42 protein-coding genes and 3 pseudogenes are annotated in these 48,583 nt (G+C 57.7%); 28 read left to right on the forward strand and 17 right to left on the reverse strand.

Going from position 1 to position 48,583, the window contains the following annotated elements; translation table 11 throughout:
- Positions 1–233 precede the first annotated feature (233 nt).
- On the forward strand, positions 234–557 hold the full coding sequence (flgM, locus tag FQ705_RS29065) for a flagellar biosynthesis anti-sigma factor FlgM (RefSeq protein WP_144147435.1): 324 nt from the start codon (positions 234–236) through the stop codon (positions 555–557).
- Between the two features lie 317 nt (positions 558–874).
- Here the strand turns inward: flgM and FQ705_RS29070 are convergent, their stop codons facing one another.
- Positions 875–1,762: a LysR family transcriptional regulator gene (locus FQ705_RS29070; protein WP_260854654.1), complete on the reverse strand. Its 888-nt coding sequence runs from the start codon at positions 1,760–1,762 to the stop codon at positions 875–877.
- Positions 1,763–2,017: 255 nt separating this feature from the next.
- Between FQ705_RS29070 and FQ705_RS29075 the strand changes: the two genes are divergently transcribed.
- From FQ705_RS29075 to FQ705_RS29095, 5 genes are all read left to right on the forward strand, one after another.
- Positions 2,018–3,787 carry an amidohydrolase family protein gene (locus FQ705_RS29075; protein ID WP_144147443.1) on the forward strand — a complete coding sequence of 590 codons (1,770 nt, stop codon included), beginning with the start codon at positions 2,018–2,020 and terminating at the stop codon, positions 3,785–3,787.
- A 182-nt stretch (positions 3,788–3,969) separates the two neighbouring features.
- A complete protein-coding gene (locus tag FQ705_RS29080) occupies positions 3,970–4,680 on the forward strand; it encodes a YczE/YyaS/YitT family protein (protein ID WP_144147446.1) in 711 nt (236 codons plus the stop codon).
- A 212-nt stretch (positions 4,681–4,892) separates the two neighbouring features.
- The gene (locus tag FQ705_RS29085) at positions 4,893–5,969 is read left to right on the forward strand and encodes a porin (protein WP_260854662.1); all 1,077 of its coding nucleotides are present in this window, start codon (positions 4,893–4,895) and stop codon (positions 5,967–5,969) included.
- Between the two features lie 542 nt (positions 5,970–6,511).
- Positions 6,512–7,162 carry a DUF4410 domain-containing protein gene (locus FQ705_RS29090; RefSeq protein WP_260854655.1) on the forward strand — a complete coding sequence of 217 codons (651 nt, stop codon included), beginning with the start codon at positions 6,512–6,514 and terminating at the stop codon, positions 7,160–7,162.
- Between the two features lie 443 nt (positions 7,163–7,605).
- Positions 7,606–8,187 carry a GNAT family N-acetyltransferase gene (locus FQ705_RS29095; RefSeq protein WP_144147455.1) on the forward strand — a complete coding sequence of 194 codons (582 nt, stop codon included), beginning with the start codon at positions 7,606–7,608 and terminating at the stop codon, positions 8,185–8,187.
- A 184-nt stretch (positions 8,188–8,371) separates the two neighbouring features.
- On the opposite strand, the pseudogene FQ705_RS29100 reads toward FQ705_RS29095, so the two are convergent.
- The 5 genes and pseudogenes from FQ705_RS29100 to FQ705_RS29120 all read right to left on the reverse strand — a co-directional run.
- Positions 8,372–8,737 (reverse strand): annotated as a pseudogene (locus FQ705_RS29100) (MFS transporter); the annotation flags it as partial.
- On the reverse strand, positions 8,706–9,470 hold the full coding sequence (arsH, locus tag FQ705_RS29105) for an arsenical resistance protein ArsH (RefSeq protein WP_144147458.1): 765 nt from the start codon (positions 9,468–9,470) through the stop codon (positions 8,706–8,708). The gene arsH and the pseudogene FQ705_RS29100, both read right to left, overlap by 32 nt.
- Positions 9,467–9,892 (reverse strand): arsenate reductase (glutaredoxin), encoded by a 426-nt coding sequence (arsC, locus tag FQ705_RS29110; protein ID WP_144147461.1) that lies wholly within the window; start codon positions 9,890–9,892, stop codon positions 9,467–9,469. Before arsC ends, arsH begins: the two co-directional genes overlap by 4 nt.
- A complete protein-coding gene (gene arsB / locus FQ705_RS29115; protein WP_144147630.1) occupies positions 9,889–10,974 on the reverse strand; it encodes an ACR3 family arsenite efflux transporter in 1,086 nt (361 codons plus the stop codon). The genes arsC and arsB overlap by 4 nt, the downstream gene beginning before the upstream one ends.
- A gap of 82 nt (positions 10,975–11,056) precedes the next feature.
- Positions 11,057–11,389 (reverse strand): ArsR/SmtB family transcription factor, encoded by a 333-nt coding sequence (locus tag FQ705_RS29120; RefSeq protein WP_144147464.1) that lies wholly within the window; start codon positions 11,387–11,389, stop codon positions 11,057–11,059.
- Between the two features lie 332 nt (positions 11,390–11,721).
- Here FQ705_RS29120 and FQ705_RS29125 point away from each other — a divergent pair, with 332 nt between their 5' ends.
- The 7 genes from FQ705_RS29125 (at position 11,722) to FQ705_RS29155 (ending at position 20,547) form a co-directional block, all read left to right on the forward strand.
- Complete coding sequence (locus FQ705_RS29125; protein ID WP_144147467.1) at positions 11,722–12,918, forward strand: L-dopachrome tautomerase-related protein; 1,197 nt, start codon at positions 11,722–11,724, stop codon at positions 12,916–12,918.
- Positions 12,919–13,175: 257 nt separating this feature from the next.
- Complete coding sequence (locus FQ705_RS29130) at positions 13,176–14,084, forward strand: LysR family transcriptional regulator (protein ID WP_186308055.1); 909 nt, start codon at positions 13,176–13,178, stop codon at positions 14,082–14,084.
- 177 nt (positions 14,085–14,261) lie between these two features.
- A complete protein-coding gene (locus FQ705_RS29135; RefSeq protein WP_144147473.1) occupies positions 14,262–15,056 on the forward strand; it encodes a substrate-binding periplasmic protein in 795 nt (264 codons plus the stop codon).
- The gene (locus tag FQ705_RS29140; RefSeq protein ID WP_144147476.1) at positions 15,053–18,163 is read left to right on the forward strand and encodes an EAL domain-containing protein; all 3,111 of its coding nucleotides are present in this window, start codon (positions 15,053–15,055) and stop codon (positions 18,161–18,163) included. The genes FQ705_RS29135 and FQ705_RS29140 overlap by 4 nt, the downstream gene beginning before the upstream one ends.
- 351 nt (positions 18,164–18,514) lie before the next feature.
- A complete protein-coding gene (locus FQ705_RS29145) occupies positions 18,515–19,108 on the forward strand; it encodes a cytochrome b/b6 domain-containing protein (RefSeq protein ID WP_144147479.1) in 594 nt (197 codons plus the stop codon).
- Positions 19,109–19,110: 2 nt separating this feature from the next.
- Entirely contained in the window at positions 19,111–19,884 is a 774-nt protein-coding gene (locus FQ705_RS29150; protein WP_144147482.1) for a molybdopterin-dependent oxidoreductase, read from the forward strand.
- 48 nt (positions 19,885–19,932) lie between these two features.
- Complete coding sequence (locus FQ705_RS29155) at positions 19,933–20,547, forward strand: hypothetical protein (protein WP_144147485.1); 615 nt, start codon at positions 19,933–19,935, stop codon at positions 20,545–20,547.
- Between the two features lie 363 nt (positions 20,548–20,910).
- Here FQ705_RS29155 and FQ705_RS34860 read toward each other — a convergent pair whose 3' ends face one another.
- The 4 genes from FQ705_RS34860 to FQ705_RS29175 form a co-directional block, all read right to left on the reverse strand.
- Positions 20,911–22,341, reverse strand: coding sequence for an alpha/beta fold hydrolase (locus FQ705_RS34860; RefSeq protein ID WP_144147488.1), 1,431 nt, complete (start codon positions 22,339–22,341; stop codon positions 20,911–20,913).
- A 207-nt stretch (positions 22,342–22,548) separates the two neighbouring features.
- The gene (locus FQ705_RS29165; protein WP_144147491.1) at positions 22,549–23,088 is read right to left on the reverse strand and encodes a carboxymuconolactone decarboxylase family protein; all 540 of its coding nucleotides are present in this window, start codon (positions 23,086–23,088) and stop codon (positions 22,549–22,551) included.
- An 88-nt stretch (positions 23,089–23,176) separates the two neighbouring features.
- A complete protein-coding gene (locus tag FQ705_RS29170) occupies positions 23,177–23,683 on the reverse strand; it encodes a YkgB family protein (protein WP_144147494.1) in 507 nt (168 codons plus the stop codon).
- A 72-nt stretch (positions 23,684–23,755) separates the two neighbouring features.
- Positions 23,756–24,616, reverse strand: coding sequence for an alpha/beta fold hydrolase (locus FQ705_RS29175; protein WP_144147497.1), 861 nt, complete (start codon positions 24,614–24,616; stop codon positions 23,756–23,758).
- 133 nt (positions 24,617–24,749) lie between these two features.
- On the opposite strand from FQ705_RS29175, the gene FQ705_RS29180 reads away from it, so the two are divergent.
- Positions 24,750–25,655 (forward strand): LysR family transcriptional regulator, encoded by a 906-nt coding sequence (locus FQ705_RS29180; protein WP_144147500.1) that lies wholly within the window; start codon positions 24,750–24,752, stop codon positions 25,653–25,655.
- Between the two features lie 601 nt (positions 25,656–26,256).
- Here the strand turns inward: FQ705_RS29180 and FQ705_RS29185 are convergent.
- The 3 genes from FQ705_RS29185 to FQ705_RS29195 all read right to left on the reverse strand — a co-directional run bounded on the left by FQ705_RS29185 (position 26,257) and on the right by FQ705_RS29195 (position 28,559).
- Positions 26,257–26,817 carry a carbonic anhydrase gene (locus FQ705_RS29185; RefSeq protein WP_144147503.1) on the reverse strand — a complete coding sequence of 187 codons (561 nt, stop codon included), beginning with the start codon at positions 26,815–26,817 and terminating at the stop codon, positions 26,257–26,259.
- Positions 26,818–26,857: 40 nt separating this feature from the next.
- Complete coding sequence (locus tag FQ705_RS29190; RefSeq protein WP_144147506.1) at positions 26,858–27,604, reverse strand: SDR family oxidoreductase; 747 nt, start codon at positions 27,602–27,604, stop codon at positions 26,858–26,860.
- 76 nt (positions 27,605–27,680) lie between these two features.
- A complete protein-coding gene (locus tag FQ705_RS29195) occupies positions 27,681–28,559 on the reverse strand; it encodes an NmrA family NAD(P)-binding protein (protein WP_144147508.1) in 879 nt (292 codons plus the stop codon).
- A gap of 394 nt (positions 28,560–28,953) precedes the next feature.
- Between FQ705_RS29195 and FQ705_RS29200 the strand changes: the two genes are divergently transcribed.
- Positions 28,954–29,916 (forward strand): LysR family transcriptional regulator, encoded by a 963-nt coding sequence (locus tag FQ705_RS29200; RefSeq protein ID WP_260854656.1) that lies wholly within the window; start codon positions 28,954–28,956, stop codon positions 29,914–29,916.
- A gap of 194 nt (positions 29,917–30,110) precedes the next feature.
- Here the strand turns inward: FQ705_RS29200 and FQ705_RS29205 are convergent, their stop codons facing one another.
- Positions 30,111–30,995 (reverse strand): NmrA family NAD(P)-binding protein, encoded by an 885-nt coding sequence (locus FQ705_RS29205; RefSeq protein WP_144147511.1) that lies wholly within the window; start codon positions 30,993–30,995, stop codon positions 30,111–30,113.
- 1,059 nt (positions 30,996–32,054) lie between these two features.
- On the opposite strand from FQ705_RS29205, the pseudogene FQ705_RS29210 reads away from it, so the two are divergent.
- The 3 genes and pseudogenes from FQ705_RS29210 (at position 32,055) to FQ705_RS29220 (ending at position 37,364) form a co-directional block, all read left to right on the forward strand.
- Positions 32,055–34,580, forward strand: a pseudogene (locus tag FQ705_RS29210) (type VI secretion system Vgr family protein).
- 5 nt (positions 34,581–34,585) lie between these two features.
- Positions 34,586–36,886 carry a hypothetical protein gene (locus FQ705_RS29215; RefSeq protein ID WP_144147514.1) on the forward strand — a complete coding sequence of 767 codons (2,301 nt, stop codon included), beginning with the start codon at positions 34,586–34,588 and terminating at the stop codon, positions 36,884–36,886.
- A 1-nt stretch (position 36,887) separates the two neighbouring features.
- Complete coding sequence (locus FQ705_RS29220; RefSeq protein WP_144147517.1) at positions 36,888–37,364, forward strand: hypothetical protein; 477 nt, start codon at positions 36,888–36,890, stop codon at positions 37,362–37,364.
- Between the two features lie 544 nt (positions 37,365–37,908).
- Here the strand turns inward: FQ705_RS29220 and FQ705_RS29225 are convergent.
- Positions 37,909–39,318: an amidase gene (locus FQ705_RS29225; RefSeq protein WP_144147520.1), complete on the reverse strand. Its 1,410-nt coding sequence runs from the start codon at positions 39,316–39,318 to the stop codon at positions 37,909–37,911.
- Between the two features lie 188 nt (positions 39,319–39,506).
- Between FQ705_RS29225 and FQ705_RS29230 the strand changes: the two genes are divergently transcribed.
- The 5 genes and pseudogenes from FQ705_RS29230 (at position 39,507) to FQ705_RS29245 (ending at position 42,692) form a co-directional block, all read left to right on the forward strand.
- Entirely contained in the window at positions 39,507–40,082 is a 576-nt protein-coding gene (locus tag FQ705_RS29230) for a TetR/AcrR family transcriptional regulator (protein WP_144147523.1), read from the forward strand.
- Between the two features lie 236 nt (positions 40,083–40,318).
- Complete coding sequence (locus tag FQ705_RS29235; protein WP_144147526.1) at positions 40,319–40,819, forward strand: hypothetical protein; 501 nt, start codon at positions 40,319–40,321, stop codon at positions 40,817–40,819.
- Positions 40,820–40,966: 147 nt separating this feature from the next.
- Positions 40,967–41,097, forward strand: a pseudogene (locus tag FQ705_RS34710) (integrase); the annotation flags it as partial.
- A gap of 166 nt (positions 41,098–41,263) precedes the next feature.
- Complete coding sequence (locus tag FQ705_RS29240; protein ID WP_144147529.1) at positions 41,264–41,767, forward strand: cupin domain-containing protein; 504 nt, start codon at positions 41,264–41,266, stop codon at positions 41,765–41,767.
- 271 nt (positions 41,768–42,038) lie between these two features.
- On the forward strand, positions 42,039–42,692 hold the full coding sequence (locus tag FQ705_RS29245) for a hypothetical protein (protein ID WP_144147532.1): 654 nt from the start codon (positions 42,039–42,041) through the stop codon (positions 42,690–42,692).
- Between the two features lie 188 nt (positions 42,693–42,880).
- On the opposite strand, the gene FQ705_RS29250 is transcribed toward FQ705_RS29245, so the two are convergent.
- Complete coding sequence (locus tag FQ705_RS29250; protein WP_144147535.1) at positions 42,881–43,783, reverse strand: LysR family transcriptional regulator; 903 nt, start codon at positions 43,781–43,783, stop codon at positions 42,881–42,883.
- A 165-nt stretch (positions 43,784–43,948) separates the two neighbouring features.
- On the opposite strand from FQ705_RS29250, the gene FQ705_RS29255 reads away from it, so the two are divergent.
- The 5 genes from FQ705_RS29255 to FQ705_RS29275 all read left to right on the forward strand — a co-directional run bounded on the left by FQ705_RS29255 (position 43,949) and on the right by FQ705_RS29275 (position 48,082).
- Positions 43,949–44,932 carry an aldo/keto reductase gene (locus FQ705_RS29255; protein WP_144147537.1) on the forward strand — a complete coding sequence of 328 codons (984 nt, stop codon included), beginning with the start codon at positions 43,949–43,951 and terminating at the stop codon, positions 44,930–44,932.
- 42 nt (positions 44,933–44,974) lie between these two features.
- Entirely contained in the window at positions 44,975–45,715 is a 741-nt protein-coding gene (locus tag FQ705_RS29260; RefSeq protein WP_144147540.1) for an SDR family oxidoreductase, read from the forward strand.
- Positions 45,716–45,795: 80 nt separating this feature from the next.
- Positions 45,796–46,629, forward strand: coding sequence for an SDR family oxidoreductase (locus FQ705_RS29265; protein ID WP_144147543.1), 834 nt, complete (start codon positions 45,796–45,798; stop codon positions 46,627–46,629).
- 11 nt (positions 46,630–46,640) lie between these two features.
- Positions 46,641–47,249 (forward strand): NAD(P)H-binding protein, encoded by a 609-nt coding sequence (locus FQ705_RS29270; protein ID WP_144147546.1) that lies wholly within the window; start codon positions 46,641–46,643, stop codon positions 47,247–47,249.
- Positions 47,246–48,082 carry an SDR family oxidoreductase gene (locus tag FQ705_RS29275; RefSeq protein ID WP_144147549.1) on the forward strand — a complete coding sequence of 279 codons (837 nt, stop codon included), beginning with the start codon at positions 47,246–47,248 and terminating at the stop codon, positions 48,080–48,082. Before FQ705_RS29270 ends, FQ705_RS29275 begins: the two co-directional genes overlap by 4 nt.
- 149 nt (positions 48,083–48,231) lie before the next feature.
- Here FQ705_RS29275 and FQ705_RS29280 read toward each other — a convergent pair whose 3' ends face one another.
- Positions 48,232–48,510, reverse strand: coding sequence for an HNH endonuclease (locus tag FQ705_RS29280; RefSeq protein ID WP_409934744.1), 279 nt, complete (start codon positions 48,508–48,510; stop codon positions 48,232–48,234).
- Positions 48,511–48,583: the final 73 nt, after the last annotated feature.

Below are 48,583 nucleotides of genomic sequence, written 5' to 3' on the forward strand. Positions count from 1 at the left end.
GTGTCCTGAGTTGACCGAAATCGCTACTTGTTCGGGTTGAGCGCGATCAGTCTATCGCCCCTTATGTGGTATTGCTCACACTTTGTTTCAATTTGCTACCGTGGGCTGGAACGCCCGCCCAGCAAAGCTTGGCGGCCTGTGACGGTGCTCGTATGCCTCTGTGCTTCACCCGGCAGGCTGAAGATTTCATACGCAGGACCGTTAAAGGATTCAACAGGTGGGGGACACATACCATGAAGATCGAATCCAGCAATTACCCGCTCGCGGCTCCGCAGAACGGTGCACGAGGCGCAGCGAACAATAGCGATGCAGAGGGCGCCGTCGAGTCCGTGCCGCGAGCCAGCGCCGTCGACGCACAGAATTCGACCGTCAATCTCTCGTCGATGTCCGCGCTGCGTACGCCCAGCGAGTCGGACATCGATACGGCGAAGGTCGAGTCGATCAAGGCCGCGCTGCGTGACGGTAGCTACAAGATCGACTCGGGAAAGATCGCCGATGGCATGCTGAGTACCGCGCGCGATCTGCTGCAATCGACAAGTCCTGGACGGTCGGCTTAACGTCGCGACACCGCCGGCAGCCAGGCCACTGAGGCACGTAGCGCTGACGGCGGAGAATGCGCGGCGTTTAGTTCGTTGGCGCTTGGAGTTCGATGGCTCCTCCAATCACGGATCGGATGTCCGTAGTGAGGAAAGCTGGCGATCCGCAACGGATCGAACCGTGGCAAGTCGCTTGCCCGGCGGCCACTTCCAGGAGCGCTCATACGCCTCGATCACCTTGCTGTGCTGTTCGAAGCAGCGAATTAGCACCTGAGCTACCTCAGCGGTGAAAGCTACTGGAACGACCTGCCGTGGCGGGGCGTTTGCACTTAGGGAGCTCAACCGCTCATCGCTCCCAATACGCTCATGATTTCCTCAGCGAGCAGCAGGCTCGCAAGGCCGTGCCCGTGTTTCGCGCGGCGAACGAGTGAAAGGGTGTTTTTGCTGAACACGCGGTCGCGAATCTGCCGGTAGGCGAGAAGCCCCTGGCGATGCTCATCCGCGATATCGAACTTGCTGAGAAAGGCGATGCTTTCGCTGGCTGCAGCGAGGCGCTTCATCGTCTCGATGGAATTCGTCCGGAAGGCCGGCTCGACGCTCAATCCCGCTTCAGCGAACGTATCCGCCACGATGCCGTGCATCAGCATGGATCGGTCGGCGAAGATCAGCGGATATGAGGTGCAGAAGCCAAGCGGTATCGACTCCATGCGCGCTAATGCATGGGTTGGTGCGATCACGGCCCCGAGGCTCGTGTCCATTTCCCACAGACTTTCCAGTTGCGGCGACGGCGGCAGGTTAAAGCCGAGACCCACATCGGCTTCGCCGTTGATGAGCGCATCGCCGATTTCTCGCGTGAACATGACCCTGATCGAAATCTTGATATGAGGGTGGCTCGCGCAGAAACTCGTCGCGGCCGTGGAGGCGATTCCGCTAGCCAGACCCGTCACTGTCGCGATGGTGACCTCACCTTTCTGCAGCGTCTTGAGATCGCGTATCTCGGCTTCGACCTGGCGGTATTCAAGGATGGTTTTGCGCACATGGGCGAGGAGGATCTCTCCCGCCGGTGTGGGCCGCAGTCCGCGCGGCAATCGCTCGAACAGCGGTTCGCCGATCTCTTCTTCGAGAAGCAGAAGATGCTTGTTGATGGCCGACGGGGCGATGTGCAGCTTTTCGCCGGCTGCCCGGATGGAGCCCGCACGCGCGACCTCGTCGATGTACCGCAGCAATCGTGAATGAAGCATATCCGCCCGTCCCCCTCGCTGGCTTTAGCGTACTCGAAAAGTGCACGCTCCGTGCAAAAAACGCTTCTTTTTATAAACCCTCACTTCGGTCCTAATGGCAACAACCGCGGGCTTAGGCGTCTGGAAGTGGAAAGGGGACACCTGCTTCAAGCGACCTTTTCCATCACATCTATCGACACGAACGTGTCTGTTGCGGCGCGGCAAAAGTAGGTCAAAACCCATTAAGGAAGAGAGACAACCATGTATCAAGAAGTCAGCGAGAGAAGCGTCACGGCAGCGGGACCGCATGGCGAGGTCAACGCCCATTACGATCAGGTGAGAGCGATCTTTGAGGTTCTCAACGGCAGGAAGGAAGCCGACCTTCTCCTGAAGAACCTGAACATCCTCGATGTCCACAGCGAATCGGTTTATCAAGGGTCTATTCTCATTTACAACAAGCGCATCGTCGCCTTGAATCCTGACGAAACGGCTATCAAGGTGCGCGAGGTTTTCGACGGTGAAGGTCTTTACGCCATTCCGGGTCTGATCGATGCTCACGTTCACTTCGAAGCCCAGCTAGCCCATCCGGCCGCGTTTGGTGAGGCCATCGTCCCGTGCGGTACGACCACCATTTTCTCTGAATGTCTTGATTTCGTGAGCGCCGCAGGCGCGGAAGCGGTGCAGGCCACCGAGCAGCTTTTCAAAAACCACGACCGCCTGCCGTATCGCGTATTTGCGTTTGCGCCGGGCAAGAAGACCTCTGTCGAAGTCACCGACGCTTTGCTGAAGATGGACCCCATCATCGGTCTCGGGGAGCTAGCGCACCTTACGTACAGCGTGGGCAATGACGACGACTTCCGTAAATCGGCTCTGGGGCGTGCCAAGGGCGGCTTTATGAACACGCACTGGGGCGTGACCACGCTGTCGGACATGATGTTGAACTACATGCCCGCGATTGGCGCTTTCGCCAACCATGATGTGTGGAAAGAGGACGACATCGAGAAAAGCGTGCGCTACGGCCTGCAGACGCAAGTCAAGTTCGGCGTCGGCAGCCCCGAAGTGATCAAGATCATGCTGCGCGCGATCGTCAAACGGAAGTGGCCAGCCGAGAATTTCCAGCTGTGCGCCGACAATATTTCGGTGGACCGGCTGTTGACGAAGGGCCACATGGACTGGATCGTTTCTCTGTGTGCAGAAATGGGTATCGAACCGATCAAGGCGATCAAGATGGCCACGCTCTACACAGCGCGCGCGTTCCGCATGGACAACAAGATTGGTTCGCTGACGCCGGGCCGCTTCGCGGATATCGTGTTGACCGACAGCTTGTCGAAGATCAACCCACGCTTTGTCTTCAAGGACGGAGAACTGGTTGCCAAAGATCGCAAGCTGCTGAAGCACGCCGACATCGACTATTCCGGCATGGTGAAAAAGGCATCGCCGGGTCTCGGCGACCTGACGCCGGAACAGCTGGACCTGGTGCCGCTGGAAATCTCTGCGGATGGTCAGCAGGCAAAGGTGTATCTGTTCGACGTCTATGGCCGCGGCCACGAAAAGTTCTACCAGGAAGTGTGGGTGCCATTCCGGGACGGCAAGGTGGTCACTGAATTTGGGGGTGCCAATCTCAACCGGATCTCCGTCGTACAGCGTTATGCCAATGGCAAGCGACATGTGGTCAATGGTTTGTTCAAAGGCGTCTATGTTGATCGCGGCGCCGTGGCGACCTTCTGGCCCGCGCCCAAAGCCTACTTCGTGGCGGTTGGTCAGGACAGCGTGGAAATGTTTGACTGCCTTCAGCAGGTCGACGGCTATGCAGGTGGCTGCGTCGTCTCAGAGAATAAACAGGTGAAGGCCGTGCTGCCCCTGGAGATCTATGGTGTCCAGGCCAACATGAACCTTGCCGGGCTGCTCACGGCAACCCGCGACATCGACGCAGCCCTGGAGGCATTGGGTAACCACAATGAAGGTGAGCCCGTGGTGAACAAGCTGCTGACGCTGTTCATCTCACTCGACCGTTTCGGCTTCATGGTTTGACGTAGACCGAGACCAGGAGCAGGCCTGCCGGGTGCTTAGGCCCCCGGCGGTCTGGCGAGCCAGGATGGAACCGGCGCGGTCGGCCGGGTACGTCGCAGAATACCCCGACAATAGCGCGGCGTACCGTCGTCGACAGTAGCGTACGGCACCGCTCGAAGCAGGCAGACAACGAAGGGACAGTCATGGCGCACCATGCAAGGGAAGCTGAAGTCATTGATACCGGCAGGCTGACACGGCGCTGGTTCACATACGTCGTTGGGATTTACATATTGACTATGGGGATCAGTCTGGCAATCAGGGCGGGCATAGGTATTTCGCCGCAAAGCAGTCTGACCCGCACCATGACCCTGGTGTACCCGCGTCTGAGCCAGGGAACGTACAACTTCATTCTCGAGTTGTTCATGTTGGCCCTTACGTATCTGGTTGCGCGCAAGGATTTCACACTGAAGAACTTTGCCTCGTTGATTCCGGCATTTGTGCTGGCGACGTGCCTGGATCTGAACCTGATGCTGACCCGGTCGATCGGATTTCAGGACTATTTCATGAAGTTCTTCTTGCTCGCGTTCGCCGACGCTTTGCTTGCGTTCGGGTTGTTCCTGATGATCCGCGCAAACCTCGTGCTCATGCCGATTGACATGTTCGTTAATACGCTTTTCAAGCGGACGGGCTTCAGATGGGGTGACATCAAGACTAGTTTCGATTGCACGCTTCTGATTGTCAGCGCTGTCATTGGCTTCGCGCTTCTCGGCGGTCCCAGGTTCATTCGTGAAGGCACCTTCATGAACGCGATTCTGGTGGGACAGTACATCAAACTCTATTTCTTTCTGTTCCGGAAAATAAAAATGGCGATTTCGTCCTATCAACGAAGATCGCTGGAACATCGAACTTACTGATCCAGGTAATGGGCTATTGACGGTCATGGTTGTGTGGTCACCCGCGGATCGCTGGCGGCACCCCGCCACATCTGATCTGTGACTGCACGACGAACACCGATTCCAGCTCTGACTGTCTGTTGTTGCTTCCGTTATGACTCCGATTTCGAGACGTCGATCAGGACGTCGGCATTCACTCGCCCTTTGAAAAGAGAAGAGACCACACCATGCTTATGGAACGTGCTTGCGTTGTCACACTGAAAACAATTTGTCGAATTGCCGCGGCCATCGTCGCTATGGCAATAGGTAATCAGGCACACGCACAATCGAGTGTACAGATGTATGGAATCGTCGACACCTGGGTCGGCATTCAGAAATACCCCAGTAAATCCGTCAGTTGGCAGGAAGGCGGCGGCGGTTTGTCGACCTCCTTCTGGGGGTTCGGCGGCAAGGAGGATTTGGCGGGCGGTTATAAGGCGATTTTCGCTATCGAGGGATTCTTCCGCCCACAGAACGGCGCGTACGGTTCCTTCAACGGCGATCCGCTTTTCTCGCGCAATGCCTATGTCGGGCTCTCGACACCGGCGGGCACAATCACGCTTGGACGCCAGAGCAGTCCGCTGTATTTGCAGGCCTGTCAGTTCAATCCTTTCTACGCGTCATTCACGTTCTCGCCGACTATTGTGCAGATGTATGCCGGGCTGGGTACATATCCGGCGTACAAGACGGATCAGGGGCTCGTTGGCGGCACTGCGTGGAGCAACGCAATCCAGTACGCCACGCCAGAATTTCATGGTTTGAGCGGACACGCGATGTATGCGTTTGGCGACAGCGGCACGGACAACGGCAGTAAGCAATATTCGATGCAGGCTTCTTATCGCAATGGCGGTTTTGCCGCTGGCGGAGTTTATCAATACGCGAACTTCAACTCGACGGCAGGCGATCTGAATTCTCTGATCAAAGGATTTCATAGTCAGTCAGCGGCCCAGTTGGCTGCCTCGTATGAATTTTCGGTTGCCAAGCTATATGGCGAATACACCTATATGAACAACGACGTGATCAACAAGGCGTTTCACGTGAATATGTTCGTGGGTGGGATGACGATTGCTATCGGCACTAGCAGAATTCTCGCTTCCTACGCCTATTCGCGCGATTCGGGCGGACTCAACCAGACGCGTCAGACTGCGTCCTTGGGATACGATTACCCGCTTTCCAAACGCACCGATCTCTATGCGGTGTATATGTCCGACCGTTTTGCCGGGATGTCGTCAGGTGAGACTGCGGGGGTCGGGATTCGCGCCCGGTTCTAGACATAGCTGCACTGCCTCTAAAAGCTGGACAGGGCCCAATGGCCGAGGCGGGTGGCGGATTCAACCGGTGATGCAACGGTTTGTTGGAATCGGTCAGCCGGTGTGTTTGTCGTTACTGGCCCGACTCCAACGCAGTGAGTCTCGGCCTCCTCGGGCGAGTGAGCCCTCATGAGGACCCTCGACGCAGGATCAAGTCGCCTGCTACCGACCCTTGCCGTGGCAGGCGCCGGCCTTCTAGGCGAATCGCCTGAGGCGATAGTCGGCCAGGAGGCGACATTCGGTGCTTCCGCGCAGATCGTCGGCAACCGTGGGTAGTTCGTTTGCAAGTTGCTCACCCGCTTCCGCTCCACAGGCTGTTCGTTATCCGCGCAGGCCAATCATTTTTTTGCAGGTCACGACGTGCGCTGCGCAGTGCCGAACCACGGCGGCGTGAGAAGCCTTATCGCGCATCGCTTGAGCTGATTGAGGCAGTGAGAAGTACAATCTCCGCGTATATAAGACATTCGTGGAGATGCGCCATGCAGCGTCGATTTCTGCTCCTCATGATGGCGGCGGCATGTCTGGGCGCGGCGTCGACACTCAGCGCTGCGGCGGACAGCCCCCCGTTCGCAGCGCCGCCACCGGTCGTCTATGTGTCCGACTTCGAGCTCGATGCAGCGAACGTGACACCTGACAGCGGACCAGGGCAGCGTATGCGCCGCCTGCGCGGTCTGCTGCCGAGTGGTCCAGGGCCAATGGGCAAGGACAAAAGTCCGCAGGACCACGCCAGGGACATTGTGAACGAGATGGCCGACGCGCTGACTGTGGATCTGAAAAAGGCTGGTGTCGATGCGCGCCGTATTGCGCCCGGACAGCCATTGCCCGCAGCAGGCTGGCAAATACGGGGCGTGTTTCTGAGCGTCGACGACGGCAATCGTCTAAGGCGTGCGATGGTCGGTTTTGGTGCAGGCCAGAACGATATTCAGGTAGCAGTATCGTGCGACAGCCTCGCGACTACCGATTTGCCTCCGCTCTATCAGGTAGTCGAGGAGGCCAACAGCAAGGACAAGCCAGGTGCGGTGATCAAACTCAACCCGTATGTGATCGCGGTCAAGTTCGTGATGGCGGGCGGAGACGAGAAACAGACGATCAGGAAAAATGCACAGCAGATCGCGAATTCGGTGATCGCAAAGCTGCACGAGATAGCGCAGTGATTGACGCGTTGCTGCCTCCTTCGAGACAGCTCAAACGAGCGTACCACTAGCGCCGTAGAATACCGGAGCCGTTACCCTCGCGTGCCCTGTATTGGGCATTCGTCGTTTCGCGTTCGTTCTTGCCGCATTGTCGCTGGCTCACCATCAATACTCAGGGTCAATGCTTGCAGTCAAGATGACAGCCTTAACGGTTATTTTCGGCGGCCTCGCATCGGTTTGCCAGACTAAACGAAAAGCGCGCGGGAGAGATGGAAACGCTTCCCGCGCTAATGAAGCCGCCGTCTCAATAAACGGGCGCTGAATGTCCGTTCCAGGATGCGGCCGGTGAGTCGCTTGTTTTCGATCGATGTGGTCATCATGGACAACGCATGAGACGGGAGCCGGCCAAGATCGGCTAGTCGACAAGGTGGCCTGAATCGCTGACAATTTGGCGCATCTGCATCTTGCCGACGTTCTCGACGACATTGATCTTTCCAAACTTACCTACGATGGTCGAAACGGATCGTTTGATCCTGAGGTGCCCTCGGCTTGGTGACGGGCTTGGTGTGTTCGATGCCACTGTCGACGCATTAGCGGGCCTCAGGCAGTTTCCCGCGTCCTTACCTTGGGCGCTCGAAACACCCTCGATCGATGCATCCGAGGCCTTTTGCGTTGCGGGCTTCGAAAACTTCGAAGCCAGAAAAGACTTTCCGTTTTTGTTTATCGATAAGACGTCGCGCATCGTTGTGGGATGCGGAGGTCTTCACCGGCCGAGATGGAGCGTTCCAGCTTTTGAACTCGGTTTTTGGGGAAGATCGTCGCTAGTGGGGCGAGGGTTGTTCAGCGAAGCCGCCGATGCCTTGGCAAACTATGCCTTTTGCAATTTCGGCGCGAAGCGACTCGAGGCAATCTGCGACGATTTGAACGCCAGGAGCATTCGAGTTTGCGAGCGCATCGGGATGCAACTGGAAGGTGTCTTACGACAGGAGCGGCGCGCTCCGGATGGTAGTTTGCGGAACACGCGCGTCTATTCAAAACTAGCGTGAAATCGCGCCCGGATGGGGCGAGTGTCGGCCAACTACGGCGAGTCGACAACAGTAAAATTTAGATTTCATTCATAACGGCCGTTCGGGCGAGACAGGTCTGTCGGCTCTTACACGCATCGCGAAGACGAACGCAGCAGCCGATACGAGCGACACTAGCAGCACTGTCCATTCAACCGGGCCATACGTATAGCGTCGCTGCCATTGCAACGCCAAGATTAATCCAGACGACGAACAGGGTCACGATGCTATCCGCCAAGGACCAGAGCGTTAGCATGGCGGCCGCAAGAACGGAGCCACAGACCATGACACGTCTGCCATGGCCGTGATCGATCCAGGTTCCAACCGGATAAGCGGCCAGCCCCGAAACCAGCAGGCCAACCGACAATGCCGCGTTGGTGGCTGTCCGACTCCAGCCCATCGTGCTCTCCATGGGCACGACGAAAAGAGAGAACGCGTAGTAGATGGACCCCCATGAGACGAGCTGCGCCGCTGCGAGCGCATAGGTCGCAAAGGTGCCGTTATTCGGCTTCGCCGTCGTTCGTGTCGTCATCAGCAGTGTTAGCTTCATGATCCATGGCAGCAGCAGCCAGTTGCACTGCAAGCTCAGGATGGGCTTCCTTGCGCTCACTGTATCGGTCAGTCAGATAGTCCGAGCGGTCACGCACCATCAGTGTGAACTTGAACAGTTCTTCCATGACGTCGACCATACGGTCGTAATACGCAGATGGCTTCATGCGGCCTTCAGCGTCGAATTCCTGCCATGCCTTCGCGACGGACGACTGGTTGGGGATCGTCACCATGCGCATCCACCGGCCCAGCACACGCAGGGCGTTGACCGCGTTGAATGACTGCGAGCCGCCGGATACCTGCATGACGGCAAGCGTGCGCCCTTGCGTAGGACGCACACCACCACTTTCAAGCGGTAGCCAGTCAATCTGGTTCTTGAAGACCGCCGTCAACGTGCCGTGTCGTTCGGGACTGCACCAGACCTGTCCTTCCGACCACTCCGACAGCTTGCGCAGTTCAACGACCTTCGGATGATCGGCCGCAACGCTGTCCACGACCGGGAGGCCATGCGGATCGAAGACTCGCGTATCAGCGCCGAAATGGCGCAGGATGCGTTCTGCTTCAAGAGTCAGTTGGCGGCTGTAAGACGTTTCCCGAAGGGAGCCGTACAGGAGAAGAATTCGCGGTGCATGCTGCGATGCGATGGCTGGTGTCAGCTTGTGCAGGTTCGGTCTGTCGAGATGAGGCTCGCTGACGTTGGGCAATCCATTGATCACTTATTGACTCTCCGTCCTTTGTCATCAATCACCACTTCGCCATCTTCCTTCGTGAACGGCCTGTTCATTGCTTCGGGCAAAATCTCGAGAACGAGTTCGGAGGGGCGGCACAGGCGCACGCCGTGTGGCGTGACGACAAACGGTCGATTGATCAGGATCGGGTGCGTGAGCATCGCATCGAGAAGCTGCTCATCCGTGAGCGCTAAATTGTCCAGAGACAATTCAGCGTACGGAGTTCCCTTCTGACGCAGGGCGTCGCGGACCGTCATACCTGCGCGCCGGAACAGATCCTTGAGCGTTGTCCGCTCAGGTGGCGTTTCAAGATATTCGATGATCTGCGGTTCGATGCCCGCATTGCGAATCATGGCTAGCGTGTTGCGCGATGTCCCGCAATCGGGATTGTGATAGATCGTGATGCTCATGAACGTTGCCCTTCAATGCTGTGTTTTGCCTCGTACCAGTGTTGCGAGCGGTTGACCACGCTGACGACCAGCAGCATGACCGGCACTTCGATCAATACACCGACCACCGTGGCGAGCGCCGCACCCGAATGAAAACCGAACAGGCTGATGGCGGTAGCCACAGCAAGTTCAAAAAAGTTGCTCGCACCGATCAGACTCGATGGCCCTGCGACACAATGCGCGACACCCAGCCGACGATTGAGCAGGTACGCGAGGCCAGAATTGAAAAACACCTGAATGAGGATCGGCACCGCGAGCATTGCGATAACGAGCGGTTCGCGGATGATGGCTTGTCCCTGAAACGCGAACAGCAGCACCAGCGTCGCCAGTAACGCGCAGATCGAATAAGGACCAAGACGCGTCACGGCGTGCCTGAAATGCGCTTCGCCTTTTGCAAGCAGGTGTTTGCGTAGCAGTTGTGCAAGGACGACGGGGATGACGATGTACAGGCCGACAGAGATGATCAACGTATTCCATGGCACCGAGATGGCTGACAGACCAAGCAGCAGCGCAACGAGCGGCGCGAATGCCACGATCATGATCGAGTCGTTGAGTGCGACCTGCGACAGCGTGAAATAGGGATCGCCTTTGCACAGTAGTGACCAGACGAACACCATCGCCGTGCAGGGTGCTGCGGCCAGCAGGATCAACCCGGCAATGTAACTGTCAAGCTGGTCCGCGGGCAGCCAGAGTGCAAAGACATGCCTGATGAAAATCCAGCCGAGGAACGCCATTGAAAATGGCTTGACGAACCAGTTCACGAACAGCGTGACACCAATGCCGCGCCACTGGCTTTTTACCTGAGTCATCGCCGCGAAGTCGATCTTGACGAGCATCGGGATAATCATGATCCAGATCAGTACTCCGACCGGCAGGTTGACCTGTGCGACTTCCATGCTTCCGATGGCCTGAAAGACCATCGGAAGCATCTGTCCGAGCAGGATGCCAGCCACGATGCATAGCGCAACCCAAACCGTCAGATAGCGTTCGAAAAATCCAATTGCGGGACGTGCTGGCCGGGCTATCGTTTCACTGCTACTCATGACCTGAACGCCGATGTGGTCCACACCGGGTTTCGCGCCCCGCTCCGAGGGTTCTCGACAGCGGCGTGAATATGCATTCGCCTCATGGTTTGTCTCCACAGCAGTTGGGGAGATCGCTCGCCGCGCAGGTTACGCCGGCACAGCAGTTCTCGGTGAGAAAGCCGATCAGGTCCGTCATTGCATCGAAGTTCGCCGAGTAGATGACGAAACGACCCGACTGACGTGGCTTGACGAGGTCCGCATGCGACAGGTCCTTCAGATGGAAGGACAGACCGGATGGGGATATCCCGAGCTGCTGCGCGATCTCCCCGGCAGGCATACCGTCCGGGCCTGCGACGACAAGCGTGCGGAAGATCGCGAGGCGTGATTCATGGGCGAGCGCGCTCAGTGCGCGTACAACAAGGATTGAGTCCATGGATCGAAGGATAGGACAATTGCTTTTATATTTCAAGTAATCTTGAAATGAAGGCGGTGCTTATCGCCTTTGGCCTTACTTAAGGCTGCATTAGACGAGGAACGGCCGTTCAGCCTCGGACGCTACCCGGCGGCCCCCGCTTCTTGCAACGGCGTCAGGCCGGTTTGGCGGGCTGATTGCTTTCTTGGTTGTATCAACTCGCTCGACTCAACACTTGCCGCTCCAACAGCCACCCCAATCTGATAGCGTTTTGTAGGCGATAGGCGCGACTTTTGCTGTTTCTCTCCGACGGGTAGCAAGCTCGCCAGAGCGGATCATCAGGGAGAACACAAATGCGAACGGACAAACCGCACCAACTGATTCGTCGGCACCTGATGCGGCGGCGAGTCTTGTCGTCGATCGGCGCCACGGTGTTAGGCATGCTCGGGTTGGACTCGTATGCGATCGCCGCTTCGGCCGCGATCTCACCGCGCCTCGAAACCGTGGCGAGCTTCGATGACGATTTCCGGCTCGTCGGCATTGGTGTATCGCGGCAAGGACGTGTCTTCGCGACAGCGCCGGCGTCGGTCAAGCGTTCGCGCTACAGCCTGGTCGAAGTCGACCCGGCGACCGGTACGCTGACTCCCTTTCCGGACGAAAGCTGGAACACCTATCAAGCCGATGCAGATGGCGCGCGTCAGTGGATTTCGGTGCAGGCGCTATGGGTGGATGAACAGGATCATTTGTGGGCGCTCGATTCTTCGTTGTCTTCGGTCGATCAGAAACGTCAGCCGCCCAAGCTCGTGCAATTCGATCTCAACACGCGTCGGATCGTGCGTCAGTTCAACTATGGCGAACTCGTCACGCCTAAAGATTCGCTCAACGATATCCGCGTGGATCTCAAGCATGGCTATGCCTATCTCAGCAACGCCGGCAATCAGGGCGGCATTGCCGTCACGAATCTGACGAGCGGTGAGTCGCGTCTGCTGCTGGCGGGCGACCGCTCCAGCATGTCGGACCCAAGCCAGCATCTGATGTTCGGCGAGCGCATTGCACGCAAACTCGATGGCGGCGTGCTCGTTTTGCAAACCGACGGCATTGCCGTTTCTCCGGATCGCGAGTGGGTCTATTACCGGCCGCTGACTGATCACCATTACTGGCGCGTGCCGACCGCGGCGCTGATCGACACGTCGCTGTCCGCCGAAGCTTTATCGCAGCGCGTGCAATCCCTTGGCGATGGCGCGCTGACAGGCGGTCTCATCATGAGCGCGGCGGGCGTGCTCTATGGCGGCGATCTGGAAAATCGCACGGTGGTGGCTTTCGATATCGTCCAGATCGACGGAAAGCCCAAGCTGGTGCAGAAGACATTCGTCGGCAAGCACCCCCAGCTTTCATGGGCCGATGGCTTTGCCATACAGAACGGTTACCTGTACATCGCGGATTCGCACTTGCACGAACTTAACTTTTCTAACGGTTACCCACCTGAAGGAAAACTTTCGATTTTCCGCGTTCGCTTGCCGCAGCAACCAGCACAAGGATTCGCGGGATAGCGCGAATGCCCCTAGCAGCGCTTGTGTTTCGAGCATAACCAGCGTGCTCTATGTGGGAGTGACCTCCTGGATGCCGTCGTACCTGAGGCCGACCTGAGGCCGCCGTGAAAGAATCGCGGTGAGGTGGTGCGTGGCCATTGCGCTAAACTTGCTTCGGCATCCGCTGCATAACAAAGCGGCCTCACGAAGTCGACTTGCGGGTGCCATGCGAAGTCTGACATGCCGAAGCATCCCTTTGTTCGTCCACGACCATGCGCTTGCGTCATATCGAAGTCTTTCACGCTGTCATGCAGGCTGGCTCGCTTTCGGGCGCCGCCAGTCTGCTGAACATTTCGCAGCCGGCGGCGAGCAAGATGCTCGCGCAGGCCGAGTACAGTCTCGGCGTTGCGCTTTTCAAGCGGCTGCCCAGCGGGCTGAAACCGACGCCTGAAGCAATGTTGTTGTTCCAGGAGACCAAGACTCTGCACGCGAGCCTCGATCGCGTCAGGCATCTCGCGCGCAATCTGGCTTCGCATCCTGGCGGCATGCTTCGCATCGGCTGTATTCCGAGTCTCGGATTGAGTCTCGTGCCGCGCGCCGTCGCGGCATTCACGCGACTCTGCCCGGATGTCTCGATCAATATCCGGACCGAAAACCAGCAGACCTTGTCGGCACTGCTGCTGGCGCAGGAAATCGACATCGGTATTGCTTTCGAACCGACGCCGATGGCCGGGATTGCTATCGAAGAACTCGGTCGGGCGCGGGCCGTCCTGTTCGGAGCCCGTAGCGACTGGGCGGCGAACGGGCCGGTCCACCTTCGCGAACTCGACTTTTCGAAGTGGATCAGTCTGGACTCCACGGACCCGCTTGGCTCGATCATCAACGCGACGCTGGCGAGCTTCGACGAAGGCGGTCGCGTGCCGATGATCCAGGTCAAGACCTACTATCTGGCGCGCGCGTTAGTAGAGAGCGGCATCGGCTTTACGATCATCGACGAATATACGGCGCAATCGGCTGCGGACACGTTTGCGGTCAGGCAACTCGAACCCGCGCTGTCAGTTGGCGTGTGCATGATGACGTCGATTAGCCATGCGGGCACGCAGGGACTCAAGGTATTTGTCCAGCAACTCGAAAAGCATCTGACGGAAGGCCGCGGAGAGACCGGCATGTCGTATGGGCGTGCGTAGAAGGAAGTTTTCGGATCAAGTATTATGTGTGCCCGTCAGGTAGATGTATGCTGAACAGCTTTCAAAAAAACGGCATCTGATCGGCCGCAACCAACGTGACAACGCATCAGAAGCGCTCGTCGGTACGGTCGAGCAGAAAAATTGCTATTCAAAACGCCTTCGCAGGATGGAAATACTGTGATTCGACATGGCCTTGCCGGGCTGTTGCTGGCGGTAAGCAGTTTAGGCAGTGCCATGGCGGCCGGCCCCCTTTGCTCACGCCCATTTACACTGGCGTTGCACGATCACGGTCTGCTGTATTCAGTCGAGACGGACACCGGGATCGATAAGGATTTCGCTGACAAGTTGAGCCGACGCAGTGGCTGCCAGATCAGGGTCAGCCTCATGTCGCGAGCCCGAATCTGGAAGCTGATCGAATCCGGCGCACTCGACTTCAGTCTGTCGGGTATCTCCAACGACGAACGCAACCAGTACGCCGACTTCGCCTGGTACTTCAGCAACAAATACTATTTGCTGGTACGCAAAGATGCGGGCATCCGGCGCCTCGCCGATTTCGAGCATAACGACCGGTTTCAACTCGGCGTTATCCGCAGCTTCCGCTATAGCGCATCGGCAAACCGGCTGGTCGACTCCCTGTCGGAGGAAAACCGGGTCAGCCAGGCAGGCGGGCTAGATCCGTTGTATCAGGCACTGATCCTCCGGCAGATACAGGGCATGATTATCGAGCCTTTCGATTACCCTTCAATCGACGACAGGAAGATCCGCGATGTGACCGCCATCGTGGAGTTCGACGACCCTGCTGTACCTCACGGCCTGATCATGTCGAAAAAGGCCCTGCCGCCAGCCGAGCGCGAGAAATGGCGTGCACTTGTGAATGAGATGCGAGCGGACGGCACTGTTCTGCGAATTTTCGAGAAGTATTTCAAACCCGACCTCGCGGCCTCGATGGTCAACTTCCCGGCGCACCCGTGAACTGGCCGCGCCTTGTTCTGTTGCCGCTGGTGGTCCTGTCGGCGTCGCTTAGCGTGACGTGGATGCTGTGGGACCATGAGCGGCAAGCCTCCCGTCACGAACTCCTGAGCCAGTTCAATTTCTCGCTCGGCGACGCCGTCAGCCGGATCGAGCAGCGCATGGGCACGTACGAACTTCTGCTACGCGGGGTGCAGAGTTTTATCGTCGCTGGCGGCGACATGGATCGCGAGCGCTTTCGCGCCTATGTCGACACACTCAATGTCGACGCAAACTTCTCTGGCATTCAGGCTATCGGCTTCGTCGCGTGGGTGCCGGCTGCTCAAAAGGCGGCACACATTGCCGCTATGCGTCGTCAGGGACTGCTCGACTACACGATCCAGTCCAAAGGTTCGCGCGACAACTACGCACCGATCATCCAGCGTGAGCCGTCCGTCGGCATCAATCGCGCTGCGCCGGGGTTCGACGCCTGGTCGGACCCGGTACGGCGACGCGCTATGGAGCAGGCGCGTGACTCCGGCATGGCAACCGTTTCCGGAAAGGTCCGTCTGGCAGTGGATGCCGGGAGCAGTGCGCACCCCGGTTTTATCATGTACTTGCCGATCTACGCCCAAGCTCAATCGCAGGATAGCGTCGCCCAGCGTCGCGCACACCTGGTAGGCTGGGTCTACGCCTCGTTTCGCATGCGCGACGTGATCGCGAGTCTGTATGGCGAGCAGTTGCCCGGTCTCAGCATCGCTGTTTATGACGGCGTCGCGCCTTCGCCCGCGGCGCTTTTTCATAAGACGTCGGAAACACCTGGCCATCATCAGTCGTCGAACATATCGGCCAACGAATACCTTGTCGTCGGTGGGCACGACTGGACGCTCTCGATGAGTGCCCAGGATGACTTTTACGCCCGCTTCGGTCGCAACGCGATGCTCCCGATCGCCACTACCGGCACGGGTTTAAGTTTGCTTCTGGCGCTGCTCACCTGGCTGATGATGACCAGCCGCGGAAGAACGATGCGGCTTGCCTCCGCGATGACCAAAGAACTCCGCGAGAACGAGGAGAAATTTCGCGCGATCGCCGACTGCACGGTCAACTGGGAAATCTGGTGGGGACCCGACGGCAAACCCCGCTGGATCAATCCGGCGGTCAGAAAGTACATTGGCTATACCGTCGACGAATGTATGGGCATGCGCGATTTCGCGGGAGCCGTGATCTATCCGGAGGATATCCCGCGTGTGGCGCCCGAGTTCAGGAAGGCACTGAAGGGCCGTCGCGGCGACGATCTGGAATTTCGGTGCGTCCGCAAGGACGGCTCACTGATGTGGCTTTCCGCGTCATGGGTTCCGATTAGCGACTCCACGGGCGGTTTCATCGGTTTTCGCACCAGCGGGCGAGACATCACCGAGCGCAAGCAGGTGGAAGCCGAACTTCGGATCGCCGCCGTTGCGTTCGACTCGATGGAGCCGATGATGGTCACCGACGCCAGTGCCACGATTCTCCGCGTGAACTCGGCGTTCACCGAATGCACAGGCTATGCCCCAGGGGAAATCGTTGGCCAGACACCCCGCATACTTCGGTCGGGCCGTCATGATGCCGCTTTCTTCCAGGAGATGTGGGAGGCGATTCATCGTGCCGGCGGCTGGCAAGGGGAAATCTGGGGACGCCGCAAAAATGGCGACGAATACCCGAAGTGGCTCACGATTTCCGCCGTGGTCGGCGACGATGGCGTCGTTAGCCACTATGTCGGCACCCATCACGACATTACCCAACGCAAGATCGCGGAAGAGCGAATCAGGGAGCTGGCCTTTTTTGATGCACTGACCCGCTTGCCGAACCGGACTCTACTGCTGGATCGCCTGAAGCAGGCAATTGCTGGGAGCGCACAGACTGGAGAGTGCGGTGCGCTGCTGTTCATCGATCTGGACCGCTTCAAGACGTTGAACGACACACTGGGCCACGACAAAGGCGACCTGCTGCTGCAGCACGTTGCACAACGTCTGGCCGCAAGTGTGCGGGATAGCGACACCGTGGCGAGAGTGGGGGGTGATGAGTTCGTCGTGGTGCTGAGGAATTTGCACAAAGACCGGCAGGAAGCGGCCAACCAGACCAAAGCCATGGGTGAGAAGCTTCTCGCGATTCTGGGCAGCCCGTATCAGCTTGGCGAGATTCAATACCGCAGCGGTGCAAGTATTGGCGCCACCGTGTTCAAAGGACATCAGACCTTAATCGATGAACTCCTGAAACAGGCCGACCTGGCGATGTACAAGTCCAAGGAGCGAGGACGCAATGCAGTGTGTTTCTTCGATCCGGAGATGCAAACCGTCGTGGTCGAGCGGGCCTTGCTCGAAGCTGGATTGCGCGATGCAGTCGAGGGTAACCAACTGCTGCTTCAGTATCAGGCGCAGGTGAACCGCAATAGCATAACAGGCGTGGAGGCACTCGTATGCTGGCAGCATCCCCGGCGCGGTCTGGTGCCACCCGGCGAGTTCATTCCATTGGCCGAAGAGACCGGCTTGATCTTCGCTCTGGGAAGTTGGGTTTTGGAAACCGCCTGTGCGCAGTTGGCGCAATGGGCAACGCGGCCTGACCTGGAACATCTCACGATTGCGGTCAACGTAAGCGCGCAGCAGTTCCGCGAATCCGACTTCGTGGAAAAAGTGTTGGCCATCATCGAGCGCACAGGCGCGCGGCCTGACAGGTTGCAACTGGAACTGACAGAAAGCGTGTTGGTGGATAACGTGCAGGACATTATCCTCAAGATGGAAGCGTTGAAAGCAAGGGGCATTGTCTTTGCGCTGGACGATTTCGGTATTGGGTATTCGTCACTTTCGTATCTGAAGCGCCTGCCGTTGGACCAGTTGAAGATCGACCGCTCGTTCGTTCGCGATATTCTGGTTGATCCCAACGACGCTGTGATAGCCAGCGCCATCATTGCGCTTGCGCGCAGCCTCGGTTTGGGGGTCATCGCCGAAGGGGTGGAGACGGAAGCGCAACGCGACTTTCTCGCTGCCGCAGGTTGCCACGCATATCAAGGCTACTATTTTTCCCGTCCGCTCTCCGTCGCGGGTTTTGAAGCGTTGTTCAACAGACTCGATGTCCGTCAGTTGATCGCCGAATAAAACGCATGACGATGCGTGACTCCAGATAGGCGACGATCGCCTCGGAGTCGGGCGCCGACACGATCACGATGTGGTCCGGCTATTGCCTACTGCCTTCCGCTTGCGAGTGAAAACGGCAGAAAACCTCTCTGACAGTTCCCCGCACGCCGTCTGGCGACCTGCCCATCGGTCATTTGACCGATGCCCTGGCAGCGCCTTCCCTGCGATCCTTCCGTTTATACCAATCGCACGCCCCGACTGAATGGTGCTCTGGCATTACAGCGGGCAATCCGGTTGGACCGGTGACGCGAATCAGGCTGCGCTCGCCGATGGTCGCAGTTCGCTTTCCATATCGTCTACAAAGAGATCGTTTTGAACAACGCAACTGTTCATCCCGTATGGGTCCGCACGTTTCACTGGATTAACGCCGTGGCGGTCATTCTCATGTGCATGAGTGGCTGGCAGGTGTACGAGGCATCGCCCCTATTCGCGGTCATCCGGTTTCCCGCATCGATCACTCTCGGTGGCTGGCTAGGTGGTGCGCTGCTCTGGCACTTCGCCGTCATGTGGATACTCGTTGCTAACTTCGTCGCGTATCTGGTCCTCGGGGCCTTTACCGGACGGCTGCGCCAGACCATGTTTCCGCTCTCGATTCGCGCGCTGGCAACCGACCTAGCGGCGGCGCTGCGCGGCAAACTCAGCCACGGCGATCTCAGTCAGTACAACGCCGTGCAGAAGCTCGCGTATCTCGTCGTCCTTGCCGACATTGCGCTGGTGGTCCTCTCCGGTCTGACGATCTGGAAGCCGGTGCAGTTTCCAGTTTTACGAACGCTACTAGGCGGCTTCGACAACGCGCGCATCGTCCATTTTGCTGCAATGAGCGTACTGGTAGGTTTTCTCGCGATACACGTCGTCATGGTTGCGCTGGTGCCGCGATCTTTACTCACGATGATCCGGGGACGATGACAATGACTTCGAGTGAAGACAAGCGGGTGCTCGACGCGGCGTCCATCGTCAAGGACGCGCAAAAAGAACTGGGTTCGGCGTCACGTCGCCTGTTCGGCAAGCGGATCCTGACTCTGGGCGGCCTGGCGCTGTTGTCCGGCTGCGATCTGACAAATGACAAGTCGGTGAACAACCTGTTGCGCACCATGTCCTCGTTCAATGACAGCGCGCAGGCATTGCTGTTCGATCCACGCAGTCTGGCGCCGACCTACCCGGATTCGATGATCACGCGGCCGTTCCCGTTCAACGCCTTTTATGACATCGACCAGGTGCCGGACGTCGATGCACAGACATATCGGCTCGAGCTCTCGGGACTCGTCACGGGCAAGCGCATCTGGACTCTGGCCGAACTCAACGCATTGCCGAAGCGCAGTCAGGTTACGCGGCATATCTGCATCGAAGGCTGGAGCGCGATCGGCAAGTGGGGCGGGGTGCGTTTCTCCGATTTTCTGTCGATGGCTGGTGCGGATACCACGGCGAAGTACGTCGCACTGCATTGCGCCGACAACTACTGGACGAGCATCGATATGCCGACGGCTCTGCATCCGCAGACACTTCTAACGCTGACCTACGATGGCCAGACTTTGCCGGCGAAGTATGGTTTCCCGATGAAGCTGCGCATGCCTACCAAGCTCGGCTACAAGAATCCGAAGCACATCGTCGCCATCTCGGTGACCAACGAATTTCCCGGCGGCTATTGGGAAAACCAGGGCTACAACTGGTTCGGTGGGTCTTGACCTGCAAGCCACCAACAGCTTTAACTCCATCAATTCAACGGAGCATATATGTCTATCCGTATCAAGCTTGCTGCTTCCCTCGTTGCGCTTTCATTTGCCAGTGCCTCGTTCGCACAATCTCCGGCGACAAAGCCTGAGCGTGTGCGCGGCGACATCGTGTCGTTCTCGGGCAATACCTTGACCGTACACCGCCGCAGCGGCGACACCATGACGATCACCTTGACCGACGCGTCGAAAGTAACAGCAGTGAAGACGATCCAACTCTCCGATATCAAACCGGGCTCATATGTCGGCGCCGCGGCCATGCCCGGTCCCGACGGCAAGCTGACCGCTACTGAAGTGCTGGTGTTCCCCGACGCCGCGCGCGGAACGGGCGAGGGGCACTATGCCTATGATCTCGGCGCCAACAGCTCGATGACGAATGCCAACGTGGACACGGTCGTCGAGGGTACCAGCGGACGCGATCTGAAACTCTCGTACAAGGGTGGCAACAACATCGTTACGGTGCCGACCAGTGCGCCGGTCGTGACGCTTGCACCGGCGACGCGTGCCGATTTGATTGCAGGCAAGAAGGTGTTCGTCATCGCTGCTCCGGCCAACGGCGGCGCGCATAACGCGCAATTCGTCGTGGTTGAAAAGGACGGCGTGGCGCCGCCGATGTGATTGTTTCCGGCGTCGCAGCGCGACTCAGGTGAAGGTCGTGTGGCGCGGTTGTTGCACGGCCTAGGCGTATTGGCCATGGAGCAACCGACCGCGGGGCGCGCGCGATCGATGATTCGATTGCCGGTTGCGTTGGGCGCCGTCTTTCTCTCAATCGCCGGCACCGTTGCTGCGACCATGAGGGGGACACCATGATCAAGTCAATACGGCAGCGAATCGATAGTACCTACCTGGCGCATATCACCGTCGGTCGAATCGGGCAGGCGCCGGTCGATAACCTGTCCGTGCTGCATCGGTGATGCATCGCGAAGCGCAATCGCGGGACGGCAGCGATGCCGCCGCCCGGTAAGGCTCTTTGTTGCTGCATTAACCGGCGCGGAAAGCGGCGTCGATTTCTGGCCGCGCCAGATGAGCAATCGAGTTCACGAGTGTCTTTGCGGCTGCAGCCAGTGCGATCGTCACCATCGCACGATGATCGAATCCCACGGCTTTCATGGCATTGACGTCGCTGTCCGATACCTGGGTCCGGTTTGTCGCGATGGCGGCAGCGAAGCGACGCACGGCTTCCAGCTTAGGATCCTGAATCGTGCCGCCGCTCCGCAGTGCCAGGACGACGTCGGCCGATGCGCCCAGTTTGGCTGCGAGAGTTGCATGCACGGCAATGCCGTAATCCGCAGAATTCGCGCGGCTTGCGGAGACCATTGCGACTTGCTGTGCAATTGGGTCGAGCGAACTCGCCCCAAGTGACTGAAGCATCGCGATATAGGCGCCAAGCACCGAAGGTTCAACTGCAATCGCGAAGCCCAGGTTAGGCACAAAGCCGAACACGCCTCGCATGCCGTCGAGCGATCCTTTCGCCTCGGCAGGTGCCGACGCTTCTCCGAGTTCTCCGAACAGCGCCCCGCCTTGCGCCGAATCCACGGTCCGGGCCAGAAATGGACGGATGAGCGCCGCGATTTCGTCGAGATGTGTTTCTAGCGGGAAGTGGCCTGCGTCGACAAAGTGCACTTCTGCGTCCGGAAGATCGCGGCGAAAGGCTTCAGCGCCAGCGGGCAGAAAGAAACGATCGTTCTTTCCCCAGACAGCCAGCGTCGGCGGACGATGCGTGCGGAAATATTCATGGAAGCGCGGATACGCTGCCAAGTTCGACTTGTAGTCGCGAAACAGATCGAGCTGGATGTCGGCGTTGCCCGGTCGATCAAGAAAATGCTGGTCGAGCGTGTACGACTCGGGGGCGATCAGCGATGTATCCGACTCCCCGTGCGTGTACTGAAATAACGTCGTTCCGGAAGTCAGGAACGCGCGGAGGTTGTTGCGGTTCTCGTCCGTCTCCGCATCCCAGTAGGCGCGGATCGGATTCCAGCCCTCACTGAGACCTTCCTCGTACGCATTTCCGTTCTGTGAAATGAGCGCGCTCACGCGCTCCGGCCGCGAAGCAGCCAGTCGAAAGCCAACCGGAGCGCCGTAGTCAAACACATAAAGTACGTAGCGATTTAACGCAATCGCATCGGTGAAGCTTTCGATCACTTCGGTGAGGTGATCGAAGGTGTAGGCAAAGGTATTGGCATCAGGCGCACTGGACAGGCCAAAGCCGGGCAGGTCGGGGGCCACCACACGATATTTGTCGGCGAGCCGGGTGATGAGTCCGCGATATTGGTGGCTCGAAGTCGGAAAGCCGTGCAGCAAGAGGACAACGGGAGCGTCCTTGTGGCCCGCATCGCGATAAAACACATCGATGGTCGATCCCGTGCGACGATCAGCGACAGAGACCGTTTGATACGTGGGTGTAGCAGACATGACAACCTCCAATTTGGCGGGAAATCCGCATGCTTGCGGCACAAGATTGGCTGGGAGCGACCCCGTCGCCGAAGCGCAAGCGTTTGATGAGCGGCCCGGGAGTGGGCCCTGGCCGGGACGTGGCGGCCTGTCAGGCAGAGCGCCCACTTGGGTCTCGTCGCCGGTCAATGGTGGGCCATGGGCAGCCCACCGTAGCCGTCGTTTCGATCAGACTGAAAGTACTGGCGCAGCCGGAAAATCTACGGGAACCAGCGTGGTACCGTGCAGATAGTTGGTCACGGTTTTGTCGCCAATGATGACGATGACGTCGACAAGATTCGCTTTGTCCCAGCCGGCGGCAAAAAACGCGTCTACTAACGCGGGGTCGGCATGGCCGCGGTTAGAGACGATGTTGTGTGTCAGCCGAGCCAGCGCATCCAGTTTCGCGTCGAAGCTCGCTGTACCGGCGCGGACTTCGAGGACTTGTTCATCCGTGAGCCCAGTCATTTTTCCGATGACCGTATGCGCCGCGAGACAGTAGTCACATGCATTGACCTGACTGACTACGAGGTTCACAACTTCGCGAGCCTTGCCCACGATCGAGCTCTTTCCGTTCTGAAATGCCAGGTAGTTACCGAGCGCATGTTCCGAATGGGCGAGCGTCGCATACAGGTTCGGCACCATGCCGAGACCACTCTTTAGCTTGTCGAATATGGCCTGGTTGGCCGGGGAAACATCTTCACGTGTGGGGACATTGATGGTTGTCATGGTCATACTCCTTTTGTTTCGGTGGAAAAAATTGAAAGTCTGTTCGAGCGTTGCGAGACGAACCGTGCCGCATAGCCCCAATCATTGGTCAACGTGCCTTCGAAAACAGGTTGGGTAAGGACGTCACGAGAAGGCTGAGCGAGGCCGCGAGAAGCACCAGATCCTTGAGCAGGAACTGACCAGGCAGCGCGGAAATCGCAGGAAAACCGCCGGCGGTTGCCTCGGCTACGCCGGGAGTCGTGATAAAGAAAGTCAACGTAATCAGGTATGTCATGACCGACATCGCCGCGCCGAGTGCTGAGAGCACGGGAACGAACGCGCCGGCTGCAAGTGCGACCGCGGTGGACAACTCCAGCGTGCCGATCACATCGCTTGCACCCTGGATGCCGAATACCGCGTGCAGCCAACTCATGATCGGGCTGTTAGCGATGAAAGGAGCGATGCCATGCGCCTCATAACCTGTAAACTTCATGCCGCCAAACCACAGGAACACGATAACGAGGGACCATCGCAGGAGGGCCTGGGAGGCATAAACTCCCGAGGATTTTTCGGCGACTGCAAACTCCGATGATGTTGATTGATTGGTCGATGCCATGATGAAACTCCGTATGAGAAGGAAATCAGGAAAATGGCCTTGCGATCGCATAGCATGAATCGAAGGTCGTGCTTAAGCGATAAAGCGTGATTTGATTTCTGCGGCAACCTGGGCTGAGTTTTCGTCGAGAACAAAATGCCCGGCATCGAGCCAAACAAGCTTCGCGTCTGGCAGATCACCCAGATAAGCTCTCGCGCCTGGTGGAATAAAGAACGGGTCGTTCTTTCCCCAAACGATCAACGTTTTCGGGTTGTGATCACGGAACGCCTGCTGCCAGGTCGGGTAGAGACCAATGTTCGACTGGTAGTCTTCGAGAAGATCGACCTGATATTCCTGCACGCCAGGACGATCGAGCAGCGCCTGGTCCAATACCCAGTTATCCGGATTGATCGCATCAGGGTCTTTCACACCCACCAGCCATTGATAACGAGTGCCTTCAAGGCTGACGAAATCGCGCGCTGGCTTTTCAGTCTCGGCAGTGCGCTTCTCCCATAAGGGCAGCAGGACCTTCTTCGGTGCGTCGCCTACGCCTTCGATGTATGCGTTGGCGTTCTGGATGATGAAGCCGGTTACGCGTTCCGGGCGTTGCGTGAAGAGACGAAAGCCCACGGGACCGCCGTAGTCCTGCATGTAGAGAATGTATGAGTCGAGTTCGAGCGCATCGATCAACCCGGAGACGTGTGCGGCAAGATTGTCGAACGTATAGCTGAATTCGTTGCGCAAGGGCGCGTCCGAATGGCCGAAACCGATGTAGTCCGGCGCAATCAGATGAAACCGGTCTGCCAGCGCCGGCATAAGGTCACGGTACATCTGGCTGCTGGTCGGCAGGCCGTGCAAAAGGAGGATCGTCGGCGACTTCCGGTCACCCGCCTCCCGATAGAAAACCTTCCGACCGTTCACTTCTACCGTGCAATGGTAAGTGCGTGTATTCATCATTGGCTCCGGGGCGCAAAGTCCCTTTCAGGTTTGGACCGCTGTGTTGACGGCGTGAAAGCATTCTGGGCATTCCGGGAAACCGGCGATAGACGTTAAAATGGAGAATCGACCTCTCGTTTTCTGGAAGGCCATGAACCAACTCGACGCGATGGCGGTGTTTCTCGCCGCAGTGGAAATGGGCAGTTTTTCAAAGGCGAGCCAGAAGCTGGGGGTCCCGCTCGCCACGGTCAGCCGGAAAATGGGCGATCTGGAGACGCACTTGCGGGGAACACTGTTGGTCCGCTCAGCGAAAGGCCTCGAATTGACTCCTGCTGGCCGGTCTTACGCTGCGTCAGCGAAAGCCATCCTCGAGCAGGTAGCGGAGGCGGAGCGAACTGCTGCGGGAGAGTACGCAGAACCGAAGGGTGACCTGGTCGTGACGGCGCCGATCATGTTCGGCAGGCTGCACGTGCTGCCGGTTGTAACGCGCTTTCTCAATTCGTTTCCGGAAGTCTCGGTGGGCCTGGTTCTAACCGATCGGGTTACCCATTTTCTGGACGATCAGGTCGACGTGGCGCTACGGGTCGGGGATCTTCCGGACAGCAACCTGGTGGCGGTGGGATTGGGATCGATCAGGCGCGTTGTGTGCGGCAGTCCGGAATATCTCGACACTCGAGGGGAGCCCGCCGCACCGGACGACCTCGCACTTCATAGCGTCATTTCGTTCGAAAGCATATCGGCGTCGGTGCGATGGGGCTTCTGGTCTGATGGCGAGGAGATCAACACTCCAATACGGACGCGATTGAGCGTTAATACCATTGATGCCGCAATCGACGCGGGGCTCTCGGGCGCCGGTTTGGTTCGGGCGATGTCCTATCAGGTGGTTGAGTACGTACGCCAGCAGCGGTTGCGCGTCGTCATGGAGAGATTTGAGCCCAAACCGCGTCCAGTTCACCTCGTCTATGATAGGCAACGCAGATTGCCCCTAAAATTGCGCACATTCGTCGACTTCGTGGTTCCACGCTTGCGAGAACGCGTAACGGAGGCAAGGCTTTGAGAAATCGACAGCTACCGGTCTAGCATCTCCGACTTTTGGCCATACCGCAGATGCTTGAGTGTGACGATCATGAGCTTGAGATTTTCGAGAGCATCTCGTATGTTGGCGTGTCTTCTGCAGGGATGTCCTGCAACTAGAATCGCTCGCCGCGTCGTTCTGAAACCACGCGCCAATCCAGGATCGCTCCAGCAGGGAAAATACGTCGGCTGCCAGACACGCTCGAACTTTCGTCAAACGGTCTGCTGCTGATGTCATGTCATGCCATGTCAGATTAAATTGCGGGTACAGATCCGCAACTTCGCGAGTTCGTCCAAGCCGCCAGGTACATTAAGAGGATGTGAAAGCGACTCGCAGCCGTCTTCTCGCACGACCTTTTGCTTACGTTTCACATCCCATACGCCCGGATATGCCTCCGGCGTGCATCGCATGCTGCCGTCAGCGCTCAGGTAGCGCCTGTCAGCAGAAATTCGACCAGGCCTCGAATCAAGGTAAGTGAATGACTCCTTGAGCACGCGCGACATGCTCTTCGTCGCGCTATACATTCCGCGAGAATCGGCGACGGGCTGCCTGCTTCCGAGCTTCGCAACCAGTGCAGTGCAGGTCAATTCGAATGACCCTGATCCGGTTCAGGCCGCAGCACTGTAGGCGGGACGACTGTCTCTACGAGGCCGGTCTTTACGTCATAGACGACACCCGTCACCGTGAACGCACCCGGCAGATTCGGGTTGGCTTTGAGTGCCGCCACATCGATCGCGACCGCCTTGTACGGATCGGTAATCGCGAGATCGTCTAGCTTATCGTCGGCGACGCCCATGTACTTCGACAGTAACTTCGGCGCGTGATGGTAGCAACCGTTGATCCCACAATCGGTATGCTGAAGCACGACCAGGTTCCAGCCAGCGCCGACTGCTTCGCCAGCCGCTCGCGATACCGTCCCGAGGATCGCCATCGTTTCGAGCAGCGCCGGATTCACACGTCCCCCGACGTTGCGGATGATGGCTGTTTCGCCGGGCTCCAGCTTCAATATGTCCATCGGATCGACGCGAGGATCGACGCAACCGATGATCATCGTGCGGCGTGACGGCAACATTTTCAGATCGATGTTAAAGCCAGTTTTTGCGAATTCGGCATTGCGGCTGGCTAGCGTTTCGAGAAAGTCCATGATTACCTCTATGGTTGAACGTAAGAAAACAGGAAATGGGTCAGGTGCGTTGCGGCAGCCGAGTGGACATCTTCGCCTGCAGACCATTCGGGTCTGCGGTGAACGCCGCGTGAATGGCGCGGGTTTGATCGCCAGCGACGATTTCGTCGTTAACCCCAGCCTCGATTGCATCCAGTGCTTCAGTGACGACCTCTTGCGGCGTCATGCGCGGCTCGGGCAGCTTCGCGCCCATTTCGGTATCCGTCTGAACCGCGAGTACCCCGACCACCTGCGTGCCCTGTGCGCCCAGTTCGGCGCGCACACTGCGCGTGAGAGAAAGCGCCGCAGCCTTGGACGCCGAGTAGGTTGCCGCGACCGGAAGGCTGATCAGCGAAAGCATCGACAGCATGTTGATCAACGCACCACCGCCTGTCCTGGCAAGTACCGGGGCGAACACACGGGTCACCGCCAGTGTGCCGAAATAATTGACGTCCATTTCACGGCGTGCATTGTCGGTGTCGGACGCGGAGATGGCGCCTTCGAACGCGGCGTAGCCCGCGTTGTTGATCAGCAGCGTCACGTCCGATGCAATCACCGCGGCAGCGGCGACCTGATCGGGGTCGGTAACGTCGAGCGGCATAGGAACGAGGCGGCGGTCGGCGTCCTTGAGAAGCTCTCTGAGCGAAGCGGTGTCGCGTGCCGCGACGTAGACTTTCGAAGCGCCACGCTTGAGCAGTTCTTCGACGAATACGCGTCCTATGCCGCGGTTTGCGCCAGTGACGAGTGCGACGGATTGAGCCAGTTTCATGATGATGTCCTTCGGAGATTCGATAAGAGGTCAGCGCGGTTCCAGTGCTTTGCGAGCCAGCCAGAACTCGCGAACGTCATGCGCCGTTCAGCTTGTTGGCGTGGAGGCGGGCAAATTCGCCGACAGTCATCGAACGACGGCCGGTCAGCTTTTCGACGTTGTTATCGGAGCCGGACATACGGCCCTGCTGGTAGTCGGCCATTGCGCCGCCGAGGTGCTGAACGATGTACGGCGGCACGCCCATTGCCTCGATCGAGTGGCAGTATTCGTCGATCGGCAGATCCTGGAAGACAATCTTGCGGCCGAGCGCTTCCGACAATTCGGCTGCCATTTGCTCGTGGTCCATTTCGACCGGACCTGAAAGAGGGATCGTCGTGCCAATATGCGCTTCCGGGTTCTTCAGCAATGCAGCGATGGCGCGGCCCTGATCGTCTGCGGCGATCGGCGAGTGACGGCCCTTGCCGACCGGCATGCGCAAAATGCCTTGCTGCAGATACGGCAGTTGCCACGGATAAAGCAGCCATTCCAGAAAGTAAGTAGGGCGAAGGTGAATGACATCCAGGCCAGACCAGTTAAGAACTTCCTCAGCAATGTACGTGTCGCGGCAGGAATCGCTGCTGGACTCGCGGTTGGCCGAACGCTGCGACAGGTTGATAACCGTCTTCACGCCGGTCTCTTTCGCGGCTTGCGCGAAGTTCACCGTTGCGTTGATCAGGCCGGGTTGAACCGGCCATACCAGGTATGCGGCGTCTACGTCCTTCATGGCATCGCGGATGGTGTTGATTTCAAGCAGATCGCCGACAACCACCTCGGCGCCCAGCGCTTCGAGAGCTTCTGAGCGGGCATCATGGCGACGCACCATTGCGCGTACGTCGAGACCGAGTGCGATCGACTCGCGAACCGCGGCACGACCCGTATCGCCGGTGGCGCCAGTAACTAACACTTTCTTTGACATGATTTTCTATTCCTTAATAAATGAACCGGGACGGTTCAGAGATAATTCCGTTGTGATCTGTATAAAAAGGTGTGCTGGAAAGACCACTTCGGCGAATCGAAGCTGGAAATCAGCCGCGCTTTCGTTGTCGCTAATATCGTCTGTGGCGGGGTTGGGCGGTAGCCCTCGTTTCAATCTATGACTTATCACAGGACAGCATGGACGGCGGCGAGCGACATTCGTCAGACGGTTGCGGGTATCCGGCCATGCTGAACCGGATCAACGCGTTGACATGCTCGAAGGCGGATTCATGCCGCTTGTACGACGTGGCGGGGCCACGTCTGCATGTGGCGTGGCGGCGCTACCTCAGTAACCCGTGAGTTCGGCTAACATTTATGCTGCCTGAGCATGGAAGATGAACGGCGCACCGCTCATTGAGGTGGTTTGCCGCTTGGAACAGGAGGAGCGCTTGAAAGACGTCCAGACATTCAGGCTTTACACTCGCGTCGCACGGCTGGGGAGCTTTTCGGCGGCTGCGCGGGAAAGCGGGCTAGCGCAATCGCAAGTTTCAAGGATGATCGCCGAACTCGAAGCGGGGCTCGGTGCCCGCCTGCTCACGCGGACGACGCGCGCGGTCGTCCCAACGGAAGCGGGGCTGGAGTTTCTTGCCCGCATGGAGCCGATACTGGCGGCAATCGACGACGCGGAAAACAGTGTCCGCGAAACGGGAGAACTGCGCGGCGTGTTGCGCCTCGCCATGCCTTCGACGATGGCCATTCGCGTGATCATGCCGCGCCTTACCGCCTTCACCGAACTGCACCCGCTGCTCAGGCTCGACATCATGCTCGACGACCGCTGGCAGGACATGGTCCGCGAAGCGGTGGACGTCGGCATCCGTGTGGGCAGTCTGCCGGACTCTACGGGCACCGCGAGGTTAATTGGGAAAATGCATCGTGTGGTCGTGGCTTCGCCGGTCTATCTGGCCCGGTACGGCACACCGGCGTTGCCGGAGGAACTTGCAGCGCATCGCGTCGTCGGCGGACCAGCGGGCGCGCACGTGACGTCATGGCAATTCGAGCGAGATGGCCTGACTACGTCGATCGATCTGCAATCGCATGTTTCGACTAACGACACGGCGGGCGCGCTTGCAGCGGCGATAGCCGGCCTCGGGATTGTCTCGACGACTTCATGGGCCTGTCAATCGGAGCTAGAAGTTGGGGCGCTCGTCCAGTTGCTACCCGAATGGAAGATGGCTGAGCTGCCCGTGCATGCCTATTTTCCGATGGGGCGAACCACCCGTATGGCGGGCCGCGCATTTGTCGAATTCATCGCGGCTGAACTTAAGAAAGAGCCGCCTGGACGTTTTTCTTTAACGTAGTGGTAATGTCCTCAATCCTGAATGCGGCACTTCCTTCGAGCCTGTTACGCAAGCTTGCTGATTGATCAGTATGGGGACAATGTCGCGCCGCTTACGCGGAAAACTCACTCGTTGGATTCAGTACTTTTTCTGTTCGTCAGTCAAATAAAACGGGCCGACAGCTAACCTTGTCGGCCCGTTTAAGAACAGTCGGCTCAGACGACGGGGTAATGCAACTCGAAGGCTGCCCGGTTCTCGTTGATAAAGTCTTCGACTGTCATCAGAGGGCCGCCGATAATTTCCGCGCCGATCGTGTCTTTTCCTGAAAGTAAATTTTCTTCCTGATCGATACCCATCGCTTCGAAATGCTTGCGCATAATGGGCAGGTTCTCCAGCCCGAGGGTCTCAAGGAATGTCGAAACTGTCACGCGTTCATAGACGAGATCCAGACCGAGAACCCGACCGACTTCGGCAGCAAGTGCCTCCTGCGTATATTCGACCGGCCCGTGCAACTGGAGCGCCTTTCCGACATACGCATCGGGCTTTTCGACAAGGCCCGCAATGATCTTGGCCGTATCTTTGGCGGCAAGAGGAGCAATCACGCCATCCTTGATAAACGGCAGCATATAACGGCCATAGCGGATTTGGGAGGATATATAGAGAAGCCACTCTGCGAACATGGTGACGCGAAGATGAATGACGGGAATCCCAGACCATTCGAATACATGCTCGGAGAGCCAATGGTCCTGCGTCGACTTGCTGCGCGAATTGAAGCGCGCCTGCTTGTGAGACATGTTCACGATTAATTTGAGGTTATTTTCCTGCGCGGCCTTCGCGAAGATAACCGAAATTTCCACAAACCCCGGCTGTTCAATCGGATACGAGAAATAGGCGCTGTCTATGTCTTTGAGGGCAAGGCGAACGTCCCGAAGGCTGCTCAGATCGCCAAACACTACCTCGACACCTTTGTCGCGCAGACGCTGTGCACGTTCATCATCCTTCCGGACGAGCGCACGAACTTCGAATCCTTTCTTCAGCAACTCATCGACGGCCTTCCGACCCGTGTCGCCGTTTGGTCCGGTTACAAGAACTTTAGTCATGGTTTCTTCCTTTCATTAGGTCGAATAGACCCAAATTTGCTCCGGCAGTCTGCCGGAGCTTCTTGGCCTGCATGGGCTAAACATTGACGGGATCGACGATGAACTAGCTGTTCATGCCCTTAGGCTTACCGCCTGCGATTCCGTCGCTGATGTCTGCTTCAAGCACGTTGGAGGAAAGATAGCGGCAGGTCGTGCGGTTCGGTAGCCACGACTTCCGGATAAGATTTATGTTGCGCCAGCATATGTGGCAATACAGAAGGTGTCGCGTTGCGCATGCCGTCGACATAAAGTTTTTGCTCGCGATCGCAAGCAGGCCGGACGAGCTCCTATGAGACGGCCCCTGCAGCCAGCCTCCGAGCCGCGGTGTAACTTTGTAGCCGCGTCTTGTATTCGAATGACCGTTGTTCTTCCCGGACCGGTCTTTGCGTTACCGTCATTGTGAACGTCCCAGTTGGGTCGGCCACGGAAATTCGGCATGGCGGTGCGCTAAGCGATTTCGGGGCCAGCCGGATTTACGGGCTCGGCCATGAGGCGCCGTTCGCCCGGCCTGTCGCTTGGACATCCAGACGACCGGTTCTTCTCAGCAAACAGCCATTTGATCGCCGGAGGGGGGCTTGACATCGAGACTGACATACACCACGTCAGATAGAGCGTCTTCACCAGTCTGCGAGTAAATCTTTGCCGGCCTGAAAAACTGCCGGGGCGAGATGCCGGCGCAGTGATTGCCCGCGCACGTAAGCAGCCGGGTGAGGTAATAGCATGGTCTACTAAGTGGTTTTCTAGGTGGCTGACAGGTTGTTGGTCGCTTCTTGCGATTATGTGGCATGGATCAGGCAATTTTTGTCGCCATTTTAAAGCGCGCATCGTAATCCATTTACCAAACCGAAAGAATATTTGAAGAGTCATTTGATAGATACACAAATATGCAATCTGCATACTTACGTTCAGAAAAGCTTGCCTCTTACACTTACTGACGTCGAAACGCTGGTCGACTCATCTGATATTTCGTAAGATCGTGCAATCGCAGCATGACTTGATTAGCTAACAAGAAGAGGCGGTATGGGCGCGCAGGAAATCATCGGGGTAATAACCGGCAGGCTCGTCCAGAGTGATCGCCTGCTGAAGCTGGATACGCCACTGGGTAGTAACGTTCTGGTGCCCCAGCGAGTGGTCGGGCACTCACGAATCGGCCGTCATTACGAATTCACGGTGGATGTAGTTTCCACATCCGACACGGTTGAACTCAAGACGCTGATCGCATAGCCCGTCGCTTTGTGGTTTCAGCAGACAGACAAGTCATATCTGCCTCATCACGGTTATGTCCACACCGCTCGCCGCCTTGGATCGGATAGCGGGCTCACGAGCTATCAGATCGGTTTTTCATCGTGGATGCACTTTCTGCGCTTTCGCAAGGATGCTCGAATCTGGCAGGACAAAGCGGCTGATGAAATCCTGACCGATGTTTGCAACATGCATCCACAGGCGCAAGGCGCATTCCGGTTCGCCCTGAGCAAACCATTGCCCTCGCGTTCGTTCTGCGTGCAATACGAGGACGACTGGAATTTCGTTTATCGCCTGATGGAAAGCGAAGGCCTGTCTGGCTACTTCGAGCAGGCCAGCGATGGCAAGTCACATACACTCGTCGTTACCGATGGCCTCGACACGCTCCAGCCGCTTGCACCTCAAACTGTCGAGTTCTACCGCGCCGGCATTAATAGCGAAGCCGATGGGCTGGTGCAATGGTCGGGCACCAGAACGCTGCAAAGCACAACTCTTACCACACGCACCTTCGATTACAAGGCGCCCGCTTCGTCTGCGAATCCGAAGGGCACCAATATCCCGACACTTCCCACTCAGGGAAATCTGCCTCAGCAGGCCGAGGTCTACGAATACACCGGTGCCTACACATATGGCAAACAGGACCGGGGCGATGCGCTTTCAAAGATCCGCATGGAAGAGTGGGAATCGCGGGCCAAACGTTTCTTCGGCGCAGGCGCTGTGCGAGGCGCCGACGCCGGTCGCTGGTTTGAACTGGAGGACCACCCTGCCCATACAACGGATAGCGAGCAGAACCGGCAGTTTGCGATTATTGAAACCAAATGGGCCATTGAGAACAACCTTCCGGTGTCCAGTCAGGCGGCTGATTTCCCGCATAGTCTGAAGGCGGCGCTTGCGGCGGTTAGAGCGAACCAGGCTTCTGAAGAAGGACTCAGGGTTGGACATGCTGACGGCAGTGAAGGCTTCTTCCTCATAGAGATTGAGGCACAACGCAAGCTTGTTCCGTTTCGCAGCCCGTTTGACCATCACAAGCCGAAGATGCACTTGCAGACCGCGCTTGTCGTTGGTCCGGCCAACGAAGAGGTCTACACAGATTCACTGAACCGTATCAAGGTGCGCTTCCATTGGGACCGGCTCAATAGCGGCGACGAAAAAGCATCATGCTGGGTGCGCGTCGCGATGTCCGACACGGGTGGCGGATACGGTGGCGTGCATGTTCCGAGGGTCGGCGAAGAAGTTTTGATTAGCTGGGTGGATGGCGATTGCGACAGGCCGCTGGTCACGGGCCGGGTTTATAACAGCGCGACGCAACCGGACTGGCATTCGAACGGCCTGCTGTCAGGCGACAAGTCGAAAGAGTATCAAGGTAGCGGCTACAACCAGATGGTGATGGATGACTCGACGGGGCAGAACCGCGTTCATCTTTATAGCACCAGTACCAATGCGCATCTACATCTGGGTTACCTGATCAATCAAAGTGGGAACGCTCGCGGAGCATACGTTGGTAGCGGCTTCGATCTGAAGTCTGACGCTTATGGTGCTGTGCGGGCGGGGCAAGGGTTGTATGTCACCACCTATCCGGTAACCAGCCAGCCACTGGATGCGCGACAGACAAGCTCGCAACTGGTGAATTCCGAGAGCGTGCTGGAAGCGATGTCCGATGCCAGCACCACGCATCAGGCAGAAAGCCTTAAGGATGGCCACGATTCGCTGAAGGCGTTCACCGATGCGACACAGAATAGCGTGTCGGGGGCGTCGTCGGGTGGAAACACTGCTGGGGGTGGAACTGGAAGCGCGAATGTGTTCAAGGAGCCGGTCATGCTCTTTGGTAGCCCTTCTGGTATCGCCCTGTCCACGCAGAAATCAACGCATATTTCCACCGACCAGCATGTCAATCTCGTGAGCGGACAGAGTACATATGTCGCGAGCGGTAAGTCGTTAATCGGGAGTGTTGCGGAAAAGCTGAGCCTGTTTGTGCAGAATGCTGGGATGAAGCTGTTTGCGGCTAAGGGCAAGGTGGAGATTCAGGCACATTCGGACAATATTGAAGTGACTGCGCAGAAGACGCTGAAGTTGCTTTCTGCAACTGAAACTATTGAAGCGGCAGCGAAGCAGGAAATTTTGCTGACGTCGGGCGGCGCTTATATCCGGATCAAAGGTGGCAACATCGAGATTCACGCGCCGGGCAAGATTGATATCAAGGGTAGTCAGCATAGCTTTAACGGGCCGACCAGTCTCGAAGCACAATTGCCCGTACTCCCGCAAGGCGATGTAAAAATCGGCAATGCATATACCCTTTCGCGATAACAACAATGATTATCAGCCCACCCTTCCTGCCCGCGGCGGACACGACCTCCAACAACGCGAACGCGTTAGATCCGATGATGGACCTCGTCGACCAGTACGAACTGGCGCACGGCATCTATCCCATTGCCTTTGACCGGCGTTGGCATACCGGCAGCCATCTAATGCCATCCACGCAGAATGAACGCGTCAGAGCTATCGCGGACGGCGAGGTTATCGCGTATCGCGTTTGTCAGAAAGCGATCGATGGCGGTAGCGGGACGCCGGACAGCAATGCCGGTTTCGTTTTACTCAAGCACACGACCGAAACGGGCGACGGAAGATCGATCACGTTCTACTCGCTCTACATGCATCTGCTCGAACTGGACGGATACCTGGATCTGGGCGTGCAGGTCAATTCATTGCCCGAGTACCTACGTGCACCAACGCCCGACGATGGACAATCCGGCGGCGGGAAAAAGGTGTACCGGAAGGACGTATTGGGGCTGCCCGGTCGTTGCCACGGGCAGATGCACATCCACTTCGAAATATTCATGCTGCCTGCGGATTTCAACGCGTATTTCGGCGGCACGCAACTCGATAACAAGGGGCCAGAAACCGCAACCGGCAAGGATTACTGGGGGCATACGTACTACATCATTCCAGCAGATCAGACATTTCTAGCGAAGCCGCCCGGGACAGACAATCAAAACAAGCTGCATGGCGTGCTATTCCAGCCGCTTCAAAGCGGAACTAATCAGGGTGGCGCGCTGCATGTCGAATCGTATTTTCACAAGGGTACGAAATGCACGTCGACATGGCAGGTGGGAAGCGACGGGGTGCGTACGCTGCTGACGCCACAGCCGGTCAGGGAGGGCGATTACGAATACGACATGTTCGCCCGTGCGACAAAGCTCTATAACGATTGCCCAAGCGACGGCTACGAGCTGCTGCGGTTCGGGCGCATTCTCGCGGACCAGCCCGTGCTGGCCAACGGCACAGCCGATACGCCCACTGGTGTTGCGCCTGGCGTGTCGGGCAATCCGCATCCCATCAGCGCGCCTAGCCCTCGTACAACATGGATGCGAGTGACCATCTCTCAAGGGCAGGAAGGATACATCGACGTTAACGCGGATAGCATCATCAAGCTGTCGGATGCCGATTTCCCATTCTTCACAGGTTGGCAGAAGATCAGCGAAGGCAACACGCCGTTCAGCGACGACGGCATGTGCGACGTCGATCAGCTCAGGAAGATCGTCGACGACGTGGCGCCGCAGACAACCGATCCGAACGAGTCTGTCGATGAAGACGCATTGAGCAGTTACGTGAGGGGACGTGCTGCCATACGCGAGAAGCTGCGCGGATTCATTTGCGAAGCGCCGACTGAATGGGACAGCGCGCACAACGATGCCCGATATGCAAAGCTCGACGAACCGGATGGCTTCTACGGCAAGCAGAAGAGCACGAATCCCAACGGATATAGTGACTTCCTCGAGTTGCTAAAGAAGTTCCAGTTCTGGGATAAGACGGGTTTGCGAGAAGACAAGTTGTGGTTTTTCCATCCGTTGAAGTTTATTCGCCATTTTAGAAAATGTGGATGGCTGAGCCAGGGAGAATTGGCTCAGATCTATCCCGAGTCGAATTACACCCATGTCGGCAAGACCGGCGCAGAATATAAAGACCGATATCGCCTAAGCATTAACAAGGTTTTTAGAAAATACGGGCTGAACAATGAAGTTCGTATGTCGCATTTCTTTGGGCAATCAGCAGTAGAATCGTACTATATGATGGTGGTGCGTGAGTCCTCTGTTGCAATCGGCCATGCCATTAGCACTAACCACATTTCCATCATGCCAGAATCCGGCGGCTATCTCCGATCGCCTCCCGCAGCGGCGGCAGCTGTTGCTTACTTTCATATGTACGAAAACAATGTCGCTCTGGGCAACACTGATCCTGGGGATGGCGTGAAGTTCCGGGGGCGTGGATTCAAGCAACTGACCGGCCGATATAACTATTCTCAATACTGGATGTTCAGAGGATGGTCTGTCGGTGGTCCTTTTAATCATCAGTGGTTCCAGCACATGGTGAATGGCCATTATTTGCCAGGGCCGGTCATCGATCATCCTGAATCGGTAGGTGATGATGCCTTTAACTGCGTGGATACAGGCGGATTTTTCTGGGCACGCTATACCGTTGCAAGGGCAGCTGACTCAGGTGTGAACCAGGCGGCGTCGAATGCCGTCGCATCGATCGTTAACCATTACGATCATCAGAGTCCTCCGCTGCGCTGGCAAGAGGCTCAGAATGCATTCAAGGTATTGGGGGAGTGAAATGTTCAGAAAGTTGATTTGGGCGCTATTTTTTGTGAGCGGACTTGCACACGCCGACGACACAATAGTCTCATGCGACGGTGCTTACCAGGCGGAAATTTTCAAGCCGGGCGTTCTTATAATCAAGGGGAAAAGTGGCAACTCCGCCAGCGTGAAAATTGGCCATCGTGTTGATGGAGGGAAGTTTAGCCAAGATGATACTTATCTGGTTTTGTATGGAATGCCGTTTAAGGTAAGTGCGAAGTCTCCGCAAGCAAACTCCTTGACACTTTACAAGCTAGACCACGAGCAGAAGGTAGTGACGAAGCAAGTGTACGGTGCGGGAATCTACTCCGCGGATTTCAGCGTAAGCGGGAAGTTCGTTGCGATCACGACACGCCTCGGCGTGGACATTCTCGATGTGGAACGGGGGTCAATCGCGTCCCACGATCCGGCGTATACCCCGGAATTTCCGCTGCAATCTTGCGATAAGAATTAGACTGTATCGATTCAGGAGGATCGTCGACCGCGTGGCGCCGCAGGCGACCGATCCAAATGCGTGCGTCGATGAAGGTGACCCGCCGCCCTACATGATGCATATGGCTTGAACATTGGCAATGTCCCAGCTCGGCTATTATTCTCTAGGTGCTCGTAACCGACCGTTCGTTGCGCGCGTGACAGGACTGAGTGCTGACGACCGCAGTGGCTGCCGAGTAACCAGTCGACGCGACAGTTGGGATGGCCGTTGCGGGATTAAAAGCGGCCGTCCTGTCGTATCGAGCGCGTTTGGCCGGAAAGGGTCGGCTACGGAAGTTCGGTTCGACACCTGGCCCGCAAATAATCGGCGGCCGACGAGCTTCCGAGTCCGCCATGGGCGGACAATCGCACGGCCAGTTCGATCGTCGACAATTTCTCTGTCGGGCCTACCTGCCCACTGCTGGAGTCGCTTGCCGCAACCAGACAGCATTGCCTGGCCACCTGATCTGCGCGAACTCCGGCCGCCTCCCGGGCGTCTTCCTCAGCATCACCACAAATCCAACGCCTTAAATTACGGGATGCTGGCCGCGAACCGGGCTGACTGATTCAAGCAATGACGCCAGATGGAGGATGGTTGACTCCGCCTGCCAACTACCAACGATCTGGACGTTGATCGGCAATCCCTCTTTACTCGTACCGAATCGCATTGAAATGCCGGGCAAGCCCGTGACGTTGAGTGGAACGGTCGCGCCCTGAAGATACGTCGCGTCGACGGTCTGACCGTTGATCGTAAATGTGTCGACGCCATGTTTGTGCGCCGGGACCGGCAGGACATGGGTAATCAACGCGTCATAGTTTTTGAAGTATTCAGCGTAGCCGTCCCGCAGCCGCTCGGCCGCCTGTTCGGCGTCGATGTAGTCCTTCATGGAAGTATCAGGCAGCGCGAGCATTGTTTTCGCCATCTTGTACAGTTCGTCCTGACCATGCCCCGCCGTGGCTTCCGCAAACGCGGGCTTCATTTCCATGACATGCAGGCGGTTGAACACATCGAGAGCGAAGTCACGTTCAAGCGCAGGAATACTGACGGGCTCGACGAAGCAGCCTACGCCTTTGAGCGCTTCCGCCGCGGCCCGGACGGTCGCGGCGACTTCCGGGTCGACCGGTCCGAATCCCGGTTCAACCATCCAGCCTACTCTCAGCTGACGATCCTGCGAGCGGCCGACTCCAGCGTCGAACTGCACCGTACTGCTAGCAAAAGCATCCTGGCCGTCGGGACCTGACAACTGTGAGAATGCGAGAGCCAGGTCGCGGATGCTGCGAGCCATTGGACCTACATGCCAGAATCGGCGCGGTGCACGCGGCCAGATGCCGGTCATGGGTATCCGTCCGTGGGTAGCCTTAAGCGAGACAATGCCTGTCTGCGCAGCCGGTCCGCGCACGGAGATGGCGAGATCAGTGCCAAGTCCCAGCGGCGACATTCCTGCTGCGATGGCCGCCGATTCGCCGCCGCTTGATCCACCAGGAGTCCTGTCAAGGTCCCACGGATTGTTGGAGCGACCGCTAAGGAGGTTGTCGCTCTCGATCCAGTAAGAGAACTCGGGCAGATTGGTTTTTGCCAGCAGGATGGCGCCTGCCTTTTTCATGCGTGCAACGCTAACTGCATCGGCGTCAGGGATGCGTCCTTTGAAGATGGGCGAGCCACGTTGTGTCGGCACACCGGCTGTGTCAATCGAGTCTTTGGCGGTAAAGGGCACGCCATGGAGCGGCCCGAGTTCATGTCCGGCGACCACAGCGGCTTCAGCAGCTTTCGCGGCCTTCATTGCGTCGTCCGCGACGGTAACAATCGCGTTGACCTTGGGATCGACCGCTTGAATCCGGTCGAGGTGCGCCCGCACGACTTCAACCGGCGAGATTTCGCGATTACGGATGAGTTCTGCCAGTCGCGTTGCGTCCTGAAAAAAGATTTCCGAGCTCATAACTTCCTCTATCAATGGTTGATTGAAACGAAAACGCGATTCTGAAACTACCTAACGTTCGCTAGGGTGAAGCCGTGTAAAAAAGCCGACGGTCAGAGGGTCGGCTGCGGTTATCTACCTAACGTTTGTTAGGTAGAACTTTAGGCGGTACAATCCTTGGGGTCAACCTATTTTTACAGAGACCTGCCATGAAGAATCGGGCCATTGGAAGTTCGAGCGACAGAATCGTCGCCGCGGCTACAAGAATGGCGCAGGCCCACGGCTACGGCGGACTGAGCATTCGTGACCTTGCGCAGGAGGTTGGTATCAAGGCCGCCAGCATCTACCACCACTTTGCCAGCAAGGCCGACCTCGCCGCGGCGGTCGCCAGACGTTATTGGGAAGATTCTGCCGCAGTTCTGGAAGCACTGGCGATCGCATCGGCGGATCCGCTCGTCAGCCTGCGTCGATATCCGGAGACATTTCGCAAGTCGCTTGAGAGCGATAACCGCATGTGCCTTAGCAGCTTCATGGCCGCGGAGTATGACGATCTTCCCGACGGGGTGAAGAAAGAGGTTCAGGCTTTTGCGGATGTGAATGTCGCATGGCTGGAAAAAAATCTCGGAGAGGCGGGAGTCGTCGACGCGCAGGAGACCCGTCGACGCGCCTGCGCGATCTATGCGGCGGTCGCCGGTGCACAACTGATGGCGCGTGGTCGCGCAGACATCGCGCTATTTGACGAGCTGATCGAAAGCTACAGGCAAGCCGGGCTGTTGCCTGGGTGATGCTTCGGCGGCCGCCTACAGGCGCGACAACTATCGAAACATGCTGCTGAAACGATCATTCGTCGACCGGCATGTTGTCGGCCTTGATCGGCCAATCGATAACTTGCCAGGCGCGGGTTTGGCCCCATTGTCAGGCCCATGCGCTCCGCCGCTAAAATCACTCCTCACGTCGCGCTTTTGGGAATTGATGGAACACGGCATGGATCATCTACTTGTCATTCAGGGAAGCACAAAACATGAAGTCCCTTATGCGCTTCTTTACGATCGTCCATGCGCTGATGGCTATTCTCTTCGCCTGCGCGGCGCTGATGTTGATCGCGATTGCTGCTCACATTGGATCAATTGCATTTGCGAGTCAATGGGACTCGGCGAGCGCGCTATCCGTCATTGAAGCTTTGGGTGTGCTGGCTGGGGCCGTCGTCGCCTTGCAGATCGCTGAGACCATCGTAGAAGAAGAGGTCATACGGGAGGCTGACGTGAGCGGGCCGACGCGAGTACGACGTTTCATGTCGCGATTTCTGGTGGTTGTCGTCGTCGCGCTTGCCATTGAAGGGCTCGTGGCAACGTTCAAAGCGCTTCACCAAGATCCATCGCAGCTTCGGTATGCGGCCTGGCTGATTGCTTCTACAGCCTTGCTACTTGCTTCCTGGGGGCTGTTCGTCCACCTGAATCGGTCCGCGGAAGAATTAGAGCCCGAGGCCATGGCGGAAGCGAAACGAGAAGACAAGAACGTGTAGTAGCTCAGCGCCGAATGTGCTGGCTGAATACACGGCCTCACGCCTCGCTGCGAATGGCCGCTTCAGAGAAGTACCACTGTCCCTTGTGGTCGGGTACTTTCCATCAGCCGCTGGCGCAGACTGACTCTCCCTTCAATTGGAAGGAGAGTCGTCCGCCGTACGAAAAACCTTCGAGCAGTCCAGCTGCTGCTCGGCCACACCAGACTTGAAAGCACAGTCAGATACTCGGCATCGAAGTCGACGACGCGCTGGAGTTGGCCGAACAGACCGGGGTTTGAGCGGTAGATCGCCGGACGGCAATTGGTCGCCGTCCGGCCAGTTGCGGTCAGTCGACAGGAAGGTGAGAATCGTCAACAATCTGGTTATCTGTTGTTGCTCAATGCTGGAAGCAGTGAAGGTAAGGCAATGCTCTTGCCTTACTGCCCATTTCCATTCGGAGACTACATGAATACACGGGCTGGCCAGCTTGCAAGTAAGCTTGTCCGGAACTTCAACGACATCGGGAAGGCGCTCGACGTACGTCCACCGCTCTATGAAAGCCTATGCGCCCGGCTTGCGGTCGGCACAGCAGCGAAAAATCTGGGTGCATCGATCGACATCGTCGCTCCAGGTATGCGCTCTTGCCCATATCACTTTCACCACGCGCAAGAGGAAATGTTCATCATCCTCGAAGGGAAAGGCACGTTCCGGATCGCAGGAGAACTGCTTCCGGTTCGGGAGGGCGACGTGGTTTTCATTCCGCCCGGTCCAGAGTATCCGCATCAGATTATCAATTCTTCGAACGAGCCATTGAAGTATCTTTCGATCAGCACACGCGAAGACCCGGAAATTGTCGAATATCCGGATTCTGGCAAATACCAGGCGATAGCTCGAGGCGATCACGGAAAAGAAGTTCGTGTGATTCAACGGGAATCAAACTCGCTCGATTATTGGGATGCGGAACCTTGAGTCATTTCGCAGACCGCGCTGCCGGTAGCTAAAACGTCGACCGCAGGTGTCGACACGACTGACTGCTTTCGAGCGCGCGGAGTGGCAGTTCAAGGTCGCGTGTTGTCGGTCGCACGCGTGCGACCTTCGGCGATGCATGCGAGTTGCATAAGGCAGCACGCGGCCATGAAGGGACAATCGACGAAGCTATTTAATTCGTTGACAATGAGCCATCGGTTCAATACCCACGCCTCCGGACACCCATGATTGAACAGTCGAACAAAGATAACAAATGAAGCAAGCGCTTCTTGCCATGCCGCTCCTGTTACTCCTTTGTGCCGGAGCATGCGCGCAGGATACGGCGGTCGGCGTTCCGTCGCAGTCGTGGGCGAACGCATCGCTGGCTGGATGCCCCAATTTGAGCGGCAAGTACGTGGGTGCCGGCCGGATGGTCCGCGGGGATCCGACCCAACAGATCGGCACAAGACTGCCGATCGATTTGGCATTTCCTGTTGACGACGTAGATGCATGGAGAGCAATGGTCGACCGATACAAGACGGACGATCACCACATCGTCACGCCCCCCGACTACGCCACGTTGACATCGTCGGGCGCGAATCAGTACGTCGTCGCTACGTTCTATGGCGACGTCAAGCTCGGCGAGTATCGGACCGGCGTCATGAAAGCACAGCGGGTCACATGCGAAGGTGGTGTCATGCATCTTACTTTTGCACCGGAAGAAGTGCGGTCGGAGTATGGGCCGAATCATGTGACGACAGAAGATACTTTGCGGATCGATGCCAACGGTGATCTGATCTTCCGGAGCAACATGAGTGTCGGATATCACGCGCAGCTGTTCCACTTGCCCATGGGAACCGGTCACTTCTTTGAAGAATACCGTTTTCCGCGCATCGAGCTTGCAACGCAACCGGCGCCGTTGCGATGATCACATCATCTGTCTCTATAGCTATCCGGTGCGCGTCGAAAATACGGCGATCTCGAAGAAAGCCATCGCGGTAGGGGCTGTTGTTCCGGGTTCGGCCAATAGTAGCCATTCGCTCCGCCGGCGCAGAGGTCACTCTAATGCCCGTTTGGGGCCCGTGAGCCGCCATTAGGCCGGCTTGCCAACCGCTGCTAACGCGCTCCGGCGTTGTCGCGCAGCGCTGCAAGTAGGACCGTGAATGCAGGAGTCGGCTGGCGCCGGCTTGGATAATACAGATGGAATCCCGCAAACGATGGGCACCATCCAAACAATACACGTGTAAGTTCCCCGCTTCTAATGTGCGACAGCACCCGCTGCTCGGGAACGCATGCAAGCCCCAGACCGGCCAAAGCTGCTTTCACTGACATCGTCGCAGTGTTGAATACAAGCTGGCCTTCCACTTTCACCTTTAGCGCCCGCCCTTCCTTTTCGAACTCCCACGCATACAGGCCGCCAGCCGTCGGTAGACGGATGTTGATGCAGTTGTGCAGCGTCAAATCCTGGGGTGTCTTCGGTTTCGGGTACCGCTTGAAATAGGCGGGTGTGCCGACGATAGCCATCCGCATGTCGGGACCGATGCGCACCGCGACCATGTCCTTGGCAACCTGTTCGCCAAGGCGGACGCCCGCGTCAAGCCGCTCGCCGACTATGTCCGTAAGGCCATTGTCCACAACGATCTCCACGTGGATGTCTGGATAGTCGGGCAGAAGCCGTTCAATAGCTGGCCAGAGAACAGACTCTGCGGCGTGCTCGCCGGCGGCTATGCGCACATTTCCCGCTGGCTTGTCCCGCAACGCACTAAGCGCGGCCAGTTCCGCCTCAACTTCCTCCAGCCTCGGACCTACCGCCGTGATAAGCCGCTCGCCGGCCTCGGTTGGCGCGACGCTGCGCGTCGTCCGGGTGAGAAGCCGAAGCCCGATTCTTTGCTCCAGATTCCTGACTGTTTGACTTAGTGCCGATTGTGAAACGCCGAGCGTGGCGGCTGCCTTTGTGAAGCTGCCCTCGCGTGCAACCGAGAGAAAAGCCGTGATGTCTGACAAGTCGGAGCGCGGCATTTATAAGCCCCACTTATTGGTTCATGCCGATTTTACCGCTTAATCGCTGCCATGCATGCTGGTAAATTGAGTTCCACGCAATCACAGCAGGAGCGTGACGATGAAAATTAGCAACAGCACGGACCAGCAGTATCAACCCATTACAAGCGACTAACGGAGCCAATCATGCAAAAGCGAATTCTTGGAAAAAGCGGGCTGGAAGTCTCGGCTCTCGGCCTCGGCTGCATGGGCCTCAGTTACGGTTACGGGCCCGCAACCGACAAAGCGGAAGCGATCAAGCTGATACGGACCGCCTATGAGCACGGCGTCACTTTTTTCGACACCGCTGAAGCGTATGCGCAGGGTGCTAACGAGGCGTTGCTGGGCGAGGCGCTTGAGCCTTTCCGCGATCAGGTTGTGATAGCGACGAAGTTCGGTTTCAGGGAAGGCGATGTCACGAAGGGGCAAGACAGCCGGCCTCAGCGTATTCGCGAAGTCGCGGATGCTGCGCTGAAGCGGTTGAAGACCGACCGAATCGACCTGTTTTATCAGCATCGGGTTGACCCCGATGTGCCGATGGAAGACGTTGCTGGCGCGGTAAAGGACCTCATCCAGCAGGGAAAGGTGAAGCATTTCGGCATGTCGGAGGCCGGTGCTCAGTCCATTCGCAGCGCGCACGCGGTCCAGCCCGTGGCGGCCCTGCAAAGCGAGTATTCGCTGTGGTGGCGCGAGCCCGAGGCAGAAATATTTCCGTTGCTAGAAGAGCTGGGCATTGGCTTTGTGCCGTTCAGCCCGCTTGGCAAAGGTTTCCTGACGGGCGCAATTAGCGAAACGACGAGTTTCGACAAGTCGGATTTCCGCAACGTCGTGCCGCGCTTCTCCGAGGAAAACCGCAAGGCCAATCAGGCGCTCGTGGACGTGCTCAAGCAGGTCGCCGCTGGTCTCGGAGCAACGCCGGCACAAGTCGCGCTCGCGTGGCTTCTAGCTCAGAAGCCATGGATTGCTCCCATCCCCGGTACCACCAAGCTGCACCGCCTGGAGGAAAACATCGGGGCGGCTGCTCTGCAATTGACTGCGGATGATCTTCGCAAGATCGAGAGCGCCGTTGCAGATGTTGCGGTTCAAGGCGACCGGTACCCTGCCCATCTGCAAGCGCGCGTTGGCCGCTAGGTCTTTTCGCTTCAACCGGCGCTGAGCCCATGAGGAGATGTCATGTCCGAGAACATCGAAGGAAAAGTTATCGTCATTACGGGCGCGAGTAGCGGGCTTGGCGAGGCTGCAGCCCGTCGCCTCGCGCGAGACGGCGCAAAACTCGTCCTCGGCGCTCGACGCGTTGAGCGTCTGCAAACGTTGTGTGCTGAGCTCGACCTGCCACAAGATGCGGCCGTACAAACGGACGTCACCAACGCCGGGGACGTCAAAGCGCTGGTCGATCGGGCCATCCAGAAACATGGCCGCGTCGATGTGCTTGTCAACAATGCAGGATTGATGCCTCACTCGCCGCTGGAGCGCGGCAAGATCGAAGACTGGGACCGCATGATCGACGTCAACATCAAGGGCGTTCTCTACGGCATCGCGGCCGCACTTCCTCACATGACGCGTCAGAAGAGTGGCCACATCATCAACGTATCGTCGGTTGCGGGGCACAAGGTCGGCAAGAACAATGCGGTCTACTGCGCCACGAAAACTGCTGTGCGGGTGCTTTCCGAGGGCTTACGCCAGGAAGTAAAGCCGTACAACATCCGTACGACCATCATTTCGCCGGGCGCGGTGCAGTCGGAGCTCCCGCAGAGCATCACCGAGTCAGACGTGGCTGCCGGTATCGCCGAGTTTTATGAGCGTTTCGCGATCCCGGCTGACAGCTTCGCGCGCATGGTCGCTTTTGCGATACAGCAGCCAGAGGACGTTGACGTGAACGAAATCCTTTTCCGTCCTACGGGGCAGGAGCTTTAACAGTACGCGTCAAAGACTGGCGAAAGATGGTCGCGCGCGATTGCCTATTGGCCAGACTATCGGAACACAGGAGAAAGCAATTGGATAAGGAAGTTATTGTTGTCATCGGCGCAGGCGGAATCGGCCTCGCCATCGCCCGGCGCCAGGGTTTCGGCAAAACCGTACTGCTCGCCGACTTCAACGAGAACACCTTGACGTCTGCTGCAGAGAGCATGCGTAACTCTGCTTACAACGTTAAAACTCATGTCGTCGATGTGTCGTCGCGCGCATCCGTACAGGCGCTCGCTTCGGCTGCCGCGGCCTTGGGAAAGATCGTACAGGTCATCAATACCGCAGGCCTGTCTCCCAACATGGCACCCGTGTCGCGAGTGCTGCAGGTCGACCTCTACGGCTCCGCCGTCGTGTTTGATGAGTTTGAGAAGGTAATTGCGCAGGGCGGTGCGGGCCTCATCATTTCGAGCATGGCTGCGCATATGATGCCAGCGCTGCCGCCGGAACAGGATCAGGCGCTGGCATACACGCCGACCGACGAGTTGCTAGGACTTCCGTTCCTCCAGCCAGAGGCTGTGCCCAATACGCTCGTCGCCTACATGCTTGCCAAACGTGCGAACAACCTCCGTGTTCAGGCGTCTGCAATGACCTGGGGCGCGCGGGGCGCACGCGTCAACTCGCTGAGTCCCGGCATCATCGTAACCCCTCTGGCATTGCACGAACTTAACTCGGACATCGGCGACATCTATCGCACGATGGTTGCTGCCTCGCCGACCCGCAGAATGGCATCGCCCGATGAGGTGGCTGTCGCCGCGTCTTTCCTGCTGGGTCCAGACGCAGGCTTCATTACGGGGAGCGATCTACTGATAGATGGCGGCGTTATCGCAGCAATGCGCGCAGGAATGCTGCCCACTCCGGGCTAACAGGGCAAGGTATGAGAAATGTTCTGATTCTCGGCGCGAACGGGCAGCTTGCGCAAAACACGATTCCTTTTTTCCTGGAGCGTACGGACACCCGGCTCACGCTCTACCTGCGGCGCGCAAAGCGTCTCAAAAACCCCGATTCGTCGCGCGTGAATGTCGTTGAGGGCGACGTGCTCGACAGTTCGTCGTTGACCGCTGCAATGCAAGGGCAGGACGTCGTTTATGCCAACCTCGCCGGCGCAGATATGGCCGCGCAGGCACAGCGGATCATCGACGCCATGCATACGACGGGAGTCAGGCGGCTCATATTCGTTAGCTCAATGGGAATTTACGGTGAGGTCCCCGGACAGCAATACCGGAGCATTCTAGACCCGTACCGCGACTCTGCTTCTGTTATCGAACGATCGGACCTTGACTACACCATTCTCCGACCGGGCTGGTTCACACGCGGCCCCGAGGGACCGTACAGGATTACGTTCGCAGGCGAGCCGTTCATAGGCCATGACATCGCCATTGACAGCCTGTCGGCGCTTATCGTGGAAACCGCGACCACGCCGAACGTATTTTTGCGCAAAAGCATCGGAATTAGCGACGATAAGGTCGCAGGGAGAGAATTGTGAAGGAAGTCATCGTTGTCATCGGCCCCGGATCCATTGGGCAGGCTATCGCTCGGCGAGTCGGCGCGGGCAAGCAACTGCTTCTTGCAGACCTTCGTTTGGAGAACGCGGACGCTGCCGCGAAGACGCTCAGCGAAGCAGGATTTGATGTGACGGCAACGGTAGTCGACGTATCGTCGCGCACGTCAGTCGAGTCGCTCGTGGCGAAGGCGACCTCTCTCGGTGCAGTGCACGGCGTTGTGCACGCGGCCGGTGTGTCACCGTCGCAAGCCTCGCCAGAAACCATTCTAAAAGTCGACCTGTACGGCACCGCGCTAGTTCTGGAGGCGTTCGGCGCGGTAATTGCCGTGGGTGGTTCCGGCGTCGTTATTGCATCGCAGTCAGGTCATCGTCTCCCGGCGCTGACGGTCGAACAAAGCAAGGCTCTGGCGACCACGCCGGTTGAGGACCTTCTTGCGTTACCCATGCTCCAGCCTGCTGAAGTGAAGGATACGCTGCACGCTTACCAGTTATCCAAGCGTGGCAATTCTCTGCGCGTAATGTACGAAGCTGTTCGATGGGGCGAGCGCGGCGCACGTGTCAATACGATAAGCCCCGGCATCATCATCACACCGCTCGCAAAGGACGAGCTATCCGGGCCGCGCGGCGCGGGATATCGACGCATGATCGATGGCTGCCCGGTGAAGCGGGCCGGCACACCGGACGAAGTTGCGAACGTCGCGGCGTTGCTGATGGGGGCTGATGGGACCTTCATCACCGGCAGTGATTTTTTGATGGATGGCGGAGTTACCGCTTCCTACTGGTTCGGATCGCTTGCCCCTGAACAGCGACCGTAAGGCGGTTCCAGCATCAGAAGCGGCCACTAGGAGCTTCACAGCTCCAAGGGCCGAATTGGGTCGGCTTCGGTCGACCGCATGCGGTAGCAGTCGGCCGCCTGCGGTCGCCTACTCTCGCAACTGGACACCCGAAAGTCGGCTCCGCCCAGTCAATGGGCCTTTTGCAATTCGAACCGGTCCAGGTGCAGCTTGAGATATCGAGCCTGCTGCGGGTTGGGAGTTCTTCTCAGGCTTGCCGGGATGCCGAGGATCGCGCGAGCTGCCTCGTCGATCCGGTCTGAAATTAGCATCGTGCCGGTATCCGGCGCGAAAGCGACGAGGTGTTTGTCGAAAAGTCTGTCGAGCGTGGCCGTGAGCGGCAAACCATTGCAGGGATTGTATGGACTCGGGACATGGGTAACACCCGTAACGGGACATGGGTAACACATTTATCCGGTCATTCCGTCATGTTCATGTCGATGGTGTGGAAGTGATGATGGGCGATGTAAAGGTCGTAGCAGT

The sequence above is a fragment of the Paraburkholderia sp. BCC1884 genome (assembly GCF_900996225.1).
Classification (GTDB): Bacteria; Pseudomonadota; Gammaproteobacteria; order Burkholderiales; family Burkholderiaceae; genus Paraburkholderia.

What these genes read in the sequence shown, in the direction of transcription:
- FQ705_RS29230 (WP_144147523.1), top strand. Translation starts at nt 39,507, where the DNA reads ATGAAGAATCGGGCCATTGGAAGTTCGAGCGACAGAATCGTCGCCGCG.
- FQ705_RS29170 (WP_144147494.1), bottom strand. Translation starts at nt 23,683, where the DNA reads ATGGCATCGACCAATCAATCAACATCATCGGAGTTTGCAGTCGCCGAA.
- FQ705_RS29250 (WP_144147535.1), bottom strand. Translation starts at nt 43,783, where the DNA reads ATGCCGCGCTCCGACTTGTCAGACATCACGGCTTTTCTCTCGGTTGCA.
- FQ705_RS29190 (WP_144147506.1), bottom strand. Translation starts at nt 27,604, where the DNA reads ATGAAACTGGCTCAATCCGTCGCACTCGTCACTGGCGCAAACCGCGGC.
- FQ705_RS29270 (WP_144147546.1), top strand. Translation starts at nt 46,641, where the DNA reads ATGAGAAATGTTCTGATTCTCGGCGCGAACGGGCAGCTTGCGCAAAAC.
- FQ705_RS29260 (WP_144147540.1), top strand. Translation starts at nt 44,975, where the DNA reads ATGTCCGAGAACATCGAAGGAAAAGTTATCGTCATTACGGGCGCGAGT.
- FQ705_RS29185 (WP_144147503.1), bottom strand. Translation starts at nt 26,817, where the DNA reads ATGGACTTTCTCGAAACGCTAGCCAGCCGCAATGCCGAATTCGCAAAA.
- FQ705_RS29240 (WP_144147529.1), top strand. Translation starts at nt 41,264, where the DNA reads ATGAATACACGGGCTGGCCAGCTTGCAAGTAAGCTTGTCCGGAACTTC.
- FQ705_RS29085 (WP_260854662.1), top strand. Translation starts at nt 4,893, where the DNA reads ATGGAACGTGCTTGCGTTGTCACACTGAAAACAATTTGTCGAATTGCC.
- FQ705_RS29205 (WP_144147511.1), bottom strand. Translation starts at nt 30,995, where the DNA reads ATGACTAAAGTTCTTGTAACCGGACCAAACGGCGACACGGGTCGGAAG.
- flgM (WP_144147435.1), top strand. Translation starts at nt 234, where the DNA reads ATGAAGATCGAATCCAGCAATTACCCGCTCGCGGCTCCGCAGAACGGT.
- FQ705_RS29175 (WP_144147497.1), bottom strand. Translation starts at nt 24,616, where the DNA reads ATGAATACACGCACTTACCATTGCACGGTAGAAGTGAACGGTCGGAAG.
- FQ705_RS29245 (WP_144147532.1), top strand. Translation starts at nt 42,039, where the DNA reads ATGAAGCAAGCGCTTCTTGCCATGCCGCTCCTGTTACTCCTTTGTGCC.
- FQ705_RS29225 (WP_144147520.1), bottom strand. Translation starts at nt 39,318, where the DNA reads ATGAGCTCGGAAATCTTTTTTCAGGACGCAACGCGACTGGCAGAACTC.
- FQ705_RS29165 (WP_144147491.1), bottom strand. Translation starts at nt 23,088, where the DNA reads ATGACAACCATCAATGTCCCCACACGTGAAGATGTTTCCCCGGCCAAC.
- FQ705_RS29155 (WP_144147485.1), top strand. Translation starts at nt 19,933, where the DNA reads ATGTCTATCCGTATCAAGCTTGCTGCTTCCCTCGTTGCGCTTTCATTT.
- FQ705_RS29195 (WP_144147508.1), bottom strand. Translation starts at nt 28,559, where the DNA reads ATGTCAAAGAAAGTGTTAGTTACTGGCGCCACCGGCGATACGGGTCGT.
- FQ705_RS29075 (WP_144147443.1), top strand. Translation starts at nt 2,018, where the DNA reads ATGTATCAAGAAGTCAGCGAGAGAAGCGTCACGGCAGCGGGACCGCAT.
- FQ705_RS29180 (WP_144147500.1), top strand. Translation starts at nt 24,750, where the DNA reads ATGAACCAACTCGACGCGATGGCGGTGTTTCTCGCCGCAGTGGAAATG.
- FQ705_RS34860 (WP_144147488.1), bottom strand. Translation starts at nt 22,341, where the DNA reads ATGTCTGCTACACCCACGTATCAAACGGTCTCTGTCGCTGATCGTCGC.
- FQ705_RS29215 (WP_144147514.1), top strand. Translation starts at nt 34,586, where the DNA reads ATGATTATCAGCCCACCCTTCCTGCCCGCGGCGGACACGACCTCCAAC.
- FQ705_RS29120 (WP_144147464.1), bottom strand. Translation starts at nt 11,389, where the DNA reads ATGGACTCAATCCTTGTTGTACGCGCACTGAGCGCGCTCGCCCATGAA.
- FQ705_RS29150 (WP_144147482.1), top strand. Translation starts at nt 19,111, where the DNA reads ATGACTTCGAGTGAAGACAAGCGGGTGCTCGACGCGGCGTCCATCGTC.
- FQ705_RS29125 (WP_144147467.1), top strand. Translation starts at nt 11,722, where the DNA reads ATGCGAACGGACAAACCGCACCAACTGATTCGTCGGCACCTGATGCGG.
- arsB (WP_144147630.1), bottom strand. Translation starts at nt 10,974, where the DNA reads ATGAGTAGCAGTGAAACGATAGCCCGGCCAGCACGTCCCGCAATTGGA.
- FQ705_RS29200 (WP_260854656.1), top strand. Translation starts at nt 28,954, where the DNA reads ATGAACGGCGCACCGCTCATTGAGGTGGTTTGCCGCTTGGAACAGGAG.
- FQ705_RS29235 (WP_144147526.1), top strand. Translation starts at nt 40,319, where the DNA reads ATGAAGTCCCTTATGCGCTTCTTTACGATCGTCCATGCGCTGATGGCT.
- FQ705_RS29220 (WP_144147517.1), top strand. Translation starts at nt 36,888, where the DNA reads ATGTTCAGAAAGTTGATTTGGGCGCTATTTTTTGTGAGCGGACTTGCA.
- FQ705_RS29090 (WP_260854655.1), top strand. Translation starts at nt 6,512, where the DNA reads ATGATGGCGGCGGCATGTCTGGGCGCGGCGTCGACACTCAGCGCTGCG.
- FQ705_RS29255 (WP_144147537.1), top strand. Translation starts at nt 43,949, where the DNA reads ATGCAAAAGCGAATTCTTGGAAAAAGCGGGCTGGAAGTCTCGGCTCTC.
- FQ705_RS29280 (WP_409934744.1), bottom strand. Translation starts at nt 48,510, where the DNA reads ATGTGTTACCCATGTCCCGTTACGGGTGTTACCCATGTCCCGAGTCCA.
- FQ705_RS29080 (WP_144147446.1), top strand. Translation starts at nt 3,970, where the DNA reads ATGGCGCACCATGCAAGGGAAGCTGAAGTCATTGATACCGGCAGGCTG.
- arsC (WP_144147461.1), bottom strand. Translation starts at nt 9,892, where the DNA reads ATGAGCATCACGATCTATCACAATCCCGATTGCGGGACATCGCGCAAC.